Genomic DNA, 55683 nt, shown 5'->3' on the forward strand with positions numbered 1-55683 from the left:
GGGGTATGGCGGGGGTTGCGGCGAACCCTATTCTGCGCCGCACGCCCGAAGGAGAGTTCGCCATGTCCAGCATCAGCAAGGCCGCCGCTCTGCGCATCGCCCTGGCGTCGCGCGCGCTCGGCCTGGAAAACCCGGCCTCGTTCATCGCCGCACTGGGCGGCAAGCTCGGCCTGCCGATCGACGAGAACAAGCTCGCCGGACTCACCGTCGAGGATCTGCGCGCGCTGCTGATCGGCGACGAGGAACTGGAAATCGCCACCGACATCGCCGCGCCCACGCTCAAGCAGGCGGTGCGCTACCTGTGGGGCGAACAGGACGGCGACGAAGCGCTGCCGGCCGCCAGCGCCGTCGAACTGCCCGGTGGCGCGCACCTGCGGGTCGCCGTGGCTTCCAACAGCCAGGAAATGCTCGACGGCCACTTCGGTTCCTGCCCGCGTTTCCTCATCTACGACGTCAGCACCGAGCAGGCGCTGTTGCGCGAACTGCGCAGCACCGCGGCAGCCGATGCCAGCGACGACCGCAACACCGCGCGCGCCGAACTGATCGGCGACTGCCAGTTGCTCTACGTGCAATCCATCGGCGGTCCGGCGGCGGCCAAGGTGATTCGCGCGGGCGTGCATCCGCTGAAATTCCCCAAGGCGGCACCGGCGCAGGAAGCCCTCGCCAAGCTGCAGGCCGTGCTGCCGGCGCCACCGCCGTGGCTGGCCAAGGTGATGGGTGTGGAAAGCCGCTCGCTGGCGCGTTTCGCCGTCGACCTGGAAAGCTGAGGAGTCCGCATGCTCGAAGAAGCCCTGCTCGATGATCTCGCCGCCCAGGCCGCGCAAGCGCCGCTCGACGATGCGCGCCTAGCCGAACTGCGCCTGGCTTTTCCCGGCCTTTCGCTGACCCTGTGCAGCGATAACGACGTGCCGCTGAAGCTGCAGCCAGTACGCGGCGGCGACGGGTTCAGCCTGTACCTGGTCGATGCCCGCGAGCACTGCGCGAGCCTGACCAACGATGCGCAGAACGCCAGCGGCGTGGTGCTGGCACTGCACGACGACGACTGATCCGCACCCAGGAGTGCTGCCCATGTTCGGCTATCTGAACCCCACCCCCGCGCCTGCCCGGACCCGCCGCGATCCCTTGCTGCTGCTTGCCGGCATCGCCCGCCACGGCTCGCTGCAGGGTGCCGCCGCGGAGCAGGGCATCGAGCTGGAGCGCGCCGGGGTGATGGTCGAATGGCTGAACAACCTCTCGCCCCTGCCGCTGGTGCACTGCAATGCCGACGGAAGTGCGCGGCTCAGCGAGCACGGCCACCAGGCGCTCGCGCTGCTCGGCGATCGCAGCCACGACTTCAACGCCTTCCTGCACACCCTGGACAGCCTGAAGGTGCGCTTCGAGGGCTTCCAGCACAGCTACCGCCTGAAAAGGAGATGGGACATGCGCACCAGCGCGAGAAACCAGTTCCTCGGCCGTATCGACGAGATCCGTACCGGGCCGATCAACAGCGAAGTGCACCTCGACATCGGCGCCGAACAGCCGCTGGTGGCCACCGTCACCCAGGAAAGCATCGCCCGCCTGGGCCTGGAAATCGGCGGCGAAGCGATCGCCCTGATCAAGGCCTCGTGGGTCATCCTGAGCAGCAACGACAGCCTGCGCTGCAGCGCGCGCAACCAGTTCCGCGGGCTGGTGCAGAGCGTGCGCGAAGGGCCTATCAACACCGAGGTCGGCCTGGCGCTGGCCAGCGGGCGAACGCTCACCGCGGTGATCACCCACGAGAGCGCCGACGACATGGAGCTCAACCGCGGACAGATGCTCACCGCGCTGATCAAGGCCTCGCATGTCATCCTCGCCGTCGATGACTGAGCGGGCGGCGCAGCACATGGTCCGACCGCCACCTCCCGCCGCCGGCCCCGCGCTCGAGGCGGTGCCCGCGCTGGCGCGCTGCGAAAACTGCCCGCACCGCGCCGAACGCTTCGCCGTGGGCCGCTGCACGCCGCAGAACGCCTGCATCCAGGTGCGCAACGGTCGCCTCAACGACGCCTTCCTCAGCCGCAACCCGGAATGCGCCGAAGGCTGTCTGCACGACCTGTTCTGGGAGCGCCGCGCCATCGCCGTGCGTTATGCGCCGCTGGAGTCGATCTCCTCGCTGATCAACGACCCCGACGAAGTGGTGCGCCGCGCCGTCGCCAGCCGCCTGCCGGTCGCCGAACTGCCGGCGCTGCTCGGCGACCCCGACCGCGAGGTGCGCGTGACCCTGGCCAGCCGCCTGCCGGCCGAACACCTGAGCGCGCTGATCGAGGACAGCGACTACCTGGTACGCCTGCTGGTCGCCCAGCGCCTGCCGCTGGGCGAACTGCGCCGGCTGGCCCATGACAGCGACAGCGAGGTGCGCAAGGCGGTGGCACGGCGGCTGCCGGCGTTCGCCCTGCGTCTGCTGCGCGACGACCCAGAGCCGCAGGTGCGCACCATCGTCGCCAGCCGTGGCCTGCTGGAAACCCGTGTGGGCCTGCTCAACGACCCGGACTGGCTGGTGCGCCTGCGCGCCGCCGTGCGCGTACCCCTGGAATACCTGGCGCCTCTCGCCGACGACCCCGAAGAAGATATCCGCAACCTGGTGGCCCGGCGTCTCGCTGGCGACCCACTGGACAACGATCTGGATGAGGACGATCCATGCAGCAGCTCCTGAGCCCCAGTTGGCCGACCACCGCCGCCCTGGCCGAACGCATCGCGGAAACCCGGCCACGCCCGCACCATGCCGCGCTTCTGGCGACACTGGCGAAGCTGCTGCCGGACCTGGATTTCCAGTACCGCCGCAGTGTCGGCGGCTGGTACCGCAGCGGCGCGGTGCGTAGCCCCGGCGGCAGCCTGCTCAACGCCTCGCTGGAGGACTGGCTGGAGCTGCGCTACCAGCAGCACGACGAGGATTTCGCCGCGGTGCTGCGCGAACTGGTCGAGACGCAGCCGGTGGTGACCCGGCTGAACGGCTGCATCCACTACTTCGTCGCCCAGTACGCGCCGGGCGCCTCGTCGTTCTGGCAGGTCGAGGTCGAGGAGCTGCAGGAAGTCTTCGAGCGCCGCCTGTTGCCCAACGACCCGAACCCCAACGACCTGCAGGAACTGCTCGAACCGCTGCAGCCGGCCTCGATCACCCCGCAACCGGTCGCGGCGCCGCGCTATCGGCTGTCGCGTCTGGTGGATGTCCGCGTGCTACTCGACAGCCAGGCCAACGACGACCCGGTCCAGCGCTTCATCCGCGAATGGCAGATCGGCAGCGCCGCCGACCAACCGCTGTGCAAGCACTGGCTGGTGCAGCAACAGGAAAGCCTCGATGTGTTCCACCAGCGGCAGACCCGCCTGCGCATGCTGGCGGTGCGCGAGCGTCCGCTGCAGAGCTTTCCCTGGAGCCTGCGCGAGCGCGGCCTGGCGCTGGCCAGGCAGCTGCAGGCCTTCGAGCGCCTGGCCGGCTACCGCGGTGCCTGGTACTTCCACCTGATCGCCGGCGCCAGCGTACCGGCCGAGCTGGCCCAGCACCTGCTGGACGACGAGCAGGCCGGCTTCCACTACCTGCCCGATCGCGAAGCCGCGCTGCTCAGACGCTGGGTGGAATCACCCTACAACTGCTGATCCCCAGCGCCTGCCCGGCTCCGGGCAGGCGTTCCCCCGCGTGTCGCCTCTCTGACGATGGCTTGTCGGCAATCCCCCGCGGAGCGGCCCGATTGTCGGCTTCGCCACAAAGCCTCACATACAAAATCCTTTAAAAACAATCAGATAGTTATGGCATGCCGCTTGCGAGGCTCATCGCATCCAGCCGCAGGTGACCGCCATGCACGCCAAAGACATCGCCCAGTTGCTCGACGAACCCGCTTGCAGCCACAACCACAAGGAAAAATCCGCGTGCGCCAAGCCCAAGCCGGGTGCCACCGACGGCGGCTGCGCCTTCGATGGCGCGCAGATCGCCCTGCTGCCGATCGCCGATGTGGCGCACATCGTCCACGGTCCGATCGCCTGCGCCGGCAGCTCCTGGGATAACCGCGGCACGCGCTCCTCCGGGCCGACGCTGTACCGCATTGGCATGACCACCGACCTCACCGAGCAGGACGTGATCATGGGCCGAGGCGAAAAACGCCTGCTCCACGCGATCCGCCAGGCCGTGGAAGAGTTCTCGCCCGCCGCGGTGTTCGTCTACAACACCTGCGTCACCGCGCTGATCGGCGACGACGTCGACGCCGTGTGCAAGGCCGCCGCCGGGCATTTCAGCGTGCCTGTGGTACCGGTGGACGCGGCCGGTTTCTACGGCACCAAGAACATGGGCAACCGCCTGGCCGGCGAGGCGATGTTCAAGTACGTGATCGGCACCGGCGAACCCCTGCCGTTGCCGACCAGCGCCGCGCGCCCCGGCATCCGCGTGCACGACATCAACCTGATCGGCGAATACAACATCGCCGGCGAGTTCTGGCATGTGCTGCCCCTGCTCGACGAACTCGGCCTGCGGGTGATCTGCACACTGTCCGGCGACGCGCGTTTCCACGAAGTGCAGGCCATGCACCGCGCCGAGCTGAGCATGGTGGTGTGCGCCAAGGCGCTGCTGAACGTGGCGCGCAAACTGGAAAGCAGCTTCGGCGTGCCCTGGTTCGAGGGCAGCTTCTACGGCGTCAACGATACCTCCGAAGCGCTGCGCACCATCGCCCGCATGCTCGGCGACGAGGACCTCGCGGCCCGCGTCGAAACCCTCATCGCCCGCGAGGAGGCGCGCATCGACCTGGCCCTGGCGGCGTGGCGCGCGCGCCTGGATGGCAAACGCGTGCTGCTCTACACCGGCGGGGTGAAATCCTGGTCGGTGGTCTCCGCACTGCAGGACCTGGGCATGACCGTGGTGGCCACCGGCACCAAGAAATCCACCGAGGAAGACAAGCAGCGCATCCGCGAACTGATGGGCGAGGAGGCGCGCATGCTCGACGAGGGCAGCCCGCAGGCGCTGCTCGACTGCATGCGCGACTACCGCGCCGATCTGCTGATCGCCGGCGGTCGCAACATGTACACCGCGCTGAAGGCGCGCCTGCCGTTCCTCGATATCAACCAGGAGCGCGAGTTCGGCTATGCCGGCTACGAGGGCATGCTGGAACTCGCCCGGCAGATCGCGCTGACCCTCGAATCGCCGGTCTGGCAGGCCGTGCGCGAACGCGCGCCCTGGGACCAGCCGGCCACCTTGCACGCGGCGGAGGCCTGAGCCATGGCGCAGATCATCCGTCGCGACAAAGCCCTGGCGGTCAATCCGCTGAAGGTCAGCCAACCGGTCGGCGCTTCGCTGGCGTTCCTCGGCATCCGCAACGCCATCCCGATGATGCACGGCTCGCAGGGCTGCACGGCGTTCGCCAAGGTCTTCCTGGTGCGGCATTTCCGCGAGCCGATCCCGTTGCAGACCAGCGCCATGGACCACGGCAGCGCGGTGATGGGCGCCGACGACAACGTCCTCGAAGGACTCGCCGGGATCATCGGTAAGCGCAAGCCGGCGCTGGTCGGTCTGCCCACCACCGGGCTCTCGGAAACCCAGGGCACCGATATCCACCGGCTGGTCCGCGAGTTCCGCGCGCAGCACCCTGAGCTGGCGGCGACCCCGGTGATCGCGGTGAACACGCCGGACTACAGCGGCTGCCTGGAAAGCGGCTATGCGCTGGCGGTGGAAGCGATGCTCGCTGCGCTGGTGGTCGAGGACCGCGGCCGGGCCGGGCGCCGCCCGCGCCAGGTTAACGTGCTCGCCGGCAGCCTGCTGACCGCCGCGGACATCGAGCAGCTCAAGGAACTGATCGAAGCCTTCGGCCTGAGCCCGGTGGTGCTGCCGGACCTCGCCGATGCGCTGGACGGCCACCTGACCGACGCGCAGTTCACCCCGTTCAGCGTCGGCGGTACGCCGGTGGAGGCCTTCGCCACGCTGGGTGAAGCGGCGCTGACACTGGTCATCGGCCGCTCGCTGGGCAAGGCCGCGGACATTCTCGCCGCGCGCACCGGCGTACCCGACCGGCGCTTCGACAGCCTGATGGGCCTGCAGCGCGTCGATGCGCTGGTCGACTGCCTGCGCCAGCTCAGCGGCCAGCCGGTGCCGGCAAGCCTCGAGCGCCAGCGCGCGCAGTTGCAGGACTGCATGGTCGACACCCACTTCATGCTCGGCTATGCGCGCTACGCCATCGCCGCCGATCCGGACCTGCTGTTCGCCCTCGCCGACCTGGTCGCCTCCATGGGCGGCGAAACCGTCGCCGCGGTGGCACCGGCGCAGGCGCCGATCCTCGCCGAACTGGCCTGCGCGCAGGTGAAGATCGGCGACCTGCAGGATCTGGAGAAACTCGCCGCCGAAGGCCACGCGCAGCTGCTGCTGGCCAACTCCCACGCCGCACAGAGCGCCGAACGCCTGGACATCCCGCTGCAACGCGCCGGCTGGCCGTTGTACGACCGCATCGGCGGGCAGATGCAGCTGTGGATCGGCTACCGCGGCACCCGGCAGACGCTGTGCAACCTGGCCAACCTGATGCTTGGCGAAATCCACAAGCACGAGGTCCAGCCCTATCGCTCGATCTACGCGGTGCGCCCGGCCGACGACAGTCCGGCGCACGCACCGCAGGTGCCGCAGCCATGCGCCACCTGAAACTGGTAACGCTTCGAGGAGGAAACCGCATGTCCTTGCGCATCGCGTTCGCCAGCTCCGACCGGCAGCTGGTCGATCAGCACTTCGGCGCCGCCGAGGCATTCGCCATCTACGCCTTCGAGCCCCCCGTCACGCGCCTGGTGGAAGTCGCCGAGTTCAGCGAGACGGACGTATTGATGGACGGCCACGAAGGCAAGCTGGCAAGCAAGATCGAGCTGCTCGGCGGCTGCGCGGCGGTGTACTGCGTGGCGGTCGGCGGCTCGGCGATCAAGCAGTTGCTGGCCGCCGGCATCCAGCCGATGAAGGTCGAGGAGGGCAGCGCCATCGACGACTGCCTGCGCGAGCTGATCGACGCCACCCAGACCGATGCCGCGCCCGTGTGGCTGCGCAAGGCACTGCACGGCGAGCGTGACGAGAAGCGCTTCGACGCCTTGCTCAACGAGGCCTGGCAGGAATGATCGAGACCCGCGCCCGCGTCGTCCGTGACGTCCATGGCCAATTGCGCATGCATGGCGAAACGCCCGCCGCCTGTGGCGCCTGCCAGGTACGCGGCAGCTGCGCCGGCAACGATGACGCACTGGACATTGCCCCGGACGACGGGCTCTGCGACGGGCAGAGCGTGATCCTTTCGGTCCGCGAGGCCGACCTGCTGCGTGCCAGTTTCTATGCCTACGGGGTGCCCAGCCTGAGCGTGGTGGTCGGCGCGATGGTCGGCTCGCTATACGGCGATTTCGCCGCCATCGGCGGCGCGCTGCTCGGCCTATGCGCGGGCCTCGGCCTGACGCACCTGCTCGGCAGCCGCCAACCCCTGCTGGTCAGCCAGCACCTCGACGATTCCCCCCCAGACAGCGGAGAACACCCATGAGCCAGGCAGTCGCCGAACTTCAGCAGGACGAGATCTTCAAGCGCGAGATGGTCAAGCAGATGCGCGCCATCGACAGCTACGGCACCTACGACAGCTGGTCCGACGCGCGCGTGCTCGAGCCCTTCGTGGTGACCAAGGCCCAGCGTCGCGAGATGCCGGTGATCGGCGACCCGGACGAGATCGTGGTGGCGCGGATCAAGGCCTTCTACAACGCCATCGCCACCCTCATCGAACGCCAGTGCAAGCTGATGGCGGTGCCGCTGATCAACCTCAGCCACGAAGGCTTCGGCCGCGTGCTGATCACCGTCGGCAAGCTGGTGGTGTTCGAACGCACCCTGCGCGACGTGCACCGCTTCGGCTTCGAGACCTTGGAAGCGATGGAGGCCGAAGCCACCAAGCACATCGACGGGGCACTGGCGATGATCGAGCGCTTCCCCGACGTCGCCGGCCTGTAAGGAGAGCCACCACATGGAACCGACCGATAGCCAGGCGCTGGACAAAGAAGTGCGCAAGCTCAAGCGCATCGCCAGCGAATGGGCCGGGCAGCTGCACGATCTGGTCGAGGATCGCCTGCCCGCCGCCTACGAGGAGATACCCCGCATCGCGCAATCCACCTATGACGCCTGCAAGGCGTGGGCGGATGCCAGTGCACGTTTGCAACAACTTGCCGAGGAGGCATCCCGATGAACATTACCGGCCTAACCCGAGGCGGCCAGAGCTGGACGCCGGCCTTCGTCGTCAGCGTCGACCAGAGCACCTGCATCGGCTGCGGACGCTGCTTCAAGGTCTGCCCGCGCGACGTGTTCGAGCTGATCGAACTGGACGACGAAGACCTCGACGACGTGCGCAGCGTGATGAGCCTGGGCAACGAACTGGATTGCATCGGCTGCGGCTCCTGCAGCCGCGTCTGCCCGAAGAACTGCCATAGCCACGAAGCCATGCCCAGCGCCGGCTGACCTGGCTCCCGCCACATCAAGGAGTACCGCCATGCGTGGACCTCAAGGACAGGCCTGCCGTTTGCCGAGCAATCTGCGCAGTACCCTCACCCTGCTCATCCAGCGCCTGCGCCAGAGCGCGCAGGGCTTTCGCCAGGATGCGCTGCCGGCGCACGTCGACCCGGATTACCTGGCCTTCGTGCGCGTCACCGACCCGGTGAACGGCCGCTCGGGTTATCAGGGCTACTGGCGCGACAAGGCCGAACGGCTGCAGCTGGAGGTGTTGTTCAACAGTGATGGCAGCTACTACGCCGAACTCGACCTCGACGTGCAGCACCCGCAGGACCCACGCTGGTTCGTCGAATCGCTCACCGCCTGGGGCCGCGACGGCCAGGTGAAGATCGACCCACGGCTGTGGCCGACGCTGTAGGCGCCGAACGCAGGATGGGCCGGACGGCGATCCGCCTCGAAAACCCGGCGGGCTGAGGCCATCCTGCGCGGCGGGAAAACCCGTAGGATGGGTCGAGCGCAGCGATACCCCTCAAGCGTCCCTGATGGGTATCGTCGCTACGCTCCTCGACCCATCCTACTGACTGCAGCGGATCGCCGGCCGGTCAACAAAAAACGCCCTCCACAGCTGCGACCATCCGCTGCATTTCCCCTCTGTAGCAAATCCAACAAAGCAGTGTCGGCGTCCCCTTCCAAACAGCCTCGGCGCCTTTTCTCCGCAAGTCCCTCTGTTTAAAAACAACCACTTAGGCTTGAAAACCGGTTTGGCACAGGCCGTGCTCTGTCCCTCCTGTCATCTCACGAAGATTCTGGAGGTCAACCGTGATCAACCTCACAGCCCAAGCCGAGCAAGCCATCCACCGATTCATTCAGGGTGCCGAAGGGCAGGTCGCCGGTCTGCGCGTCGCGGTGGCCGGCGGTGGCTGCTCCGGCCTGCAGTACGCCCTGCGCCTGGAGTCGAGCCAGGAAGAAGACGACCTGGTGCTGACCATCGGCAGCGTCACCCTGCTGGTCGATCCCCTCAGCGCCCCATCACTGGACGGCTGCAACATCGACTTCGTCCACAGCCTGGCCGGCAGCGGCTTCCAGTTCAGCAACCCCAATGCCAAGACCCAGTGCGGTTGCGGCAAGTCATTCGCCGCCTGAGAGGACAACCTTCATGTGGGATTACTCGGATAAGGTCAAAGAGCACTTCTTCAGCCCGCGCAATGCCGGCGCGCTGGAAGGCGCGAACGGTGTCGGCGACGTCGGCTCGATTTCCTGCGGCGACGCCTTGCGCCTGATGCTCAAGGTCGATCCGGAAAGCGAAGTGATCCAGGACGCCAGCTTCCAGACGTTCGGCTGCGGTTCGGCCATCGCCTCCTCCTCCGCGCTCACCGAAATCATCAAGGGCAAGACCCTCGACGAAGCGCTGAAGGTCAGCAACCAGGACATCGCCGACTACCTCGACGGCCTGCCGCCGGAAAAGATGCACTGCTCGGTGATGGGCCGCGAAGCCCTGCAGGCTGCGGTGGCCAACTACCGCGGTGAAGTCTGGAGCGACGACCACGAGGAAGGCGCGCTGGTGTGCAAATGCTTCGCGGTGGACGCGGTGCTGATAGAGGACACCATCCGCGCCAACAAGCTGACCACCGTCGAGGAAGTCACCAACTACACCAAGGCCGGCGGCAGCTGCGCCGCCTGCCACGAAGGGATCGAGGAGATCCTGGTCAAGGTGCTCGCCGAGACCGGCGTGGCCTTCGACCCGACCGCCACCCCGGCACCGGTGGAAGTCGCGCCGGCGCAGATGAACACCCTGCAGCGTATCCGCCGCATCGAACAGGTGATCCAGGCCGTGCGCCCGCAACTGCAGCGCGACCATGGCGACATCGAACTGGTCGACGTGGATGGCAAGACCGTCTACGTGAACATGATCGGCGCCTGCTCCGGCTGCCAGATGGAATCGCTGACCCTCAACGGTATCCAGCAGAAGCTGATGGAAGAGCTGGGGGAGTTCATTCGCGTGGTACCGACCCGCGCCGGTTCGCTGACCCGCGCCATGGGGAACTAGACGATGGAAACCATCTATCTCGACAACAACGCCACCACCCGCGTCGATCCGCTGGTGGTCGACGCCATGCTGCCGTACTTCACCGAGCAGTTCGGCAACCCCTCGTCGCTGCACAGCTTCGGCAACCGCGTAGGCCTGGCGCTGAAGAAGGCACGCATGCAGGTGCAGGCGCTGCTCGGCGCTGCGCATGACACCGAGGTCATCTTCACCTCCTGCGGTACCGAGAGCGACTCCACCGCGATCCTGTCGGCGCTGCGTGCACAGCCGGAGCGCCGCGAGATCATCACCACCGTGGTCGAGCACCCGGCGATCCTCGCGCTCTGCGAGCATCTGGAGAAAGAGGGCTACGTGATCCACCGCCTGAAGGTCGACGGCAAGGGCCGCCTGGACCTCGACGAATACCGCGGACTGCTCAGCGAGCGTGTCGCCATCGTCAGCGTGATGTGGGCGAACAACGAGACCGGCACCTACTTTCCGGTGAAGGAAATGGCCGAGCTGGCGCACGCCGCCGGGGTGATGTTCCACACCGACGCCGTGCAGGCGGTGGGCAAGATTCCGCTGGAGCTGGCCGACAGCAAGATCGACATGCTCTCCGCGTCCGGCCACAAGCTGCACGCGCCCAAGGGCATCGGCGTGCTCTACCTGCGCCGCGGCAGCCGTTTCCGTCCGCTGCTGCGCGGTGGACATCAGGAACGCGGCCGGCGCGCCGGCACCGAGAACAGCGCGGCCATCGTCGCCCTCGGCCAGGCGGCGGAGATGGCGCTGACATCGATGGAGCATGAGAACACCGAAGTGCGCCGCCTGCGCGACAAGCTCGAAGCCGGCGTACTGGCGCAGGTCAGCCACGCCTTCGTCACCGGTGACCCGGACAACCGCCTGCCGAACACCGCCAACATCGCCTTCGAATACATCGAGGGCGAGGCGATCCTGCTGTTGCTGAACAAGTTCGGCATCGCCGCTTCCAGCGGTTCGGCCTGCACCTCGGGCTCGCTGGAACCGTCCCACGTGATGCGCGCGATGGGCATTCCCTACACCGCGGCCCACGGCACCGTGCGCTTCTCGCTGTCGCGCTACACCACCGAAGCGGAAATCGACCGCGTCATCGAGGTGGTGCCGCAGGTGGTCGCGCAGTTGCGCAAGCTGTCGCCTTACTGGAACGACCTCGGGCCGGTGGCCGACCCGCAACAGGCCTTCGCACCGGTCTACGCCTGAGGGATACGCGATGAAAGGCGAGTCTGCGGCAGTCATCATCGACGACACCACGCTGCGCGACGGCGAGCAGTCCGCCGGCGTGGCCTTCAGCCTGGAAGAGAAGCTGGCGATCGCCCGCGGGCTCGACCGGCTCGGCGTACCGGAACTGGAAATCGGCATTCCGGCAATGGGCGAGGAGGAGTGCGAGAGCATTCGCGCGGTGGCCGGGCTCGGCCTGCAGGCCGATCTGCTGGTGTGGTGCCGGATGCATGCCGGCGACCTGATCGCCAGCCGCAACCTGCCGGTGCAGATGGTCGACCTGTCGATCCCGGTGTCCGACCTGCACATCCACAAGAAACTCGGCCGCGACCGTGCCTGGGTGCTGCGCCAGATCGAGTACCTAGTTCCGCTGGCGCTGGATTCCGGCTGGCGCGTACTGGTTGGCTGCGAGGACGCCTCGCGGGCCGACCCGGACTTCCTCGCCGAGGTCGCCGAAGCTGCGCAACGTGCCGGCGCCCAGCGCCTGCGCTTCGCCGACACCCTCGGCATCCTCGAGCCTTTCGGCGTCTACCAGCGTATCGCCCAGCTGCGCAGCGTCTGCGACCTCGAACTGGAGATGCACGCCCACGACGACCTCGGCCTGGCCACGGCGAACAGCCTGGCGGCGGTGAAAGCCGGCGCCGGCCACGTCAACACCACGGTCAACGGCCTCGGCGAACGCGCCGGCAACGCCGCGCTGGAAGAAGTCGCCGTGGGCTTGATGACGCTCTACGGCCTCGATTGCGGCCTCGACCTGACGGCCTTCCCGGCACTTTCGCAGCAGGTTGCCCAGGCCGCCGGCCGGCCAGTCGGCTGGCAGAAGAGCCTGGTGGGCGAGGGCGTGTTCACCCACGAGGCCGGCATCCATGTCGACGGCCTGCTCAAGGACCCGCTGATCTATCAGGGCCTCGATCCCGCGCTGATCGGCCGCGAACACCGCCTGGTGCTCGGCAAGCATTCCGGCAGCCGCTCGGTCCAGGCCAGCTTCGCCCGCATCGGCATCGAACTGTCGCTGAACGACGCCGGCCTGTTGCTGCCGGCGATCCGCGCGCTTGCGGTGCGCTGCAAGCGCGCGCCCCGCGACGAGGAATTGCTCGCCCTGCATGCGCTGTGCAATCCGCCCGCGCTTTCGCCCTCGCAAGGAGATGCCCATGTCCGCACCAACTGATGCCGCACCGTCACTCTGGCAGTTGATGCGCGACGACATCGCCTGCGTCTTCCAGCGCGATCCGGCGGCGCGTTCGCGCTGGGAGGTGCTGACCACCTATCCCGGCGTGCACGCGGTGCTGCTGTACCGCCTCGCGCATCGTCTGTGGCGACTGGAGCTGGCCTACCCGGCGCGACTGCTGAGCTTCGTCGCGCGGCTGTGGAGCAACGTCGACATACACCCCGGCGCACGCATCGGGCTGCGCTTCTTCATCGATCACGGCGCCGGCGTGGTGATCGGCGAAACGGCCGAAATCGGTGACGACGTGACCCTCTACCATGGCGTCACCCTGGGCGGCACCACCTGGAACAAGGGCAAGCGCCACCCGACCCTCGGCAATGGCGTGGTGGTTGGCGCCGGCGCGAAGGTGCTCGGGCCGATCACCCTCGGCGACCGGGTGCGCGTCGGCGCCAACTCGGTGGTGGTGCACAGCGTCGGCGCGGACCGCACCGTGGTCGGAATCCCCGGCAAGGAAGTGGTGTCGCTGAAAACCGTGGTGAATGGCGAGGAGGGCATCAACCTCGATCACCACCTGATTCCCGACCCGGTGGGCAAGCTCATCGCCTCGCTGATCCAGCGCCTGGAGCGTCTCGAGGGCGCGCCCGAGTTGCCGGCCATCGTCGCAGCGGAAGAGCCGGCGGCGGTCGTACAGAACGATCTGCACACCTTCACCGGCGATACGCTGGCACCGCTTTCCGGCGCGGTCGGCAGGCTGCTGGAGAAGGCCGCGATTCTCTACCCGCAGATGGAAGCCGAAAACCTGCTGCTGGAAGCCTGGGCGCTGGCCTCCGATCATCCCCAGGTACTCGGCGCGCTGTATCGCTTCTACTTCTATCGCCATCGCCTCGACGACGCACTGGGCGTTGCCGAGCACACCCTGCGCACCAGTGCCGCCCAGGCCCGCCTGAACGCCGACTGGGAGAGCCTTCAGCCTGCGGATTTCGCCGGCCCGCAGAGCGACATGCATCACCTCTACCTGCTCGCGCTGAAGGCCTGCGCCTACCTCGAATTACGCCTCGGACGCTGCGCGTCGGCCAAGCAGCGGCTGGAGGCACTTTGCAGGCTCGACCCCAACAACAGCCTGGGCGGCGCCTATCTGCTGAGTCTCGCCGATCTTTCCGATTTCGACTGCACGTCAAACGCCGCCTGATGGGAGCACCGCTATGAGCTACCTGGAAAACTCGCTACGTGAACTCGAAGGCGCCGAGGAATTCCTCGAGTTCTTCGCCATCCCCTTCGACAGCCGCATCGTTCAGGTCTACCGCCTGCACATCCTGCAGCGCTTCCACGACTACCTGAGCCGCCTCACGCTGCCGGAGGAGGAAGCCGAACGCCACGCCCTCTACCGCGAACAGCTGAGCAAGGCCTACGCCGACTTCATCAACTCCTCGGCCCAGGCCGAACGGGCGCTCAAAGTGTTCAAGGAGGCCACACCCGGCTTCGTCGCCCTCGGCGAAATCACCCGGGGCTGAACGCCATGCAACCCTCTTACGAATACGGCGACCGCGTGCGGCTGATCCGCAACGTACGCAACGACGGCACCTATCCCGGCATTCCTACCGGCACGCTGCTGATGCGCCGCGGCGAAGTCGGCCACGTGCTCAATGTCGGCACCTTTCTCCAGGACCAGTTGATCTACACCGTGCATTTCCTCGGCACGGACAGACGGATCGGCTGCCGCGAGGAAGAACTGGTCGACGTCGATCTGCCGTGGATGCCGAGCCGCTACGAGACCCGCGAGAAGGTCAGCGCGGCGATCCCGCTTTCGGTGAATGGCGAGGTCCGGGTGCCGCAGGGCAGCGTGGGTGAAGTGTTCAAGGTTGTCCGCGAATTCGAGCGCGGCCAGCCGTTCTATCACGTGCAGTTCCCCGGACGCCTGTTGATGGTGCCGGAGTCGGCACTGAATGACGCAAGCGGGGAGGAGGCTGGCCGATGACCGCGATCGATCAGGAAAACCTGGCGTACATGACTCTCAAGAGCGTACAGGCGCGCTTCGATTGCGAACCGGCGCAGCTCACCGAGAGCCAGAAGCATGAGGCTCAGCAGCATGCGCAGCGTCAGTACCGCATAGAAACGGCGGTGCTGGCCTCGCCCATGGCCCAGGACGTCCACGTGCCCGCCTCGACGGTGGAGGACGCCTTCGCGCGGATTCGCCAGCGCTATGAGGCGGAGGCCGACTTCCTCGAGGGACTGGAGCGCGCCGGGCTCGGCGAGGCGGGGCTGCGCCGGGCACTGCTCTGGGAGTTGCGGGTGGAAGCGGTGATGGATCGCGTGGCACAGAACGCCAAGCAGATCGATCCGGTGGACGAGGAGCTGTTCTACCTCAATCACCTCGATCGCTTCCATCTGCCGGAGCGACGCAAGGTGCGACACATCCTCATCACCATCAATGACCAGTTCGCCGACAACCACCACGATGCCGCCCTGAAGCGCATCCGCCAGATCGCCGAGCAATTGAAGCGTCACCCGCGGCGTTTCTCCCAGCTCGCCCAACGCTATTCGGAATGCCCAACGGCAATGAACGGCGGGCTGCTCGGGGAGATGCCCCGGGGCAAGCTCTACCCGGAACTCGACCAGGTGCTCTTCAACCTCGCCAGAGGCCAGATCAGCGGACCGCTGCGATCTCCGATAGGCTTTCATCTGCTGTCGTGCGACTCGATCACCCAGGCCAAGAGGATGCGCTTCGCCGAGGCTCGCCCGAGCATCCATGAGCTTCTCGATACGCGGGTGCGGCGCGCCACCCAGCGCGACTGGATCAGGTCGCTGTTCGCCTAGTCACACGGGGAATTGCCAGAGTGGGCGCCGCGCGTTGATGTAGAATCGCCACCCCTCTGGCTTTTCCGGACAGCACCGACGTGGCCACCCGCAAACTCATCGTTCTCGACCGCGATGGCGTCATCAACGAAGACTCCGATGCCTTCATCAAGACCCTGGATGAATGGATTCCACTGCCGGGTTCCATCGAGGCGATCGCGCGCCTTTCCCACGCCGGCTGGGAGGTCTGCATAGCCACCAATCAGTCCGGCCTGGCCCGCGGCCTGTTCGACACTGCCACCCTGGACTCGATGCACGACCGCCTGCGCGAGCTGGTGGCCGGGCAGGGCGGGCGGATCGAACTCATCCTGCACTGCCCGCATGGGCCGGACGACGGTTGCGAGTGCCGCAAACCGAAGCCCGGCATGTTCCGCCAGATCGCCGATCACTACGGCTATTCCGACCTCGCCGGTGTACCTGCCGTGGGTGATTCGCTGCGCGATCTGCAGGCGGGCGCGGCGCTCGGCGCGACGCCCTATCTGGTTCGCACCGGCAAGGGCGCGGTCACCTTGGAAAGGCCGCTGCCGCCCGGCACACTGGTCTTCGCCGATCTTTCATCCGTCGCCAGACACCTGCTCAACGAGTGATTCGATGTCGCCATTGCAAACCCTCAGAACCCTCCTGTTCTATGTTCTCCTCGCCAGCAGCGCCTGTATCTGGTGCACCGTCAGCTTCTTCGTAGCGCCTTTCCTGCCGTTTCGCGCGCGTTACCGTTTCGTCGTGCGCAACTGGTGCCGCAGCGCCGTCTGGCTGACCAAGACCATTGTCGGCATCCGCTATGAAATCAAAGGGATAGAGAATATCCCGGAACGCCCCTGCGTGATCCTGGCCAAGCATCAGAGTACCTGGGAGACCTTCTTCCTTTCCGGCTTCTTCGAGCCGCTGTCGCAGGTACTCAAGCGCGAACTCCTGTACGTGCCGTTCTTCGGCTGGGCGATGGCCATGCTCAAACCCATCGCCATCGACCGCAGCAATCCGAAGGCCGCCCTCAAGCAGATGGCCAGCGTCGGCGCCGAACGTATCAGGCAGGGCGCCTGGATTCTGGTGTTTCCCGAGGGCACACGCGTGCCGTTCGGCCAGATCGGCAAGTTCTCCCGCGGCGGCACCGCGCTGGCGGTGAACGCCAACCTGCCGGTTTTGCCCATCGCCCACAACGCCGGCGCCTTCTGGCCGAAGAACGGCTGGGCCAAATACCCGGGCACCATCCAGGTGGTGATTGGTGCGCCGATGCACGCCGAAACCACCGGTCCGCGCGCGATAGCCGAACTCAACGACCGCGCCTTCGCCTGGGTCGAGCGCACCCAGCGTGAAATCGGCGCGCTGGAAGACGGAGCGGTGCCCCTGGATATCGCAGCACTCTGATCGATCGCTAATCGGCGCTCATAAAAAAACCGGTCGAATGACCGGTTTTTTTATGCGGGCAGAACGATCAGACGTCGAGGTTCGAGACCGCCAGAGCGTTGGTTTCGATGAAGTCGCGACGCGGCTCCACGGCATCGCCCATCAGGGTGTTGAAGATCTGGTCGGCAGCGATGGCGTCTTCGATGGTGACCTGCAGCATGCGCCGCACGTTCGGATCCATCGTGGTTTCCCACAGCTGGTCCGGGTTCATTTCGCCTAGGCCTTTGTAGCGCTGGATGCTGTGACGCTTGGTGCTCTCTGTCATCAGCCAGCCAAGCGCTTCCTTGAAGGTCGACACCGGCTTCTTGCGCTCGCCGCGCTGCACGTAGGCATCTTCTTCGAGCAGGCTGTTCAACTGATCGCCGAGCTTGGTAACCGTGCGGTAGTCGTTGCTGGCGAAGAAGTCGCGGTTGAAGGTGATGTAGTTGCTCAGACCATGAGCGACCACTTCGACCTCAGGCAGCCAGAGTTGGCGTTCGCGGTCTTCGCGCAGGCTCAGCGTGTAGCTGAGGCCCGACTTCTCGATCAGCTTCAGGCGCGCCTGGAACAGTTCCAGCCAGGCCTGCATGGCTGCCTGGTCGCCGAGCTGTTCGGGCTCGACGCGCGGCAGATAGACGAAGTGCTCGGTCAACTCCTGCGGATACAGGCGCGACAGGCGACTCAGGGTCTTCATCACCGTGCGGTAATCGTTGACCAGCTTCTCCAGCGCGGAACCGGAAAGACCCGGCGCCTGTTCGTTGACATGCAGGCTGGCATCTTCGAGGGCGGACTGGGTCATGTATTCCTGCATGGCCTCGTCGTCCTTGATGTACTGCTCCTGCTTGCCGCGCTTGACTTTGTACAGCGGCGGCTGGGCGATATAGACGTAGCCCCGCTCGATCAACTCGGGCAACTGACGGAAGAAGAATGTCAGCAGCAACGTGCGGATGTGCGAACCGTCAACGTCGGCATCGGTCATGATGATGATGTTGTGGTAACGCAGCTTCTCGATGTTGTATTCCTCGCGGCCGATGCCACAGCCCAGCGCGGTGATAAGCGTGCCGACCTCCTGCGAGGAAAGCATCTTGTCGAAACGCGCTTTCTCGACGTTGAGGATCTTGCCCTTGAGCGGCAGGATCGCCTGGGTTTTGCGGTTACGCCCCTGCTTCGCAGAGCCGCCCGCGGAGTCCCCTTCCACGATGTACAGTTCGGACAGTGCCGGGTCTTTTTCCTGGCAGTCGGCCAGTTTGCCCGGCAGCCCGGCGATATCCAGAGCGCCCTTGCGACGCGTCATTTCACGTGCCTTGCGGGCAGCCTCGCGAGCCCGTGCGGCGTCGATCATCTTGCCGACGACTGCCTTGGCTTCATTCGGGTTCTCGATGAGGAAGTCGGCGAAGTACTTGCCCATTTCCTGTTCGACGGCCGTTTTCACCTCGGACGAAACCAGCTTGTCCTTGGTTTGGGAGCTGAACTTCGGATCAGGAACCTTCACCGAGATGATGGCCGTAAGGCCTTCGCGCGCATCGTCGCCGGTGGTGGCGATCTTGTGCTTCTTGGCCAGGCCTTCCTGCTCGATATAACTGTTCAGGTTTCGCGTCAGCGCCGAACGGAAACCGGCCAGGTGAGTGCCGCCGTCACGTTGCGGAATGTTGTTGGTGAAGCAGAGCAGGTTCTCGTTGAAGCTGTCGTTCCATTGCAAGGCCACTTCGACGCCAACACCATCGTCGCGCTGTACGTTGAAATGGAAGACCTGATTGACCGCAGTCTTGTTGGTGTTCAGGTATTCGACGAAGGCACGCAGCCCTCCTTCGTACTTGAACAGCTCTTCCTTTCCGCTGCGCTCGTCCCGCAGAACGATCGCTACGCCCGAGTTGAGGAACGAAAGCTCGCGCAGGCGCTTGGCGAGGATTTCCCAGACGAAATGGATATTGTTGAAGGTCTCGGCGGATGCCTTGAAATGCACCTCGGTGCCTGTGCCTTCGGTGGTGCCGACAGGCGCGAGTGGCGCTTGAGGCACGCCATGGCGGTAGAGCTGCTCCCACACCTGACCTGCACGGCGAATGGTCAAACGCAGCTCCTCGGACAGCGCGTTTACCACCGAGACACCCACCCCATGAAGACCGCCGGAAACCTTGTAAGAGTTGTCATCGAACTTACCGCCGGCGTGCAGCACGGTCATGATGACCTCCGCAGCGGACACACCTTCTTCCTTGTGCATGTCGACCGGAATGCCGCGACCGTTGTCCCGAACCGTGATCGACTCATCCAGATGGATGGTGATGGAAATCTCGGAGCAATGACCGGCCAGTGCTTCGTCGATGGAGTTGTCGACGACTTCGAACACCATGTGGTGCAGACCCGTGCCGTCATCGGTATCGCCGATGTACATGCCCGGGCGCTTGCGTACGGCGTCCAGTCCTTTTAGGACCTTGATGCTGGAGGAGTCGTACGTGTTGTTCTCGCTCATGCTTCACTCCGAAGGTGTGATTCGGCCATGTTCCACGTGGAACATGGCGACCGGCGTATCCGCGTGCCAGCCATCTTTCAATAATTCGTGATCCACGCAGGTGATGAACACCTGACAATGCAAATCTTCCAACAGCCGACACAATGCGCGTCGGTGGTGCTCATCCAGCTCGGACGGCAAATCGTCCACCAGATAGATACATTGGCCGCGCTTGGTTTGGTTAACGAGATGCCCTTGGGCAATCCGCAGTGCGCAGACGACCAATTTCTGCTGGCCTCGGGACAGGATATCGGCCGCGCTATGAGCGCCCAACCTAAGCCTCAAATCAGCACGTTGAGGTCCCGACTGCGTATGGCCGATCTGCTGGTCACGGGATAACGAGGTGGAAAGCACTTCCTCAAGAGAACGCTCTTTATCCCATCCCCGAAAATAACTGAGGGTCAATCCCTGGAGATCCACCAGCTCGCACAGCGTCGCCTCGAACTCGGGTTTCAACGCCTGAATATAGGCGCGCCGATAGCCATCAATTTCGTCGCTGGCCAGATACAGCTCACGGTCCCACGAGGCCTGTAAAGCACCGTCAAGTGTACCATGGCGCAACCAGGAGTTCCGTTGCCGCAATGCCTTCTGAAGCCGCTGCCAAGCTCCCAGAAAGCGAGGTTCCACGTGGAACACTCCCCAATCCAGAAACTGTCGACGGATCTTTGGAGCGCCTTCCAGCAAACGAAAGCTATCGGGATTGATTAGCTGAAGCGGCAAGGTCTCGGCAAGTTGGGACGCACTTCGGACATTCTGACCATCAATACGAATCTGCAATTCGCCCTGGCGATCACGACTGATGCCCAGATTGCTGGTTCCATCAGGCAGCAGCACTTGCCCGAACACCGTGCAGGCGGAATGTTCATACTGAATAACCGGCTGCAGTCGACTGCTGCGAAATGAGCGGGCCAGGCCCAGTAAATGGATGGCCTCTAGCAGGCTGGTCTTGCCGCTGCCGTTCGCGCCATGGAGGATGTTGATGCGGGGGGAGGGGGAGAGCGTCACCGGGTGCAAATTGCGCACCGCGGTGACAGTGACGCGGCTTAAGGACATTGAGCGTTACAGGCGCATCGGCATGACGACATAGGCAGACTCGTCGTTTTCAGCTTCCTGCACCAGCGCACTGCTATTGGAATCGGAAAGAATCAAACGCACCTGATCGGTAGTCATCACGCCCAGCACGTCCAGCAGATAGCTGACGTTGAAGCCAATCTCGAGGCCGGCACCCGTGTAGTCGACGGCTACTTCTTCTTCCGCTTCTTCCTGCTCGGGATTGTTGGCCTGAATCTTCAGCGTGCCACTCGCCAGCAGGAGTCGGATGCCCCGGTATTTTTCGTTGGAGAGAATCGCGGTGCGGCTGAAAGCCTCGCGCAGGACCTGCCGGTCGCCCACTACCAGTTTGTCGCCGCCTTTGGGCAGCACGCGCTCGTAGTCGGGAAATTTGCCGTCGACGAGTTTCGAGGTGAAGGTAAAATCACCCGTGGTAGCGCGAATATGGTGCTGGCCCAGCACGATCGCAACCTCGCCATCCTGCTCGGTCAACAGGCGGGCCAACTCCAGAATACCTTTGCGGGGAACGATCACCTGGTGACGGTCCGCCTGTTCGATGCCGGCCGTCATCGAACACATGGCCAGTCGGTGGCCGTCAGTGGCGACCGCACGAAGCACGTTGGCGCTGACTTCCAGCAGCATCCCGTTCAGGTAGTACCGCACATCCTGCTGCGCCATGGCGAAGCTGGTGCGCTCAATGAGCCGACGCAGCTTCGCCTGCGGCAACGTGAAGTTCAGCGAGCCCGGACCTTCCTCGACTGTCGGGAAGTCATTGGCCGGCAAGGTGGACAAGGTGAAGCGGCTGCGGCCCGCCTTGACGACCAATTTCTGTTCATCCAGCCGCACGTCGATCAGCGCGTCGCTGGGAAGGCTCTTACAGATATCCATCAGCTTGCGTGCGGGGACAGTGATTTCGCCGGCCTCGGCGATGTCTTCCAGGGCAACGCGACCGACCAGTTCGACTTCCAGGTCGGTGCCGGTAAGGGAAAGATTCTGTCCCTCCACGACCAGCAGGACGTTGGAAAGAACCGGCAGGGTCTGCCGACGTTCCACGACGCCGCCAACCAGTTGCAGGGGTTTCAACAGGGCTTCGCGCTGAATAGTGAAGTGCATGGTCCGTTCCCTTGCCTCGTAGGCTGCGTGTGGATCAGGTAGTCAATGTGCGCAGCAGATTCTTGTAGTCCTCGCGGATGTCCGCGTCGGATTCCCTCAGTTCAGCAATCTTACGACAGGCATGCAGCACTGTGGTGTGATCGCGACCGCCGAATGCATTGCCGATTTCAGGAAGGCTGTGGTTGGTCAGTTCCTTGGACAGTGCCATCGCCACCTGACGGGGCCTGGCGACCGATCGGGAACGCCGCTTCGACAGCATGTCGGCGATCTTGATCTGGTAGTAATCGGCCGCGGTGCGCTGGATGTTTTCGATGCTGACCAGCTTGTCCTGCAAGGCCAGCAGATCCTTCAGCGACTCGCGGATCAGCTCGATGGTGATATCACGCCCCATGAAGTGGGCGTGAGCGATGACACGCTTCAGCGCGCCTTCGAGTTCACGAACATTCGAGCGAATCCGTTGAGCGATGAAGAATGCTGCATCGTGCGGCAGCTCGACCTTCGCCTGGTCGGCCTTCTTCATCAGGATGGCCACGCGCGTTTCCAGCTCCGGTGGCTCGACGGCTACCGTCAGCCCCCAGCCGAAACGCGACTTCAGGCGCTCCTCAAGCCCGTCTATCTCCTTCGGATAGCGGTCACTGGTGAGGATAACCTGCTGGCCGCCTTCAAGTAAGGCATTGAAAGTATGGAAGAATTCCTCCTGGGAACGTTCTTTCTTGGCGAAGAACTGGATGTCGTCGATGAGCAGCGCGTCGACGGAGCGGTAGAAACGCTTGAACTCGTTGATCGCGTTCAGCTGCAGTGCCTTGACCATGTCCGCGACGAAACGCTCCGAATGCAGGTAGACCACCTTGGCGTTCGGGTTCTTCTTCAGCAAATGGTTGCCGACCGCATGCATCAGGTGAGTCTTGCCCAGACCGACGCCGCCATAAAGGAACAACGGGTTGTAGCCGTGCTTGGGGTTGTCGGCTACCTGCCACGCCGCTGCTCGTGCCAGCTGGTTGGACTTGCCTTCCACGAAATTCTCGAAGGTGAAGGTCCGGTTCAGGTAACTGGTGTGCTTGAGCGCGCCCTCTACCTGCACCGTCCGCTCGGTACGAACCGCAGGGGCCGAGTTGCTCGCCACAGGCTCAGGGGCGTAGATCGGCGCCGAAACGACATCCGCTAGCTGGCTGGCCTGCTGAACGGGCTCGGGCGGCGGCGCGACGGCCGCCGAAAGGGGCGCGTTAGGCGCCGGGCGCGAAGCCGCGCTGCGCTTGCTGCCGATAAGAAGGGACAGTGCCGGTGCGACTCCCGCGCCGCGCTCCCCGAGGAGTTCGAGCAGCCGTCCGAGGTACTTCTCGTTGACCCAGTCCAGAACGAACCGGTTCGGCGCATAGACGCGTAACTCCTCGCCTTCTGCCTCGACCTGCAGTGGCCGTATCCAGGTGTTGAATTGCTGGGCCGGCAGCTCGTCGCGAAGTATTTCCACGCATTGCTGCCAAAGTTCAACGGACACAGACGACCCCACAGAGTGAAAAAGCGACGAAAAAACAGCAGGCATTGTACGGGGCTGGCGGGCGGTTATCCACATTGCCCGACGTGGGGAAATGGTTAGAGACGTCGTACACGTAAATCATGAACAGGCAGAAATCCACGCGTTTCATTGTGGGTAAAGTGCCAATAACATATGTAAGAACCCGTGGGAAAACCTGTCGTTAACCTTACCTGTGGAAAACTCGCCCAGTTGTCCAGAGCCTCTGCACAGGTCGGGCACATCCGCAGCACGTTTTCATCACAGTGTTGTAATCCGCTGCAGGCAGCAGCCGGTCCGGCCTTCACTGCTTTTTCCACAGAAAACAGGCTCACCATTAGTAGTCATATTCACCAAAGAGCTTATCTATTCTTTTCTCTATATTTCTCTGGAACGAAAAGCGCTGGTTGGAAATTGACCTGTCCGTTCGGTTTCACTAGAATTGCCGGTCTCTTAAACGGGGGCCACTCCCGGCCCGTAGTGAGCACCAGGTAGAAGCATCATGAAACGCACCTTCCAGCCCAGCACCATCAAGCGCGCTCGTGTCCACGGTTTCCGTGCCCGCATGGCCACCAAGAACGGTCGTCAAGTCCTGTCGCGTCGCCGCGCCAAGGGCCGCAAGCGTCTGACCGTCTAATAATCCGGCACGGGTGGTGAGTCGAGACTTCAGTCGGGAAAAGCGCCTGCTTACACCCCGACAATTCAAGAGCGTATTCGACTCCCCCACCGGCAAGGTCCCCGGCAGGAATGTCCTGCTACTCGCGCGCGACAACGATCTTGATCATCCCCGCTTGGGTTTGGTGATCGGCAAGAAGAGCGTCAAGCTCTCCGTTGAACGCAATCGCCTGAAACGTCAGATCCGCGAATCGTTCCGCCTGAATCAGGACAGCCTGGTCGGCTGGGACATCGTGATCGTCGCGCGCAAGGGCCTTGGCGACCTGGACAACAGCGAACTGGTTCTGCAGTTCGGCAAGCTCTGGAAACGCCTCGCGCGCAATCGACCTCGCCTGCACACCCAAGCCGAACCTGAGGTCAACGACAGTCGTCATGCGTAAACTGGCCCTCGCATCGATCCAGTTCTACCGCTACGCCATCAGCCCGATGATGGCCAGCCACTGTCGCTTCTACCCCAGCTGTTCCTGCTACGCCCATGACGCCATCGAGCAGCACGGCGTGATGCGCGGCGGCTGGCTGGCCATGCGCCGGCTTGGCCGTTGTCATCCCTGGAATCCCGGCGGTTACGATCCGGTTCCCGCAGCGAAACCCTCCCGATCCCCTTCGATGGCCGAGTAATCATGGATATCAAACGCTCGATCCTGATCGTCGCCCTTGCGATCGTGTCCTACCTGATGGTCCTGCAATGGAACCAGGATTATGGGCAGGCCGCATTACCGCCGACACAGAACCCTGTTGCGCAGAGCTCCAACCAGGCGCTGCCCGACGCTCCCAGTGCCACTGCCACCAGTGATGACGTGCCCAGCGCGACGGTCGAAGGCGAAGCGCAAATCGCGCCGAGCGCAGTCAGCAACGCGCTCATCCGGGTGAAGACCGACGTTCTCGACCTGGCGATCGATCCGCGTGGGGGGGATATCGTCCAGCTCAGCCTGCCGCAGTATCCGCGTCGTCAGGACCGCCCCGATGTGCCGTTCCAGTTGTTCGACAACGGCGGCGAACTGACCTACCTGGCGCAGAGCGGCCTGACCGGCGCCAACGGCCCGGATGCCCGCAGCTCCGGACGCCCGCTGTTCAACAGCGCGCAGCGCAGCTACGAATTGGTCGAAGGTCAGAATCAACTGGTGGTCGACCTGACCTACAGCGATGCCGGGGTCAACTACATCAAGCGCTTCACCTTCAAGCGCGGGCTCGATGCCTCTTGCTCGCCCAAGGAGCAGCAGCTGAAGAAGCCGGGCTGCGTGGACCCGTCCGCCTATCAGGTCGAAGTGCGCTACCTAATCGACAACCAGAGCGGCGCTACCTGGAACGGTAACTTGTTCGCCCAGCTCAAGCGTGACGCCAGCGGCGACCCGTCCTCGACCACGGCCACCGGCACGGCCACCTACCTCGGCGCGGCAATGTGGAAACCTGATTCGCCTTACACCAAGGTGAAAATGAAGGACATCGACAAGGCCCCGCTGAAGGAAACCGTGCAGGGCGGCTGGGTTGCCTGGCTGCAGCATTACTTCGTCACCGCCTGGGTGCCGGCGAAAGACACCACCAACGTGGTGCAGACCCGCAAGGACGCCCAGGGCAACTACATCATCGGCTTCACCGGTCCAACCGTAACCGTCGCCCCCGGCGCCAAGGCAGAGACTAGTGCGATCCTCTATGCCGGTCCGAAGATCCAGAAGTACCTCGGCGAGTTGTCCCACGGTCTCGAGCTGACGGTCGACTACGGCGTACTGTGGTTCCTCGCACAACCGATCTTCTGGTTGCTGCAACATATCCACAGCCTCCTCGGAAACTGGGGTTGGTCGATCATCGTCCTGACCATCATCATCAAGATGGCGTTCTTCCCGCTGTCTGCCGCCAGCTACCGTTCGATGGCGCGCATGCGTGCCGTCTCGCCGAAGATGGCCGCACTGAAAGAACAGTTCGGTGACGATCGCCAGAAGATGTCCCAGGCGATGATGGAGCTGTACAAGAAGGAGAAGATCAACCCGCTCGGCGGCTGCCTGCCGATCGTGGTGCAGATGCCGGTGTTCCTCGCGCTCTACTGGACGCTGCTGGAAAGCGTAGAGATGCGCCAGGCGCCGTGGATGTTCTGGATCACCGACCTGTCGATCAAGGATCCGTTCTTCATTCTGCCGATCATCATGGGCGCGACCATGTTCATTCAGCAGCAGCTGAACCCGACGCCGCCGGACCCGATGCAGGCCAAGGTGATGAAGCTGATGCCGATCATCTTCACCTTCTTCTTCCTCTGGTTCCCGGCCGGTCTGGTGCTGTACTGGGTGGTCAACAACTGCCTGTCCATCGCACAGCAGTGGTACATTACCCGCCAGATCGAAGCACGCACGAAGAAGGCAGAAGTCTGATTCACGCCGCGCGCACCTGTTGAACGAGACGCCCCATTTATGGGGCGTCTTGCTATCTGGAGAGCCCCGATGTCCACACCCCGCGAAACCATCGCCGCCGTCGCCACCGCACCCGGACGCGGCGGCGTGGGTATCGTGCGGGTGTCGGGTACGCAGGCGCGGCTAATGGCGGTCGCGCTGTCCGGCCGTGAACCGCGGCCACGGCATGCGCATTACGGTCCGTTCCTCGCCGAAGCGGGCCAGGTCATCGACGAAGGCCTGCTGCTGTTTTTTCCGGGGCCGAATTCGTTTACCGGCGAAGACGTACTCGAACTCCAGGGCCACGGCGGCCCGGTGATCCTCGACCTGCTGCTCAGGCGCTGCCTCGAACTGGGCGCCCGCCAGGCACGCCCGGGCGAGTTCAGCGAGCGCGCCTTCCTCAATGACAAACTCGATCTGGCGCAGGCCGAGGCGATTGCCGACCTGATCGAGGCAAGCTCCGAACAGGCGGCACGTAACGCGTTGCGTTCGCTGCAGGGCGAGTTCTCGAAACGTGTGCACGGCCTGACCGAGAGCCTGATCCAGCTGCGCATCTACGTCGAAGCGGCAATCGACTTCCCGGAGGAAGAAATCGACTTCCTCGCCGATGGCCACGTACTGCGGCGACTCGATGCCGTGCGCGAACACCTGCAGCAGGTCGTCCGGGAAGCCAGCCAGGGCGCGTTGCTGCGCGACGGCATGAACGTGGTCATCGCCGGCCGACCCAACGCCGGAAAGTCGAGCCTGCTCAACGCCCTCGCAGGCCGCGAGACGGCGATCGTCAGCGACATCGCCGGCACCACGCGCGACGTGCTGCGCGAACATATCCACATCGATGGCATGCCGCTGCACGTGATCGACACCGCCGGCCTGCGCGCTACGGACGACCAGGTCGAGAAGATCGGCGTCGAACGCGCGGTGAAGGCGATCAGCGAGGCCGATCGTGTGCTGCTGGTGGTGGATGCGAGCACGCCGGAAGCGCGCGATCCGTTCGCACTCTGGCCGGAGTTCTTCGACGTGCGCCCGGCGGCGGACAAGGTCACATTGATCCGCAACAAGGCCGATCTTTCCGGCGAGCCCACCGAACTGTCGGTCGCCGAGGATGGCCACGTCAGCATCGTCTTGTCCGCGCGCTCCAGCGACGGCCTCGAACTGCTGCGCGAACACCTGAAGGCCTGCATGGGCTACCAGCAGCTGTCCGAGGGCAGCTTCAGCGCCCGCCGGCGTCACCTCGAGGCACTGCGCCAGGCGTCCAGCCATCTCGAACATGGACGCGCCCAGTTGACCCTGGCAGGCGCCGGCGAGCTCCTGGCGGAAGACCTGCGCCTGGCGCAGCAGGCACTCGGCGAAATCACCGGCGCGTTCAGCTCCGACGACCTCCTCGGTCGGATCTTCTCCAGCTTCTGCATCGGCAAGTAGCCCCCGGAAGGGTTGCGGTCTCGCGGGTCGGGACGGCATTCGGGCATCCATTTTTCGGTCATTGAGCTTTGTGGATAACCCTGACTGTGCCCTGTAGGTAACGCGTCTCCAACGCGGAGGATAAACTCACCTGTGCATAACTGATGACTTAATACACAGGTTACGATCAGCCTAACCCCTGCTTTCACGCAGCTAGGGCACAAGTCTCACGAACGCTGTACATCAGGATTGGCGTGGCTTGTATCACGTTATCCACAGAAAATGGTTGCAGTAAGAATAAACATAGAAAACAAGCTTTATAAATTCATCTCTATTTATTCTTGTTAGCCGGACTCAGGAGCCACTCCCTTCTCAGGGTGAACCGATTGGCTAAATTTTGTGCAAAAGGCTTCATTCAGCCGACCTAACTCCCTATACTTGCCGGCTCCCTGATTTCCCAATCTCAACAGGCACGAGGTGCGTGGTGGATTACCCTTCCCGTTTCGACGTGATCGTCATCGGTGGCGGCCATGCCGGTACCGAAGCAGCGCTGGCTGCTGCCCGCATGGGGGTGAAAACCCTGCTGCTGACCCATAACGTCGAAACCCTCGGCCAGATGAGCTGCAACCCGGCCATCGGCGGGATCGGCAAGAGCCATCTGGTGAAGGAAATCGACGCCCTCGGCGGCGTGATGGCCCAGGCAACGGACAAGGGTGGAATCCAGTTCCGTGTGCTCAATAGCCGTAAGGGCCCTGCGGTGCGCGCCACGCGCGCCCAGGCCGACCGAATCCTGTACAAGGCCGCGGTGCGTGAGGTGCTGGAAAACCAGCCCAACCTGTGGATATTCCAGCAGGCCTGCGACGACCTGATCGTCGAGAACGAGCAGGTCAGGGGCGTGGTCACCCAGATGGGCTTGCGTTTCTTCGCCGAGTCCGTGGTGCTGACCACCGGCACATTCCTGGGCGGACTTATCCACATTGGCCTACAGAACTATTCCGGCGGCCGCGCCGGCGACCCGCCGTCGATCGCCCTGGCCAAGCGCCTGCGTGAATTGCCATTGCGCGTCGGTCGGCTGAAGACCGGCACGCCACCACGCATCGACGGTCGCTCGGTGGATTTCTCGGTGATGACCGAGCAGCCTGGCGATACACCGGTTCCGGTGATGTCGTTCCTCGGTTCGAAGGAACAGCACCCGACGCAGGTCAGCTGCTGGATCACCCATACCAATGCGCGCACCCACGAGATCATCGCCGCCAACCTGGATCGTTCGCCGATGTATTCGGGCGTCATCGAAGGGATCGGCCCGCGCTACTGCCCGTCGATCGAGGACAAGATCCATCGCTTCGCCGACAAGGACAGCCACCAGGTGTTCCTCGAGCCCGAAGGCCTGACCACCCACGAGCTGTATCCGAACGGCATCTCCACCTCGCTGCCCTTCGACGTGCAGTTGCAGATCGTGCAGAGCATCCGCGGGATGGAAAACGCGCACATCGTGCGTCCCGGCTACGCCATCGAGTACGACTATTTCGATCCGCGCGATCTCAAGTACAGCCTGGAGACAAAGGTCATTGGCGGGCTGTTCTTCGCCGGCCAGATCAATGGCACCACGGGCTACGAAGAAGCCGGTGCCCAGGGCCTGCTCGCCGGTGCCAACGCCGCGCTGCGTGCGCAGGGCAAGGACGCCTGGTGCCCGCGACGCGACGAGGCCTACATCGGCGTGCTGGTCGACGACCTGATCACCCTTGGCACCCAGGAGCCGTACCGCATGTTCACGTCGCGCGCCGAGTACCGGCTGATCCTGCGCGAGGACAATGCCGATCTGCGCCTCACCGAGAAGGGCCGCGAACTGGGATTGATCGACGACGCGCGCTGGGCCGCGTTCTGCACCAAGCGCGAGGCGATCGAGCAGGAAGAACAGCGCCTGAAAAGCGCCTGGGTCCGGCCGAAGACCCCGCAGGGTGACGCCGTCGCCGCGCGCTTCGGGACACCGCTCGCCCACGAATACAACCTGCTCAACCTGCTCAGCCGCCCGGAAATCGACTATGCCGGGCTGATCGAGATCACCGGCGAAGGCGTGGGCGATCCGCAGGTCGCCGAGCAGATCGAGATCCGTACCAAGTACGCTGGCTACATTGATCGCCAGCAGGAAGAAATTGCCCGCCTGCGCGCCAGCGAGAACATCCGCCTGCCCGACGACCTCGACTACGCCGGGATTTCCGGGCTGTCCAAGGAAATCCAGCACAAGCTCGGCCAGGCCCGCCCGGAAACCCTCGGCCAGGCCTCGCGTATTCCCGGCGTCACGCCGGCGGCCGTGTCGCTGCTGATGATCCATCTGAAGAAGCGCGGCGCTGGCCGCCAACTGGAACAGAGCGCCTGATGGCGGTCACCGATCATCAGGCGCTGGAGCTTTCCCGGGGCGCCGAGCAACTCGGTCTGGCGCTCGACGCGTCGCAGCAACGCCGGCTGCTCGGTTACCTCGCGCTGCTCATCAAGTGGAACAAGGCCTACAACCTGACGGCGGTGCGCAACCCTGACGAGATGGTCTCGCGCCATCTGCTCGACAGCCTCAGCGTAGTGCCCTTCGTGGCCGACACTGGAGAGCGCTGGCTGGACGTCGGCAGCGGCGGCGGCATGCCCGGCATTCCCCTGGCGATCCTGTTTCCCGAACGCCATTTCACCCTGCTCGACTCCAACGGCAAGAAGACCCGCTTCCTCACCCAGGTGAAACTCGAGCTCGGCCTGAGCAACCTGGATGTGGTGCATGGTCGCGTCGAGGCGTTCACGCCCGAGCGGCCGTTCGACGGCATCTGCTCGCGCGCCTTCAGCGCCCTGGACGATTTCGCCAACTGGACGCGCCATCTGGGCGATGCATCGACCTGCTGGCTGGCGATGAAAGGCGTGCATCCCGATGACGAGCTGCAGGCGCTGCCGGACGACTTCCGCCTCGCCGCGACCCACGTGCTCAAGGTTCCCGGTTGCCAAGGCCAGCGCCATCTGCTGATACTGCGCCGCTCCTCATGACCCGGACCGACACCGACAATGGCTAAAGTTCTCGCCATCGCCAACCAGAAAGGCGGTGTCGCCAAGACCACGACCTGCATCAACCTGGCGGCCTCACTGGTGGCCACCAAGCGCCGGGTGCTGCTCATCGACCTCGATCCGCAGGGCAATGCCACCACCGGCAGCGGCGTGGACAAGCTCGGTCTCGAACATTCGATCTACGACGTGCTGATCGGCGAATGCAGCCTGGTCGAAGCCATGCAGTTCTCCGAGCACGGCGGTTACCAGCTGCTGCCGGCCAACCGCGACCTGACGGCCGCCGAAGTGGCTCTGCTGGACATGCCGGCCAAGGAGAATCGCCTGCGCGAGGCGTTGGCCCCGGTCCGCGAGAACTACGACTACATCCTCATCGACTGCCCCCCGTCGCTGTCGATGCTCACCGTCAACGCCCTGGTCGCCGCCGATGGCGTGATCATCCCCATGCAGTGCGAGTACTACGCGCTGGAAGGGCTGACCGACCTGATCAACTCGATCCAGCGCATCGGCAAGATGCTCAACCCGTCACTGAAGATCGAAGGCTTGCTGCGCACCATGTACGACCCGCGCATCAGTCTGACCAACGACGTGTCCGCCCAGCTCAAGGAGCATTTCGGCGACACGCTTTACGACACTGTGATCCCGCGCAACGTCCGTCTCGCCGAGGCGCCCAGCTTCGGGATGCCGGCGCTGGTCTACGACAAGCAATCGCGTGGCGCCCTGGCCTACCTGGCGCTGGCCGGCGAGCTGGCACGCCGTCAGCGGAGCGCCGGACGCACCGCAGTGGCGCCCGCCACACAAGCATAAGGAACTGGCATGGCCATCAAGAAACGAGGTCTCGGACGTGGACTGGACGCCCTGCTGGGCGGAACCAGCATCGCCGCCATGCAGGAAGAAGCCGCCCAGGTGGAAAACCGCGAGCTGCATTACCTCCCGCTCGACCTGATTCAGCGCGGCAAGTATCAGCCGCGCCGCGACATGGACCCCGCCGCACTGGAAGAACTGGCGCAATCGATCAAGGCCCAGGGCGTGATGCAGCCGATCGTGGTGCGTGCCATCGACGGTGGTCATTACGAAATCATTGCCGGCGAGCGTCGCTGGCGTGCCAGCCAGCAGGCCAATCTGGAAAAGATCCCGGCGATGGTGCGCGACGTCAGCGACGAGGCCGCGGTGGCGATGGCGCTGATCGAGAACATCCAGCGCGAGGACCTCAATCCGATCGAGGAAGCCTTCGCGCTGCAGCGCCTGCAGCAGGAATTCCAGCTGACCCAGCAGCAGGTCGCCGAGGCCGTGGGCAAATCGCGGGTCACCGTGACCAACCTGTTGCGCCTGATCGCCCTGCCGGAAGAGATCAAGACCCTGCTCGCCCATGGCGATCTGGAAATGGGTCACGCCCGGGCATTGCTCGGATTGCCGGCCGACCGCCAGCTGGAAGCTGCGCGACATGTTGTCGCACGAGGTCTGACCGTCCGTCAGACCGAGGCTCTGGTGAGGCAGTGGCTGAGCGACAAACCAAAGGCCACCGAGAAGCCCAAAGCCGATCCGGACATCAGCCGTCTGGAACAGCGCCTCGCAGAGCGGCTGGGCTCTCCCGTGCAGATCAAGCACGGACAGAAGGGCAAAGGTCAGTTGGTAATCCGCTACAACTCGCTGGATGAATTGCAGGGCGTACTGGCGCATATCCGCTGAAACAAATGCTTATGCATGACGTGTAGCGGGTAGTCGGAAATCACTACCCGGCAGTTGAACGGGTAGGGAAGCGCCCCTATACTCTGCGCGCATTTTGGTCGGCATGAAATATGCCAAGTCGTTGATTTAACGGACGCCGACCTTCCAGAGGACGTTTGCGATGGATGCCCGCACGCCACAACGCCTGCCCCTCCATCGCCTGCCGGTTTTTCCGGTGTTGATCGCCCAACTGGTCCTGCTGCTGATCGCCGCTTCGTTACTGTGGCTTTCGCGAGGATCGGTAGCCGGTTACTCGGGACTCTGCGGTGGTCTGATCGTATGGCTACCCAATCTGTATTTCGCTCACAAGGCGTTCCGCTTCAGCGGGGCGCGGGCCGCACAAGCCATCGTCCGGTCGTTCTACGCCGGCGAGGCCGGAAAACTGATTCTGACGGCGGTGCTCTTTGCGCTGACGTTCGCAGGTGTGAAACCGCTGGAACCGCTGGCCGTATTCGGTGTGTTCCTGCTGACCCAGACGGTCGGCTGGTTTTCTCCCCTGCTGATGAGAAAACGACTTACGAATTAACGCGTTGAGGCAAACATGGCAGCAGAAAACGCTTCGGGCTACATTCAGCACCACCTGCAGAACCTGACCTTCGGGCGGCTGCCGACCGGTGACTGGGGTCTTGCCCACACCGCTCAGGAAGCCAAGGAAATGGGCTTCTGGGCATTCCACCTGGATACCCTGGGCTGGTCGGTTGCGCTGGGTGTGATCTTCGTTCTGCTATTCCGCATGGCTGCCAGCAAGGCAACCTCCGGTCAGCCGGGTGCCCTGCAGAACTTCGTCGAAGTGTTGGTCGAGTTCGTCGACGGCAGCGTCAAGGACACCTTCCACGGCCGCAACCCGCTGATCGCTCCCCTGGCCCTGACGATCTTCGTCTGGATCTTCCTGATGAACGCCATCGACCTGATCCCGGTCGACTGGATCCCGCATGCGGCGATGGCGATCTCCGGCAACGAGCACATCTTCTTCCGTGCGGTTCCGACTACCGATCCGAACGCTACCCTGGGCATGGCCCTGTCGGTGTTCGCGCTGATCATTTTCTACAGCATCAAGGTCAAGGGCATCGGCGGCTTCATTGGTGAACTGACCCTGCATCCTTTCAGCAGCAAGAACATCGCGGTGCAGGTCATCCTCATCCCGGTCAACTTCCTGCTCGAATTCGTAACCCTGGTGGCCAAGCCGATTTCGCTGGCCCTGCGGTTGTTCGGCAATATGTATGCCGGCGAGCTGGTATTCATCCTGATCGCCGTGATGTTCGGCAGCGGTCTGCTTTGGCTGAGTGGCCTGGGTGTGGTGCTGCAGTGGGCGTGGGCGGTTTTCCACATCCTGATCATCACCCTGCAAGCGTTCATCTTCATGATGCTGACGATCGTCTACCTTTCGATGGCGCACGAAGATAACCACTGATTGTTCGCTTTACCGCTTCATCTAAAACCCCTAACCAAGTCGACATAAGAGTCGGAGGAAAAATGGAAACTGTAGTTGGTCTTACCGCTATTGCCGTTGCACTGCTGATTGGCCTGGGTGCCCTGGGTACCGCCATTGGTTTCGGTCTGCTGGGTGGCAAATTCCTGGAAGGCGCTGCGCGTCAACCGGAAATGGTCCCGATGCTGCAAGTCAAGATGTTCATCGTCGCCGGCCTGCTCGACGCCGTGACCATGATCGGCGTTGGTATCGCTCTGTTCTTCACCTTCGCGAACCCCTTCGTTGGTCAAATCGCCGGCTGATCACTCGTCTTCATTCGAGTGAACCGGTTTGATGGACAACGAACGAGCGAGGTGTTGGCGTGAACATTAATGCAACCCTGATTGGCCAGTCCGTTGCGTTCTTCATCTTCGTGCTGTTCTGCATGAAGTTCGTGTGGCCTCCGGTCATCACGGCTTTGCGCGAACGCCAGAAGAAGATCGCAGAAGGTCTGGACGCTGCCAATCGTGCGACTCGCGACCTGGAGCTGGCCCAAGAGAAAGTGGGCGAGCAACTGCGCGAGGCGAAGACTCAGGCAGCCGAGATCATCGAGCAAGCCAAGAAGCGCGCGACCCAGATCGTCGACGAAGCCCGTGATCAGGCCCGTGTCGAAGCTGAGCGCGTCAAGGCTCAGGCTCAGGCCGAGATCGAGCAGGAAATTAACGGTGTCAAGGACGCGCTGCGTGCCCAACTGGGTAGCCTGGCCGTCGGCGGTGCCGAGAAGATCCTGGGTGCCACAATCGATCGAAACGCGCATGCGGAGCTGGTTGATAAACTGGCTGCCGAAATCTAAGCGAGGGCGATCATGGCAGAATTGACCACGCTGGCCCGACCTTATGCCAAGGCTGCTTTCGAGCACGCCCAGGCCCATCAGCAGCTGGCCGCCTGGTCGGCCATGCTCGGCCTGGCTGCAGCAGTGTCGCAAGACGCGCGCATGCAGAGCGTGCTCAAGGCTCCGCGTCTGACCAGTACAGAAAAGGCCGCCACCTTCGTCGAGGTGTGCGGCGACAAGTTCGATGCTCAGGTACAGAACTTCATCCATATCGTTGCCGAAAACGAGCGCCTCGCGCTTTTGCCGGAAATCGCCGAACTGTTCGAGCTGTACAAAGCCGAGCAGGAGAAGTCGGTCGATGTGGACGTGACCAGTGCCTTCGCATTGAGCGCCGAACAGCAAGACAAACTCGCCAAGGTTCTCAGCGCTCGGCTCAGCCGGGAAGTGCGATTGCACGCTGCGGAAGACGCCAGCCTCATCGGTGGTGTCGTGATCCGCGCAGGCGACCTGGTTATCGATGGCTCGGTTCGCGGCAAGCTCGCGAAACTGGCCGAAGCGTTGAAATCCTGAGTTTGAAGGGGCAGCAGAGCAATGCAGCAACTCAATCCTTCCGAAATAAGTGAAATCATCAAGGGGCGTATCGAGAAACTCGACGTCTCTTCCCAAGCCCGTAACGAAGGCACCATCGTCAGCGTTTCCGACGGTATCGTGCGCATCTACGGCCTGGCCGACGTCATGTACGGCGAGATGATCGAGTTCCCCGGTGGCGTCTACGGTATGGCGCTTAACCTGGAACAAGACTCCGTCGGCGCCGTCGTTCTGGGTAGCTACCTCGGCCTGCAAGAAGGCATGAGCGCCAAGTGCACCGGCCGCATCCTCGAGGTTCCGGTCGGTCCGGAACTGCTGGGTCGCGTGGTCGATGCCCTGGGTAACCCGATCGATGGCAAAGGCCCGCTCAACAACGTCGCTACCGACGCGGTTGAGAAGGTCGCGCCGGGCGTGATCTGGCGTAAGTCGGTCGACCAGCCGGTACAGACCGGCTACAAATCGGTCGATGCGATGATCCCGGTAGGCCGTGGCCAGCGCGAGCTGATCATCGGTGACCGTCAGATCGGCAAGACCGCTCTGGCCATCGACGCCATCATCAACCAGAAGAACAGCGGCATCCGCTGCGTCTACGTCGCCATCGGTCAGAAGCAGTCGACCATCGCCAACGTGGTGCGCAAGCTGGAAGAGAACGGCGCCCTGGCCAACACCATCGTTGTGGCGGCGAGTGCTTCGGAATCCGCAGCACTGCAGTTCCTGGCTCCCTACGCCGGCTGCACCATGGGCGAGTACTTCCGTGACCGCGGCGAAGACGCCCTGATCGTTTATGACGATCTGTCCAAGCAGGCTGTCGCCTATCGCCAGATCTCCCTGCTGTTGCGCCGTCCGCCGGGCCGCGAAGCCTACCCGGGCGACGTGTTCTATCTCCACAGCCGTCTGCTGGAGCGCGCTTCCCGCGTTTCCGAAGAGTACGTCGAGAAGTTCACCAACGGCGCCGTGACTGGCAAGACCGGTTCGCTGACCGCGCTGCCGATCATCGAAACCCAGGCCGGCGACGTTTCCGCGTTCGTTCCGACCAACGTGATTTCGATCACCGACGGCCAGATCTTCCTTGAGTCGGCGATGTTCAACTCGGGTATCCGTCCGGCCGTCAACGCCGGTATCTCGGTATCCCGCGTGGGTGGCGCTGCCCAGACCAAGATCGTCAAGAAGCTTTCCGGTGGTATTCGTACCGCGTTGGCGCAGTACCGTGAACTGGCGGCTTTCGCCCAGTTCGCTTCCGACCTGGACGAAGCCACTCGCAAGCAGCTCGAGCATGGTCAGCGCGTTACCGAGCTGATGAAGCAGAAGCAGTACGCGCCGATGTCCATCGCCGAAATGTCGCTGTCGCTGTATGCCGCCGAGCGTGGTTTCCTGACCGACGTCGAGCTGGCCAAGATCGGTAGCTTCGAAGCTGCGCTGATTGCCTACTTCAACCGTGATCACGCCGATCTGATGGCGAAGATCAACGAGAAGGGTGACTTCAACGACGAAATCGATAAAGGCATCAAAGCCGGCATCGAGAAGTTCAAGGCCACCCAAACCTGGTAAGCCGCAGCGGGGTCGAAAGGCCCCGCCTGCTAACCCCATAGGTGTGAAATGGCAGGCGCAAAAGAGATTCGCAGCAAGATTGCGAGCATCAAAAGCACGCAAAAGATCACCAGCGCCATGGAAAAGGTGGCGGTCAGCAAGATGCGCAGAGCACAACAGCGCATGGCTGCCAGCCGTCCTTATGCCGAGCGCATTCGGCAGGTGATCGGCCATCTGGCCAACGCCAATCCGGAATACCTGCACCCGTTCATGATCGAGCGTGAGGTCAAGCGTGTCGGCTATATCGTCGTCACCTCCGACCGTGGTCTTGCCGGCGGCTTGAACACCAACCTGTTCAAGGCTCTGGTCAAGGACATGAGCGCCCAGCGCGAGAAAAGCGCGGAGATCGATCTGGCGGTGATCGGGGGCAAGGGTGCGTCGTTCTTCCGTAGCTACGGCGGCAACGTGGTAGCGGCGATCAGCAACCTGGGCGAAGCGCCTTCGATCAATGACTTGATCGGCAGCGTCAAGGTCATGCTGGATGCCTACCTCGAAGGCCGTATCGACCGGCTGTACGTGGTCTCCAACAAGTTCGTCAACACCATGACCCAGAAGCCGACCGTGGAGCAGTTGATTCCGCTGGTCGCCGAGGACAGTCAGGAGTTGAAGCACCACTGGGACTACCTCTACGAACCCGATGCCAAGCAGTTGCTGGAAGGCCTGCTGGTGCGCTACGTGGAGTCGCAGGTCTACCAGGCGGTGGTCGAGAACAATGCGGCCGAGCAAGCCGCACGGATGATCGCGATGAAGAACGCCACCGACAACGCCGGTGATCTGATCAGCGAATTGCAGCTGATCTACAACAAGGCGCGTCAGGCAGCGATCACTCAGGAAATCTCGGAAATCGTCGGCGGCGCTGCCGCGGTTTAACGGTTCAAAATTCAGAGGAACCAAAGATGAGTAGCGGACGTATCGTTCAAATCATCGGCGCCGTCATCGACGTGGAATTCCCGCGCGATCAGGTCCCGAACATCTATGACGCGCTGAAGGTACAAGGCGCGGAAACCACCCTGGAAGTCCAGCAGCAGCTGGGCGACGGCATCGTCCGTACCATCGCCATGGGTTCGACCGAAGGCCTCAAGCGCGGTCTTGACGTCGCCAGCACCGGTGCTGGCATCCAGGTTCCGGTTGGGGTGAAAACCCTGGGCCGGATCATGGACGTCCTCGGCAATCCGATCGATGAAGCGGGCCCGATCGGCGAAGAAGAGCGCTGGGGTATCCACCGCGCTGCGCCGTCCTACGCGGAGCAGGCTGGCGGCAACGAGCTGCTGGAAACCGGCATCAAGGTCATCGACCTGGTCTGCCCGTTCGCCAAGGGCGGCAAGGTCGGTCTGTTCGGCGGCGCCGGTGTCGGCAAGACCGTCAACATGATGGAGCTGATCCGTAACATCGCCATCGAGCACAGCGGCTACTCCGTGTTCGCCGGTGTGGGCGAGCGTACCCGTGAAGGGAACGACTTCTACCACGAGATGAAGGACTCCAACGTTCTCGACAAAGTGGCCCTGGTCTATGGCCAGATGAACGAGCCGCCGGGCAACCGGCTGCGCGTGGCGCTGACCGGCCTGACCATGGCCGAGAAGTTCCGTGACGAAGGTCGCGACGTTCTGCTGTTCGTCGACAACATCTACCGTTACACCCTGGCCGGTACCGAAGTATCCGCGCTGCTCGGCCGTATGCCGTCCGCAGTGGGTTACCAGCCGACCCTGGCTGAGGAAATGGGTGTTCTGCAGGAACGCATCACTTCCACCAAGTCGGGTTCGATCACCTCGATCCAGGCCGTCTATGTCCCCGCGGATGACCTGACCGACCCGTCGCCGGCGACCACCTTCGCCCACCTTGACGCCACCGTGGTTCTGTCCCGTGACATCGCTTCGCTGGGTATCTACCCGGCGGTCGATCCGCTCGACTCCACCTCGCGTCAGCTGGACCCGAACGTGATCGGTGCCGAACACTACGAGACCGCTCGTGGCGTGCAGTACGTCCTGCAACGCTACAAGGAGCTGAAGGACATCATCGCTATCCTCGGCATGGACGAGCTGTCCGAAGCCGACAAGCAACTGGTATCCCGCGCTCGTAAGATCCAGCGTTTCCTGTCCCAGCCGTTCTTCGTGGCCGAAGTCTTCACCGGCTCGCCGGGCAAGTACGTTTCCCTGAAGGACACCATCGCTGGTTTCAAAGGGATCCTCAACGGCGACTACGATCACCTGCCGGAACAAGCGTTCTACATGGTTGGTGGCATCGAAGAAGTCATCGAGAAAGCCAAGAAACTGTAATCGGGAGCGCCCGGTGACGGGCGCCCACGCGAGGCTACCTAATGGCTATGTCAGTCCATTGCGATATCGTCAGCGCGGAAGGCGAAATCTTCACCGGTCTGGTGGAAATGGTGATTGCGCACGGCAACCTGGGTGACCTGGGTATTTCGCCGGGCCACGCACCCTTGATCACCGACCTGAAGCCGGGTCCGATCCGTCTGGTCAAGCAGGGCGGCGAAGAGGAGGTGTTCTACATCTCCGGCGGTTTTCTCGAAGTCCAGCCGAACATGGTCAAGGTTCTTGCCGACACCGTGCAGCGCGCTGGCGACCTCGACGAAGCGTCCGCCCAGGAGGCCGTCAAGGCCGCCGAGCAGGCTCTGAACGATAAGAGCGCGGAGTTCGACTACGGCTCGGCTTCGGCCCAGCTCGCCGAAGCCGCCGCCCAGTTGCGGACCATCCAGCAGTTGCGCGCCAGAGCCAAACGCTGAGTGAATCCGTTTCGACAATCAGGGGTAGCTTCGGCTACCCCTTTTTGTTTGCGTCTTTTCCGAACGCTGTTGCCGGCATGATCTGGCTGTCTTAAGGTCGCGCCGTTTCCCTTTGCTCCCGGAGGTCCCTGCATGTCCCTTGAAGTCGTGATTCTCGCCGCCGGCCAAGGTACGCGCATGCGTTCGGCACTGCCCAAGGTGCTGCACCCGGTAGCCGGCAAACCGATGCTCGGGCATGTCATCGACAGCGCGCGCCAGTTGCAGCCGCAGGGCATCCACGTGGTCATCGGGCACGGCGCGGATGCGGTGCGCGAGCGGCTCGCCGCGGACGACCTCAGTTTCGTCATGCAGCGTGAACAGCTCGGCACCGGCCACGCCGTGGCCCAGGCGGCGCCGGCGCTGTCCGCCGAGCGCGTGCTCATCCTCTATGGCGACGTCCCGCTGATCGAAGTCGGCACCCTACAGCGCCTGTTGCAGAAGGTGGATGACCAACACCTGGCGCTGCTTACCGTGGAGCTCGGCGACCCGACCGGCTACGGGCGCATCGTCCGTGACGCCGTGGGGGCGGTGAGCGCCATCGTCGAGCACAAGGACGCAACGCCCGAGCAGCGCGCGATCAAGGAAGGCAATACCGGCATCCTCGCGGTGCCCGGCAAACGCCTCGGCGGCTGGCTGAGCCGGCTGTCCAACAGCAACGCGCAGGGCGAGTACTACCTCACCGACGTGATCGCCATGGCGGTCGCCGACGGGCTCACCGTCGCCACCGAACAGCCGCTGGACGCGATGGAGGTGCAGGGCGCCAACGACCGCATCCAGCTGGCCGAACTGGAACGTCATTACCAGCAGCGTGCGGCACGTCGCCTGATGGCCGAGGGTGTCACGCTGCGTGATCCGGCGCGTTTCGATGTGCGCGGCGACGTCAGCGTCGGCCGCGACGTGCTCATCGATATCAACGTGATTCTCGAAGGCCGCGTGCTGATCGAAGAGGGCGTAGAGATCGGACCGAACTGCGTGATCCGCAACAGCACGCTGCGCAAGGGAGCGATCGTCAAGGCCAACAGCCATCTGGATGGCGCCGAACTGGGCGAGGGCGCCGATTGCGGCCCGTTCGCGCGGCTGCGTCCGGGCAGCGTGCTGGGTGCGAAGGCCCATGTCGGCAACTTCGTCGAATTGAAGAATGCCGTCATGGGGGACGGTGCCAAGGCCGGTCATCTGAGCTATCTCGGCGATGCCGAGATCGGTGCGCGCAGCAACATCGGCGCCGGCACCATCACCTGCAACTACGACGGTGCCAACAAGTCACGCACGCGGATGGGTGAGGATGTATTCGTCGGTTCCAACAGCGCACTGGTCGCCCCGGTGAGCCTCGGCGACGGTGCCACCACGGGCGCGGGTTCGGTGGTGACCCAGGACGTGCCGGCAAATACGCTGGCCGTTGGGCGCGCCAAGCAGCGCAACATCGAAGGCTGGAAGCGGCCGGTGAAAGTGAAGAAGTAACCTGATCGATGATGAGAAGGCGGCGTTGGCCGCCTTTTTTCATTTCTGTGGTTGACGTGAAAGCTTCGTTAGGTTTTGATTCGACGACTTTAATTTCGAAACGAAACTAACGAATGTCGAAGCGCAACACGCCGCAACGTCGTCACGCCATCCTGGCTCTGCTCGCCGAGTCGGGAGAAGTCAGCGTGGACGAGTTGGCCAAAGGTTTCTCTACGTCCGAAGTGACCATCCGCAAGGACCTCACGGCGCTGGAGAAGAATGGCCTGCTGCTGCGTCGCTACGGCGGCGCGGTGCCGGTGCCGCAGGAACTGATCGTCGACGATGCGCAGCCGGTATCGCCCTACAAGCGCGCGATTGCCCGCGCCGCGGTCGCCTGCCTCCGTGAGCATGCACGCATCATCATCGACAGCGGCAGCACCACGGCGGCGATGATCGGTGCGCTCGGGCGTCAGCCGGGCCTGGTGGTGATGACCAATTCGCTGAACGTGGCCAACGCCCTGCGCGAACTGGAGCACGAGCCGGTACTGCTGATGACCGGCGGCACCTGGGACCCGCATTCCGAGTCCTTTCAGGGCCAGGTCGCCGAACAGGTGCTGCGTTCCTATGATTTCGACCAGCTGTTCATCGGCGCCGATGGCATCGACCTGGAGCGCGGCACCACCACCTTCAACGAGTTGCTGGGCTTGTCCCGGGTGATGGCCGAGGTCGCCCGCGAGGTGATCGTGATGGTCGAGTCGGACAAGATCGGCCGGCGCATGCCGAACCTCGAGCTGCCCTGGAGCAGCGTGCATACCCTGATCACCGACACGCGCCTCACCGCCGAGGCGCGTGATCGCATCGAATCCCTTGGCGTGCGGCTGATCCTTGCCGCCGCCAGCGACAAATAGGAGAGAAACATATGTGTGGCATCGTTGGCGCCGTCGCCGAACGCAATATCCTGCCGGTCCTCGTCGAGGGCCTGAAACGCCTGGAATACCGCGGTTACGACAGCGCCGGCGTGGCCCTGCTCGACGGCGACGGCACATTGCAGCGCGTGCGCCGGCCGGGCAAGGTCAGCGAACTGGAGCAGGCCCTGGCCGCAGCACCGCTGAATGGCCGGCTGGGCATCGCCCACACCCGCTGGGCCACCCACGGCGTGCCCAGCGAGCGCAACGCGCACCCGCATTTTTCCGGCAACGACCTGGCGCTGGTGCACAACGGCATCATCGAGAACCACGAGCCGCTGCGTGCGCGTCTCAAGGACATGGGCTACCTCTTCACCTCCGAGACCGACACCGAAGTCATCGTGCACCTGTTGCACCATCACCTGGACGCGCTGGGCGACCTGGCCGATGCGCTCAAGGCGACGGTGAAGGAACTGCACGGCGCCTACGGCCTGGCGGTGATCAGCGCCAGGCAGCCGGACCGCCTGCTGGCCACCCGCAGCGGCAGCCCGCTGGTGGTCGGCCTGGGTCTGGGCGAGAACTTCCTCGCCTCCGACCAGTTGGCGCTGCGCCAGGTGACCGACCGCTTCATGTACCTGGAGGAGGGCGACATCGCCGAGATCCGCCGTGATTCCGTGCAGATCTGGGATCTCGACGGCCAGCCGGTGCAGCGCGAGCAGGTGCAGTACCACGAAGGCGCGGAAGCCGCCGACAAGGGCGCCTACCGGCACTTCATGCTCAAGGAAATCCACGAGCAGCCCAAGGTCGTGCAGCGCACGCTGGAAGGTCGCCTGGGTCTCGACCACGTGCTGGTCGAGGCCTTCGGCCCGCAGGCCGAGGCGCTGTTCGCCCAGGTGCGCAACGTGCAGATCGTCGCCTGCGGCACCAGCTATCACGCCGGCATGGTCGCCCGATACTGGCTCGAGGAACTGGCCGGGATTCCCTGCCAGATCGAAGTCGCCAGCGAGTTCCGCTACCGCAAGGTGGTGGTGCAGCCGGACACCCTGTTCGTCAGCATTTCGCAGTCCGGCGAAACCGCCGACACCCTGGCCGCGCTGCGCAACGCCAAGCAGCTTGCCCCCGGTGCCGGCGGCTACCTGGCCAGCCTGGCGATCTGCAACGTCGGCACCAGTTCGCTGGTGCGCGAATCCGACCTGACCCTGCTGACCCAGGCCGGGCCGGAGATCGGCGTGGCGTCGACCAAGGCGTTCACCACGCAGCTGGTCGCCCTGCTGCTGCTGACCCTGGCGCTGGGCCGCGTGCGCGGCGGCTTGTCGGCGACCGTCGAGGCCGAACTGGTGGACGAGCTGCGCCGCCTGCCGACCCGCCTCGGCGAGGCGCTGGGCATGGACAAGACCGTTGAGAAGGTCGCCGAACTCTTCGCCGAGAAGCACCACACGCTGTTCCTGGGTCGCGGCGCGCAGTACCCGGTGGCGATGGAGGGCGCACTCAAGCTCAAGGAAATCTCCTACATCCACGCCGAAGCCTACCCGGCCGGCGAGCTCAAGCACGGCCCGCTGGCGCTGGTGGACAGCGACATGCCGGTGGTCACCGTGGCGCCGAACAACGAGCTGGTGGAGAAGCTCAAGTCCAACCTGCAGGAAGTCCGCGCGCGCGGCGGCCAACTGGTGGTGTTCGCCGACATCAAGGCCGGTATCGACAACGGCGAAGGCACCTACGTGGTCAGCATGCCGCACATTCACGACATCCTCGCGCCGATCCTCTATACCTTGCCGCTGCAGCTGCTGTCCTACTACGTAGCCGTGCTCAAGGGCACCGACGTCGACCAGCCGCGCAACCTGGCGAAATCGGTCACCGTGGAGTGAAGTCTGGAGGCGTGCGGACAGCATTGGCGGATTCCACCGCCCGGCTGCCGCCGCCTCCCCGAACCGTTCTGGCGCTCTATGAACATCAACTTCGATCTCAATGATCTCCAGGCCTTTCGCGCGGTGGTCGAGAAGGGCAGCTTTCGCAAGGCCGCCGAGGCCATCCGCATCTCGCAGCCGGCGCTCAGCCGGCGCATCGAAAAGCTGGAAACCGCGCTCGGCGTGAAGCTGTTCGAGCGCACCACGCGCAAGGTCAGCCTGACCATGGCCGGGCGCGCGTTCATGCCGAATGTCGAACGCCTGCTGGATGACCTGGAAGTCGCTTTGCTCGGCATCACCGGCGTCGCCTCGAACCGCCTGGCCAACGTCACCATCGCCTGCGTGCCGTCCACCGCCTACTACTTCATGCCGCAGGTGGTGACCGAGTACCACCGCCTGTATCCACGGACCAAGGTGCACGTGCTGGATGCCAGCGCCAGCGAGGTACAGGACGCGGTGGCCAGCGGCGAAGCGGATCTCGGCCTGAGTTTCACCGGCGCGCTGGATCCGGCCATCGCCTTCGAGCTGCTGCTGCAGGAACGCTACGTGATGGCCTGTCGTCGCGACCATCCGTTGGCGGAAGCGGCGCAGGTGAGCTGGGACGAGATGTACCGGCAGGACTACATCACCCTGGGCAAGAGCTCCGGCAACCGTTTCCTGCTGGATCAGGCGCTGGTCAAGGTCCGTCCGGAGAAGGCCGGGATCTGCGAAACCCGCCATGTGACCACCATGATCGGTCTGGTGGAGGCGGGGCTGGGCGTGGCGGCGGTGCCGTCCATCGCCATGCCGATGGCCGGGCACCCCTTGCTGGCGAGCGTGCCGCTGGTGGAGCCGGAGGTGCTACGCAATGTCGGCCTGATCAAGCGCCGGGGGCACTCGCTGACACCGGCCGCGCTGGAACTGGAACGCCTGGTGCGGGAGATGAAGCGCCTGCCGGGCTGATTGCCACCCGGCAGGCCCGCGTTCAGACCGCCAACTGCGGTTGCGAGGAGATGCGCCGGTACATGTACAGCGTCGCCAGCAATGCGCAGAGGGCGGCGAAGGTCATCCAGTAGCCGGGCGCTGCCTTGTCGCCGGTGGCGTGGATCAGCGCGGTGGAGATAGCCGGGGTGAAGCCGCCGAATACGGCGGTCGCCAGGCTGTAGGCCAGGGAGAAACCGGCGACGCGGACTTCCACCGGCATGATTTCGGTGAGCGCCGGAATCATCGCGCCGTTGTACATGCCGTAGAGGAACGACAACCACAGCAGCACTTCGAGCATGTGCGCGAAACTCGCCGCCTGCGCCAGGTACGACAGCGCCGGGTAGGCGGTGACGATGGCCATCACGGTCATGGCGACCAGCACCGGCTTGCGCCCGATGCGATCAGACAGCGCGCCGCCGATCGGCAGCCAGATGAAGTTCGATACCCCCACCAGCAGCGTCACCAGCAAGGCATCCGCGGTGCTCAGCTCGAGCACGTTCTTGCCGAAGGTCGGCGCGTAGACGGTGATCAGGTAGAAGGCGGTGGTGGTCATCGCGACCATCAGCATGCCGGCCACCACGGTGACCCAGTTCTGCATCAGCGTGCGGAACACTTCGCGCATCGTCGGACGGTGGCGGCGCGCGGTGAATTCCTCGGTTTCCTTCAGGTTGCGGCGCAGCAGGAAGATGAACGGCACGATCATGCAGCCGATCGCGAAGGGAATGCGCCAGCCCCAGGCCGCCACGTCGCTCGCCGCCATTCCCTGATTCAGCGCGTAACCCAGCGCCGCGGCGACGATGATCGCCACCTGCTGGCTGCCGGACTGCCAGGCGGTATAGAAACCCTTGCGCCCGGGCGTAGCGATCTCGGCCAGGTACACGGATACCCCGCCCAGTTCCGCACCGGCCGAGAAGCCCTGAAGCAGTCGGCCGATGAGCACCAGCAGCGGTGCCACCAGGCCAATGCTGGAGTAGTCCGGCACCATCACGATCAGCAGCGTGCCGCTGGCCATGATCGAGAGCGTCACGATCAGCCCCTTGCGGCGGCCGACGTCGTCGATGTACGCGCCGAGGATCACCGCGCCCAGGGGACGCATGAGGAAGCCTGCGCCGAACACGGCGAAGGTCATCATCAGCGAGGCGAATTCGCTGGATGACGGGAAGAACGCGGCGGCGATGTGGTTGGCGTAGAAGCCGAACAGAAAGAAGTCGAACTGTTCGAGGAAGTTGCCCGAAGTGACTCGGAATACGGCGGCGATTTTTGCCCGCGCGGAAGTTGCCGCGGATTTCATCGAATCCTGCATGGGTATTCTCCAGCGTTTTTGTCCATGCGCAGGGGAGCGCACGATTATTGGAATCCTCGATGTTGGCTGACACATCTTGAAATGATAAGTGCGTATTTCGCATGGATTGATGTGTGCCTGGCATCAGTTTGAATTCGATTCCAACCAATACGCATGAAACCTGTCGGGTCTGCCCCTGAGTGATGACCTCAGTGCTGGTGCGAACGGCCGACGTGGGACGGAGCCTCCTCCACGTTGATGCTGGCTTCGGTGAGCTGGCGGACGATCTGGCAGCGTTCGATTTCGCCGCCTTCCGCGCAACTGCGGCGCAGTTCCACCAGTTGCACCTGGAGCGCCTGCAGGCCGGCGATGCGGGCGGCAACGTGCTCGATGTGCTCGTCGATCAACTCGTTGAAGGCTTCGCAGTTGTTCTGCGGCTGATCGCGGAATTCAAGCAGGCGACGAATCTCGTCAAGGGTCATGTCCAGCGTGCGGCAGTTGCGGATGAAGGTCAGCCGCTCGCTGTGTAGCGGGCCGTAAACCCGGTAATTGCCTTCGCTGCGGGCGGGAAGCGGCAGCAGGCCCTCACGTTCGTAGTAGCGGATGGTTTCCACGGGGCAGTGGGTCTGCCGCGCCAGTTCACCGATTTTCATGAGGCCTCCAGGTCGCTTGACCCTGTAGTGGCTACAGGGTGTTCACTGCGCACCATACCCCATCCGGAGAACCGAGATGACCCAGTGTTGCGGTGACCACGCCTGCGGAAAACCCTCCGCGGACCGACAGGACGTTCAGGATCGCCACGATCACGATCACGATCACGATCACGATCACGATCACGAGCACGAGCGTGGCGTGGCGACCGGCCAACTGAGCCGTTTCCGCATCGAGCAGATGGATTGCCCGACCGAGGAAAGCCTGATCCGCGGGCGCCTCGGCAAGTTGCCCGAGGTGCAGCGCCTGGAGTTCAACCTGCTCAAGCGCGTACTCGGCGTGTGGCACACGGCACTGCCGGAAGCGACGATCCGCGACGCGATCGCCGAGCTGGGCATGCGCGCCGAACCGTTGGCGGCGACCACCACGCGGATCGCCATCGCGCAGATGGACTGTCCGACCGAGGAGCGCCTGATCACCGACAAGCTCGGCGGCATGCCCGGCATCACGGCGTTGCAGTTCAACCTGATGCAGCGCGTACTCACCCTAGGCCACGAACCGGAGGCGCTGCAGCCGGCGCTGCAGGCGATTCGCGAGCTGGGCTTCACGCCGCAGGTGGCCACGACGGGCGAACCGGCGCCGCAGGTGGCGCCGGCAAGTGGAAAGGGCATCAAGCTGGCGCTGGCCGGTGTCGCCGCGATTGCCGCCGAAGTGCTGCATTTCGCCGACCTGGCGCCCGAATGGCTGGTGGCGCTGATCGCCCTGGCCGCCGTGTTGCTCAGCGGAGTGGAGGTCTACAAGAAGGGCTGGATCGCGCTGAAGAACCGCAACCTCAACATCAACGCGCTGATGAGCATCGCGGTGACCGGAGCGATCCTCATCGGCCAGTGGCCCGAGGCGGCGATGGTGATGTTCCTCTTCGCCGTTGCCGAGCTGATCGAGGCGGAGTCCCTCGATCGCGCGCGCAATGCCATTGGCGGGCTGCTCGAACTGGCGCCGGAAACGGCGACGGTACGCCAGCCCGACGGCACCTGGCAGAGCACGCCGGTGGCCGAGGTGGCGCTGGGCAGCCAGGTGCGCGTTCGTCCTGGCGAACGCATCGGCCTGGATGGCGAAGTCCTCGTCGGCCAGTCCAGCGTGAACCAGGCGTCGATCACCGGCGAGAGCCTGCCGGTGGAGAAGGCCGTCGGTGACGCGCTGTTCGCCGGCACTCTGAATGGCGATGGCGCGCTGGAGTACCGGGTCACCGCCGAGCCGAGCAACAGCACGCTGGCGCGGATCATCCAGGCCGTCGAGCAGGCCCAGGGCATGCGCGCGCCGACGCAGCGTTTCGTCGACCGCTTCTCGCGCCTCTACACCCCGGCGGTGGTGCTGCTATCGCTGGCGGTGGCGTTGCTGCCGCCGCTGTTCGACGGCCAGTGGCTGGAATGGATCTACCGTGCGCTGGTGCTGCTGGTGGTCGCCTGCCCCTGCGCGCTGGTGATTTCCACCCCGGTGAGCATCGTCAGCGGGCTCGCCGCGGCGGCGCGCAAGGGCATCCTGATCAAGGGCGGCGCCTACCTGGAGAACGGTCGCCACCTCAGCCACCTGGCGTTGGACAAGACAGGCACGCTGACCTACGGCAAGCCGCAGCTGACCGATCAGCATCTGCTGGTGGATGCCGATCCGGTGACCGTCGTCGGCCTCGCGCTGAGCCTGGCGGCACGTTCGGACCATCCGGTGTCGCAGGCCATCGCCCGGCATGGCGAGAACCAGCCGCTGCGGGACGTCGAGGAATTCGCCGCGCTGGCCGGGCGCGGGGTGCGCGGGCGCATCGACGGGCAACTGCTGCACCTGGGCAATCACCGCCTGGTGGAAGAGCTGGGGCTGTGTTCGGCCGAGCTGGAAGCGCGCCTCGACGTGCTGGAGCGCGAGGGCAAGAGCGTGGTGCTGCTGTGCGACGAGCAGCGTCCGCTGGCGCTGTTCGCCGTGGCCGATACGCTCAAGCCGAGCAGCCGCGAGGCGATCCGCGAGCTGCACGCATTGGGCGTCAGCACCCTGATGCTCAGCGGCGACAACGCCCATACCGCGGCCGCCATCGGGCGCCAGGCCGGCATCGACGAGGCTCGCGGCGAGCTGTTGCCGAGCGACAAGCTGGCGGCCATCGAGGCGCTGCTGGGCAAATCCGGCAGCGTCGGCATGGTCGGCGACGGGATCAACGACGCACCGGCGCTGGCGCGCGCCGACATCGGCTTCGCCATGGCGGCGATCGGCAGCGACACCGCCATCGAGACCGCCGACGTGGCGATCATGGACGACGACCTGCGCAAGATTCCGGCATTCGTGCGCCTGTCGCGGCAGACCGCGGCCGTGCTCAAGCAGAACATCGCACTGGCGCTGGGAATCAAGGCGGTGTTCCTGCTGGTCACCCTGACCGGCCACGCGACCTTGTGGATGGCGGTGTTTGCCGACATGGGCGTCAGCCTGCTGGTGGTGCTGAACGGCATGCGGCTGCTGCGCAAATAGCGGCTGACGGACGAACGGTCGATAGATCGCCACCTGTCCGGGTCTACCGGGTAAGTGGTTCCGTGCGTCCCGCCGCGTTGGCAGCGGGACGATCCAGCCCCGGGGAGCGATGCGATGACAGCTCGAAACACCCCCCATACTGCCCATGCGGCCGTCGCCCTCTATCCCAATCGGGCGCACGAGGCCCAGCACGAGCGGGTCTCGCTGGGCGAACTGGCGCGTCGCATCGCCGGCCTTCAAGGGCTGCCCTATTACGGCGAATTCAACCCCGCGCAAGCGCCGGCCGAGTCGCTGTATCTGGTCCCCAGCGGAACCCTGATCGGCGTCGAAGAGGCGCGTTCGCTCGGTGTCGCCAGCGAGCAGGATCTGTTTGGCGGCGTGGTTCCGCTGCCCTTCGTGGCGACCAAGGCGATCAGCCACGGGCTGGTCGGCGCCGACGCACGGGCACCGCAGGGTTGGCCGAACACCTTTGCCGCGCAGGCCGGGGACGCGCTGCTCGACGGCTTCACCGCGTTCGATCTGGGCGATGCCCGCGAGGCCGGCCATCGGTTGCTGCGACAGGGCCGCCTGCGGGTCAAGCCGGTACGCGCCACCGCCGGACGAGGACAGTGGCTGGTCGAGGATATCGACGCGCTGGAGCAGGCGCTCGCTGCCCAGGACGCCGACGAAGTGAACGCCTTCGGCCTGGTGCTGGAGCAGCATCTGGACGAGGTGCTGACCTACAGCGTCGGCCAGGTACGCATCGGTGAACTGCTGGCGACCTATCACGGTCGCCAGCGGCTCACCGAGGACAACGCCGGCGAGACGGTCTATGGGGGCTCCGACCTGGTCGTGGTGCGCGGCGATTTCGACGCCCTGCTGCGACTGGATCTGCCCGACCCCGTGCGCCTGGCGGTGCGCCAGAGCCAGCGCTACGACGCCGTCGCGAGCGCCTGCTTCCCCGCGCTGATCGCGTCGCGGCGCAACTATGACGTCGCCCAGGGCCGCGACGCGCACGGCCGGCAGCGCTCCGGCGTGCTGGAGCAGTCCTGGCGCATCGGCGGTGCCAGCAGCGCGGAAATCGCCGCGCTGGAAACCTTTCATGCCGACCCGACCGTGACCCGCGTGCGGTCATCTTCGCTGGAGTTCTTCGGCGAAGCCCGCCAGCCGCCGACGCATGCCTCGGTACTGTTTCGCGGTCTCGATCCGGAAATCGGCTTCATGACCAAATGCGTGACGGTGGAGGCGTATGAAGGCACGTAGCGAAACACTCGACATCGAAGTGGAAGTCGCCGGCGAACAAATCGCCGGTACCTTCCTGGTTCCCCGCTCGAAAATTCCCGGCGTGCTTTTCGTCCACGGCTGGGGCGGCAGCCAGGCGCGCGACATCGCGCGCGCCCGCGGCATCGCCGGGCTGGGTTGTGTGTGCCTGACCTTCGACCTGCGCGGTCATGCGCAAACCCGCGAGCAGCAGGAGACAGTTTCCCGCGAGGACAATCTCAGCGACATCCTCGCCGCCTACGACCGCCTCGCCGCGCACCCGGGCATCGACACCTCGGCGATCGCCGTGGTCGGCACCAGCTACGGCGGCTACCTGGCGGCCATCCTCACCACCCTGCGGCCGGTGCGCTGGCTGGCGCTGCGAGTGCCGGCGCTTTACCGCGACGAGGACTGGACGCTGCCCAAACGCAGCCTGGACCGCGTTGACCTTGCCCAGTACCGGCGCACCCGCGTGCTGCCCAGCGAGAACCGTGCGCTGGCCGCGTGCGCGGCCTTCACCGGCGACGTGCTGATCGTCGAGTCCGAGCACGACGATTTCGTCCCCCACGAGACGATCATGAATTACCGCGCGGCCTTCCAGAAAACCCACTCGCTGACTCACCGCATCATCGACGGCGCCGACCACGCGCTCAGCGGCGAGACCTGCCAGCAGGCCTATACCTCCGTGCTGACCGGCTGGGCGACCGAGATGGTCATCGGCGCGCGCGTGGGCGGGGCGATGCCGGGCGAATACGCCTGATCGAATCCGCGCTGCGATTTTCCAGCGTAGGAGGAAAGGTTTCGTCTATCGGGTAGATAGCATGACACCTATCGAATAGAGGCTTATGGTAGTCCTGCCTGTTGCAGGAGGACTTCCTCATGTTCGCGCCGCTCATGACAGCCTTGCGTGACTTGCACCTTCCGGTGCAGTTGCGCCTCTGGGACGGTAGCCACGTCGTCCTGGGCCCCAGCCCTGTGGTCACGTTGGTGGTGAACGACCCGGCGCTGGTCGGCCAGCTCGCCAAGCCCAGCCTGGACCTGCTGGGCAGCAGTTATGTCGAAGGCCGCCTCGGGCTGGAGGGGCCGATACTCGAGGTCATCCGTATCGCCGACAGCCTGTGCCGGGCCCTGATCGGTGAAGATACGGGTACTGCGCCGAGTCGCCAGGCCCACGACAAGGCCACCGATGCGGCGGCGATCTCCTATCACTACGACCTTTCCAACGACTTCTACCGACTCTGGCTGGACCAGGACATGGTCTATTCCTGCGCCTATTTCGAAACCGGCGGGGAAGACCTCGACCAGGCGCAGCAGGCCAAGCTGCGTCACCTGTGTCGCAAGCTGCGCCTGCAGCCCGGCGACCGGCTGCTGGACGTCGGCTGCGGATGGGGCGGGCTGGCGCGTTTCGCCGCGCGGGAGTTCGGTGCCGAGGTGTTCGGCATCACGCTCAGCCGCGCCCAGCTGGAGCTGGCGCGCCAGCGCGTGGCCGACGACGGCCTTGCCGGACAGGTGCAACTGGAACTGATGGATTATCGCGAGTTGCCGCAGGACGGCCGCTTCGACAAGGTGGTCAGCGTCGGCATGTTCGAGCACGTCGGTCACGCCAACCTGCCGCTGTATTGCCGCACGCTGTTCAACGCGGTGCGTCCGGGCGGGCTGGTGATGAACCACGGCATCACCGCGCGCCACACCGACGGACGCCCGGTCGGTCACGGCGCCGGCGAATTCATCGGGCGCTATGTATTTCCCCACGGAGAGCTGCCGCACCTGGCGATGATCAGTGCGCAGATCAGCGATGCCGGGCTGGAAATCGTCGATGTGGAAAGCCTGCGCCGGCACTACGCGCGCACCCTGGAGCTGTGGAGCGGGCGGCTGGAGGCGCGGCTGGAGCAGGCCAGGGCGCTGGTCCCGGAGGAGGCGCTGCGCATCTGGCGGCTCTACCTGGCCGGCTGCGCCTATGGCTTCGGGCGCAACTGGATCAACCTGCACCAGATCCTCGCGGTGAAGCCGCGGGAGGACGGCTCCCACGAGCTGCCCTGGTCCCGCGCCGATCTGTATGCCTGAAAGGGCGCGGGTGGGTTTTACTTCGCCGTCGAGCTAGGTACCTTGGCCGTCCTCGGAAAAAGGGATGCCTCGGCCATGAGCGAATTGATCACCTACTACCTGGAAATGAACCAGTCGCAGGCGTTGCGCGCCAAGCCGTTGCCGGGCGGCTTGAGTGTCGTCGAATGCGAGCAGCCGCAGTTCGCCCTGAACCGCTTTCTCTACCAGTTGGTCGGCGGTCCCTGGGAATGGACCGACAAGCTGTCGTGGAGCGACGCGCAATGGCGTGAGCTGGTGGAAAACCCCGCGCACCGCACTTGGGTGGCTTACCGGCGCGGCGCCATCGCCGGCTATTACGAGCTGTATCGCCCGGATGAGCGCAACGTCGAGATTCTCTATTTCGGCCTGGCACCGGAATTCTCCGGCCAGGGGCTGGGCGGGGCTCTGCTGTCCCACGCGATCGCCTCGGGCTGGAACTGGCCAGGGACCGAGCGCATCTGGCTGCACACCTGCAGCCTCGACCACCCGGCGGCGCTGGCCAACTACAAGGCGCGCGGCTTCGAGCTGTATCAACAGGTCGCCTCGGTGGAGTGACGCCACTCAGGCCATGCCGGGACCTTCCTCCTCCTGCTCGGCCGGCGCCGCGCCGAGCTCGAACGGCTGGTCCTGGTCGTAGGCGCTCAGGGCGACGCGTTCCAGGCCGCCGTGAGCACGCTGGTGCAGCGGCTTCAGTGCCATCTCCAGGTCGTGCACCGGCAACCGGGCAATGGCCTCCACCACGGCTTCGCCCGGTACGCTTTCCTCTTCCAGCAGACGCTGGCTGATCTCGTCCAGCGCCGGCTTCATCCGCTGCAGCAGGGCGAAGCATTCACGGTTGAGCTGCTGCAGCAGGGCATCGGCCGAGTGCAGCGTTTCGCTGCTGTCGAAGTCGATATGCGCCTCGCGCACCGCCTGCAGGTTGAGCAGCGAGCCGGCCGGGCCCATGCCCAGCGCGCCGACCATCGACAGCGCGAGCTTCGAGGCTTCCTGCAGGTCCTGCCCGGCACCGGACGAGACTTCGTGGAAATACAGCTGCTCGGCGTTACGCCCGGCGAGCAACATCTGGATGCGTCCGCGCAGTTCGGATTCCAGGTGCAGGCGCTTGTCTTCCAGCGGCGTCACCAGCGTCACGCCGAGGACCTGGCCACGCGGCAGGATGGTGACCTTCTCCACCCGGCCGGTGTTCAGCGCGGCGGCGACCAGCGCGTGGCCGGCCTCGTGCACGGCGATGCGTGTGCGTTCGGCGTCGGAGAGCGGGGTGACGCCATCTGGCTTGGCGCCGATGCGACTGATCTCGATGGCCTCCACCATGTGCTCCATCTCGACCCGCGCGGCGCGGTCGCGGGCGGCGAGCAGGGCCGCCTGGTTGACGATCGAGGCGATCGCCGCGGGGGTCAGGCCGACGCTGTTGCGCGCCAGCTGGGCGAAGTCGATGTCGGCGGCGCGGCGCAGCTTGCCGGCGTAGAGGCGGAACAGCGCACCGCGGTCGGCCAGCGTCGGCAGGCCCACGGCGATCGAGCGGTCGAAACGCCCTTCACGCAGCAGCGCGGCGTCCAGCGAGTTGGGGAAGTTGGTCGCGCCCACCACCAGCACGCCTGAGCTGGCATCGAAGCCGTCCATTTCGGTGAGGAAGCGGTTGATGATGCGGTTGCTCTCGGCGTCGCTGGAGCGGGTCTGCTCGGAGCGCTTGCCGATGCCGTCGATCTCGTCGATGAAGATGATGCACGGCGCCTGGCGCCGCGCGGCCTGGAACAGCGCCTTGACCCTCTGGATGCCGACGCCGAAATACATCGAGGAGAAGTCGCTGCCGGTGACCTGGATGAACGCCGCGTTGGCCTCGCTGGCCAGGGCCTTGGCCAGTTGCGTCTTGCCGGTGCCGGGCTCGCCGGTCAGCAGCACGCCGCGAGGCGGCCGCGCACCCAGTTCGACGAAGGCGCTGGGGTCGCGCAGGTAGGCGGTGACGTCGGTCAGTGCCTGCTTGGCTTCGTGGGCGCCGATCACGTCGTCGAAGCCGACCCCGGTACTTTTGCGCAGGACCGCGTACGGGCGCATTTTCACCGCCAGCACTGCCAGCAGGAGCAGTGCGAGCACGCCGAACGGCGCATAGGAGAGTGCGCCGGCGTACCAGGGCGCTTCGCCATCGGTGCGGAACAGGCTGAGCGGGAAGAGTTCGCCACTGCCGTCGGCGTAGCGCTGCAGCAGCAGGTCGGCGATACGGCCGGACTGGTCCGGCAACCAGTAGCGAGCGCCGTCCTTGGTGCTGATGTAGACCGCGTCGCGATCCAGCGCGGCGCTGGCGATGCGTTTGTCGCGCAGGTCGGCGACCAGCGTGGACAGGTCGCGGCGGCTTTCCAGCCACGGCTGGGTCGATTCCTTCAACTGCTCCAGCATCAACGCGGCCGCGCCGCTGGCGGCGGGCTTCGCTGCCTGCGGCCAGAGTTGCCAGGCGGCGCCGGCGAGCAGCGCGACAGCCAGGAAAAGGCCCAGGAACGCGGCACGCCCGCGGCGGGTATTCAGCAAAGCAGGCTTCTTCATCGTGCTTCCAGGCGGGCGGTGGCCCGACATCGATACGTCAACGCCGGGAGACCGGCTGCGGTGCTGCGGACAATCCGCTGTGAGGTGCACGCGAAGGCGGCACAAACAGGCTATCGGCGATAAGTTCCCTGCCTTGACGTCAAAAGACTGCCTTCTGTCGGGTGTCCTTCGCCGCCGTTCAGCAGCTTGCAAAACCGGCGATTTCTCAAGGGGTTCCATGTGGAACATGCATGGATGCAGGCTTTCGGGTCATTGAGAGCCTATTGGCAACCGACCAGGCGATTGCAGATTACCGAGCCACGGGTGCCGCTCGACGAGGAAAGCCGGCTGACGTCGTTCCAGCCGAGCCGGCGACTGGAGCCGATCCAGATCTCGCCATCGCTGGCGATGCCGCTGAAGAAGGTCAGCCGGCCGTAGCGGCTGCTGGTCTGGCGCCAATGGCGGCCGCTCAGGCTGTCGTAGCCGCGCAGATAGGTATCCGAG

Annotated in this window: 58 protein-coding genes and 1 pseudogene (1 of these 59 only partly in view); 50 read left to right on the plus strand and 9 right to left on the minus strand. The window is 64.4% G+C overall.

The annotated features are described in order from the left end of the window. The first annotated feature begins 62 nt into the window (after positions 1 to 62). The 23 genes and pseudogenes from QMX85_RS05295 (at position 63) to QMX85_RS05405 (ending at position 17091) form a co-directional block, all read left to right on the plus strand. Positions 63 to 767, plus strand: a complete 705-nt coding sequence (locus tag QMX85_RS05295; RefSeq protein ID WP_282339141.1) for a dinitrogenase iron-molybdenum cofactor biosynthesis protein — start codon at positions 63 to 65, stop codon at positions 765 to 767. Positions 768 to 776: 9 nt separating this feature from the next. After that, entirely contained in the window at positions 777 to 1046 is a 270-nt protein-coding gene (locus QMX85_RS05300; protein ID WP_282339142.1) for a DUF6129 family protein, read from the plus strand. A gap of 22 nt (positions 1047 to 1068) precedes the next feature. Continuing rightward, a complete protein-coding gene (locus tag QMX85_RS05305; RefSeq protein ID WP_282339143.1) occupies positions 1069 to 1845 on the plus strand; it encodes a TOBE domain-containing protein in 777 nt (258 codons plus the stop codon). A gap of 16 nt (positions 1846 to 1861) precedes the next feature. Further along, complete coding sequence (locus QMX85_RS05310; protein WP_282339144.1) at positions 1862 to 2668, plus strand: 4Fe4S-binding leucine-rich repeat protein; 807 nt, start codon at positions 1862 to 1864, stop codon at positions 2666 to 2668. Further along, positions 2653 to 3606, plus strand: a complete 954-nt coding sequence (locus QMX85_RS05315) for a hypothetical protein (protein ID WP_282339145.1) — start codon at positions 2653 to 2655, stop codon at positions 3604 to 3606. The genes QMX85_RS05310 and QMX85_RS05315 overlap by 16 nt, the downstream gene beginning before the upstream one ends. Positions 3607 to 3805: 199 nt before the next feature. Then, the gene (gene nifE / locus QMX85_RS05320; RefSeq protein ID WP_282339146.1) at positions 3806 to 5209 is read left to right on the plus strand and encodes a nitrogenase iron-molybdenum cofactor biosynthesis protein NifE; all 1404 of its coding nucleotides are present in this window, start codon (positions 3806 to 3808) and stop codon (positions 5207 to 5209) included. A gap of 3 nt (positions 5210 to 5212) precedes the next feature. Further along, the gene (gene nifN, locus QMX85_RS05325) at positions 5213 to 6619 is read left to right on the plus strand and encodes a nitrogenase iron-molybdenum cofactor biosynthesis protein NifN (RefSeq protein ID WP_282339147.1); all 1407 of its coding nucleotides are present in this window, start codon (positions 5213 to 5215) and stop codon (positions 6617 to 6619) included. 29 nt (positions 6620 to 6648) lie between these two features. After that, positions 6649 to 7077, plus strand: a complete 429-nt coding sequence (locus QMX85_RS05330; protein ID WP_282339148.1) for a NifB/NifX family molybdenum-iron cluster-binding protein — start codon at positions 6649 to 6651, stop codon at positions 7075 to 7077. Next, positions 7074 to 7484: a SoxR reducing system RseC family protein gene (locus QMX85_RS05335; RefSeq protein WP_282339149.1), complete on the plus strand. Its 411-nt coding sequence runs from the start codon at positions 7074 to 7076 to the stop codon at positions 7482 to 7484. The genes QMX85_RS05330 and QMX85_RS05335 overlap by 4 nt, the downstream gene beginning before the upstream one ends. Next, the gene (locus QMX85_RS05340; RefSeq protein ID WP_282339150.1) at positions 7481 to 7939 is read left to right on the plus strand and encodes a NifX-associated nitrogen fixation protein; all 459 of its coding nucleotides are present in this window, start codon (positions 7481 to 7483) and stop codon (positions 7937 to 7939) included. Before QMX85_RS05335 ends, QMX85_RS05340 begins: the two co-directional genes overlap by 4 nt. Before the next feature lie 13 nt (positions 7940 to 7952). Next, positions 7953 to 8171: a CCE_0567 family metalloprotein gene (locus QMX85_RS05345; protein WP_090231415.1), complete on the plus strand. Its 219-nt coding sequence runs from the start codon at positions 7953 to 7955 to the stop codon at positions 8169 to 8171. Next, complete coding sequence (gene fdxB / locus QMX85_RS05350) at positions 8168 to 8440, plus strand: ferredoxin III, nif-specific (protein WP_282339151.1); 273 nt, start codon at positions 8168 to 8170, stop codon at positions 8438 to 8440. Before QMX85_RS05345 ends, fdxB begins: the two co-directional genes overlap by 4 nt. Before the next feature lie 31 nt (positions 8441 to 8471). Beyond that, positions 8472 to 8849 carry a hypothetical protein gene (locus tag QMX85_RS05355; protein ID WP_090231417.1) on the plus strand — a complete coding sequence of 126 codons (378 nt, stop codon included), beginning with the start codon at positions 8472 to 8474 and terminating at the stop codon, positions 8847 to 8849. Positions 8850 to 9250: 401 nt separating this feature from the next. Continuing rightward, a complete protein-coding gene (locus QMX85_RS05360) occupies positions 9251 to 9574 on the plus strand; it encodes an iron-sulfur cluster assembly accessory protein (RefSeq protein WP_282339152.1) in 324 nt (107 codons plus the stop codon). A 13-nt stretch (positions 9575 to 9587) separates the two neighbouring features. Next, positions 9588 to 10478, plus strand: a complete 891-nt coding sequence (nifU, locus tag QMX85_RS05365; RefSeq protein ID WP_282339153.1) for a Fe-S cluster assembly protein NifU — start codon at positions 9588 to 9590, stop codon at positions 10476 to 10478. A 3-nt stretch (positions 10479 to 10481) separates the two neighbouring features. Next, complete coding sequence (gene nifS / locus QMX85_RS05370; RefSeq protein ID WP_282339154.1) at positions 10482 to 11690, plus strand: cysteine desulfurase NifS; 1209 nt, start codon at positions 10482 to 10484, stop codon at positions 11688 to 11690. 10 nt (positions 11691 to 11700) lie between these two features. After that, a complete protein-coding gene (gene nifV / locus QMX85_RS05375; RefSeq protein ID WP_273233618.1) occupies positions 11701 to 12876 on the plus strand; it encodes a homocitrate synthase in 1176 nt (391 codons plus the stop codon). Further along, positions 12860 to 13510 (plus strand): annotated as a pseudogene (gene cysE, locus QMX85_RS05380) (serine O-acetyltransferase); the annotation flags it as partial. The gene nifV and the pseudogene cysE, both read left to right, overlap by 17 nt. Positions 13511 to 14078: 568 nt before the next feature. Next, a complete protein-coding gene (locus QMX85_RS05385) occupies positions 14079 to 14387 on the plus strand; it encodes a nitrogenase-stabilizing/protective protein NifW (protein ID WP_090231422.1) in 309 nt (102 codons plus the stop codon). A gap of 5 nt (positions 14388 to 14392) precedes the next feature. Then, entirely contained in the window at positions 14393 to 14851 is a 459-nt protein-coding gene (locus QMX85_RS05390) for a nitrogen fixation protein NifZ (RefSeq protein WP_282339155.1), read from the plus strand. Continuing rightward, the gene (gene nifM, locus QMX85_RS05395) at positions 14848 to 15690 is read left to right on the plus strand and encodes a nitrogen fixation protein NifM (RefSeq protein ID WP_273233617.1); all 843 of its coding nucleotides are present in this window, start codon (positions 14848 to 14850) and stop codon (positions 15688 to 15690) included. The genes QMX85_RS05390 and nifM overlap by 4 nt, the downstream gene beginning before the upstream one ends. A gap of 80 nt (positions 15691 to 15770) precedes the next feature. Continuing rightward, on the plus strand, positions 15771 to 16316 hold the full coding sequence (gene gmhB, locus QMX85_RS05400; RefSeq protein ID WP_282339156.1) for a D-glycero-beta-D-manno-heptose 1,7-bisphosphate 7-phosphatase: 546 nt from the start codon (positions 15771 to 15773) through the stop codon (positions 16314 to 16316). Between the two features lie 4 nt (positions 16317 to 16320). Then, positions 16321 to 17091 carry a lysophospholipid acyltransferase family protein gene (locus QMX85_RS05405; protein WP_282339157.1) on the plus strand — a complete coding sequence of 257 codons (771 nt, stop codon included), beginning with the start codon at positions 16321 to 16323 and terminating at the stop codon, positions 17089 to 17091. 67 nt (positions 17092 to 17158) lie between these two features. On the opposite strand, the gene gyrB is transcribed toward QMX85_RS05405, so the two are convergent. From gyrB to dnaA, 4 genes are read right to left on the minus strand one after another with little or no spacing between them, the layout of a single operon-like run. Continuing rightward, complete coding sequence (gyrB, locus tag QMX85_RS05410) at positions 17159 to 19576, minus strand: DNA topoisomerase (ATP-hydrolyzing) subunit B (protein ID WP_282339158.1); 2418 nt, start codon at positions 19574 to 19576, stop codon at positions 17159 to 17161. A gap of 3 nt (positions 19577 to 19579) precedes the next feature. Next, on the minus strand, positions 19580 to 20668 hold the full coding sequence (gene recF / locus QMX85_RS05415; protein ID WP_282339159.1) for a DNA replication/repair protein RecF: 1089 nt from the start codon (positions 20666 to 20668) through the stop codon (positions 19580 to 19582). 6 nt (positions 20669 to 20674) lie between these two features. Then, complete coding sequence (gene dnaN, locus QMX85_RS05420; protein ID WP_282339160.1) at positions 20675 to 21778, minus strand: DNA polymerase III subunit beta; 1104 nt, start codon at positions 21776 to 21778, stop codon at positions 20675 to 20677. A 34-nt stretch (positions 21779 to 21812) separates the two neighbouring features. After that, positions 21813 to 23273, minus strand: a complete 1461-nt coding sequence (gene dnaA / locus QMX85_RS05425; protein ID WP_282339161.1) for a chromosomal replication initiator protein DnaA — start codon at positions 23271 to 23273, stop codon at positions 21813 to 21815. 517 nt (positions 23274 to 23790) lie between these two features. Here dnaA and rpmH point away from each other — a divergent pair. From rpmH to QMX85_RS05535, 22 genes are all read left to right on the plus strand, one after another. Continuing rightward, complete coding sequence (gene rpmH / locus QMX85_RS05430) at positions 23791 to 23925, plus strand: 50S ribosomal protein L34 (protein ID WP_090231431.1); 135 nt, start codon at positions 23791 to 23793, stop codon at positions 23923 to 23925. Positions 23926 to 23941: 16 nt separating this feature from the next. Continuing rightward, a complete protein-coding gene (gene rnpA / locus QMX85_RS05435; RefSeq protein WP_282339162.1) occupies positions 23942 to 24343 on the plus strand; it encodes a ribonuclease P protein component in 402 nt (133 codons plus the stop codon). After that, the gene (gene yidD / locus QMX85_RS05440; RefSeq protein WP_090231433.1) at positions 24336 to 24581 is read left to right on the plus strand and encodes a membrane protein insertion efficiency factor YidD; all 246 of its coding nucleotides are present in this window, start codon (positions 24336 to 24338) and stop codon (positions 24579 to 24581) included. The genes rnpA and yidD overlap by 8 nt, the downstream gene beginning before the upstream one ends. A 2-nt stretch (positions 24582 to 24583) precedes the next feature. Then, positions 24584 to 26323 (plus strand): membrane protein insertase YidC, encoded by a 1740-nt coding sequence (gene yidC, locus QMX85_RS05445; protein WP_282339163.1) that lies wholly within the window; start codon positions 24584 to 24586, stop codon positions 26321 to 26323. Positions 26324 to 26392: 69 nt separating this feature from the next. Beyond that, entirely contained in the window at positions 26393 to 27760 is a 1368-nt protein-coding gene (gene mnmE / locus QMX85_RS05450; RefSeq protein ID WP_282339164.1) for a tRNA uridine-5-carboxymethylaminomethyl(34) synthesis GTPase MnmE, read from the plus strand. Positions 27761 to 28223: 463 nt separating this feature from the next. Next, on the plus strand, positions 28224 to 30116 hold the full coding sequence (mnmG, locus tag QMX85_RS05455) for a tRNA uridine-5-carboxymethylaminomethyl(34) synthesis enzyme MnmG (protein WP_282339165.1): 1893 nt from the start codon (positions 28224 to 28226) through the stop codon (positions 30114 to 30116). Further along, positions 30113 to 30760, plus strand: a complete 648-nt coding sequence (gene rsmG, locus QMX85_RS05460; RefSeq protein ID WP_282339210.1) for a 16S rRNA (guanine(527)-N(7))-methyltransferase RsmG — start codon at positions 30113 to 30115, stop codon at positions 30758 to 30760. Before mnmG ends, rsmG begins: the two co-directional genes overlap by 4 nt. Before the next feature lie 18 nt (positions 30761 to 30778). Beyond that, positions 30779 to 31582: a ParA family protein gene (locus QMX85_RS05465; RefSeq protein WP_282339166.1), complete on the plus strand. Its 804-nt coding sequence runs from the start codon at positions 30779 to 30781 to the stop codon at positions 31580 to 31582. Between the two features lie 9 nt (positions 31583 to 31591). Continuing rightward, a complete protein-coding gene (locus tag QMX85_RS05470) occupies positions 31592 to 32464 on the plus strand; it encodes a ParB/RepB/Spo0J family partition protein (protein WP_282339167.1) in 873 nt (290 codons plus the stop codon). A 160-nt stretch (positions 32465 to 32624) separates the two neighbouring features. Continuing rightward, complete coding sequence (locus QMX85_RS05475) at positions 32625 to 33029, plus strand: F0F1 ATP synthase subunit I (RefSeq protein ID WP_090231440.1); 405 nt, start codon at positions 32625 to 32627, stop codon at positions 33027 to 33029. Between the two features lie 15 nt (positions 33030 to 33044). After that, complete coding sequence (gene atpB, locus QMX85_RS05480; RefSeq protein WP_282339168.1) at positions 33045 to 33914, plus strand: F0F1 ATP synthase subunit A; 870 nt, start codon at positions 33045 to 33047, stop codon at positions 33912 to 33914. Between the two features lie 62 nt (positions 33915 to 33976). After that, positions 33977 to 34234 carry a F0F1 ATP synthase subunit C gene (gene atpE / locus QMX85_RS05485; RefSeq protein ID WP_003097235.1) on the plus strand — a complete coding sequence of 86 codons (258 nt, stop codon included), beginning with the start codon at positions 33977 to 33979 and terminating at the stop codon, positions 34232 to 34234. A 59-nt stretch (positions 34235 to 34293) separates the two neighbouring features. Continuing rightward, the gene (locus QMX85_RS05490) at positions 34294 to 34764 is read left to right on the plus strand and encodes a F0F1 ATP synthase subunit B (protein WP_090231442.1); all 471 of its coding nucleotides are present in this window, start codon (positions 34294 to 34296) and stop codon (positions 34762 to 34764) included. A 12-nt stretch (positions 34765 to 34776) separates the two neighbouring features. Next, on the plus strand, positions 34777 to 35313 hold the full coding sequence (locus QMX85_RS05495) for a F0F1 ATP synthase subunit delta (RefSeq protein WP_273234923.1): 537 nt from the start codon (positions 34777 to 34779) through the stop codon (positions 35311 to 35313). 21 nt (positions 35314 to 35334) lie between these two features. Then, entirely contained in the window at positions 35335 to 36879 is a 1545-nt protein-coding gene (gene atpA / locus QMX85_RS05500) for a F0F1 ATP synthase subunit alpha (RefSeq protein ID WP_282339169.1), read from the plus strand. A gap of 48 nt (positions 36880 to 36927) precedes the next feature. Continuing rightward, complete coding sequence (gene atpG / locus QMX85_RS05505) at positions 36928 to 37788, plus strand: F0F1 ATP synthase subunit gamma (protein WP_090231445.1); 861 nt, start codon at positions 36928 to 36930, stop codon at positions 37786 to 37788. 26 nt (positions 37789 to 37814) lie between these two features. Then, entirely contained in the window at positions 37815 to 39191 is a 1377-nt protein-coding gene (gene atpD, locus QMX85_RS05510; protein WP_090231446.1) for a F0F1 ATP synthase subunit beta, read from the plus strand. Between the two features lie 41 nt (positions 39192 to 39232). Continuing rightward, on the plus strand, positions 39233 to 39658 hold the full coding sequence (locus tag QMX85_RS05515; protein WP_273233891.1) for a F0F1 ATP synthase subunit epsilon: 426 nt from the start codon (positions 39233 to 39235) through the stop codon (positions 39656 to 39658). A gap of 132 nt (positions 39659 to 39790) precedes the next feature. Next, positions 39791 to 41155, plus strand: a complete 1365-nt coding sequence (gene glmU, locus QMX85_RS05520; RefSeq protein WP_273233892.1) for a bifunctional UDP-N-acetylglucosamine diphosphorylase/glucosamine-1-phosphate N-acetyltransferase GlmU — start codon at positions 39791 to 39793, stop codon at positions 41153 to 41155. Between the two features lie 113 nt (positions 41156 to 41268). Then, complete coding sequence (locus QMX85_RS05525) at positions 41269 to 42042, plus strand: DeoR family transcriptional regulator (protein ID WP_273233893.1); 774 nt, start codon at positions 41269 to 41271, stop codon at positions 42040 to 42042. 11 nt (positions 42043 to 42053) lie between these two features. Beyond that, positions 42054 to 43904, plus strand: a complete 1851-nt coding sequence (gene glmS / locus QMX85_RS05530; RefSeq protein WP_282339170.1) for a glutamine--fructose-6-phosphate transaminase (isomerizing) — start codon at positions 42054 to 42056, stop codon at positions 43902 to 43904. 78 nt (positions 43905 to 43982) lie between these two features. Next, entirely contained in the window at positions 43983 to 44885 is a 903-nt protein-coding gene (locus tag QMX85_RS05535) for a LysR family transcriptional regulator (protein WP_282339171.1), read from the plus strand. 22 nt (positions 44886 to 44907) lie between these two features. Here the strand turns inward: QMX85_RS05535 and QMX85_RS05540 are convergent, their stop codons facing one another. The 3 genes from QMX85_RS05540 to QMX85_RS05550 form a co-directional block, all read right to left on the minus strand. Beyond that, complete coding sequence (locus QMX85_RS05540) at positions 44908 to 46209, minus strand: MFS transporter (protein WP_282339172.1); 1302 nt, start codon at positions 46207 to 46209, stop codon at positions 44908 to 44910. Between the two features lie 188 nt (positions 46210 to 46397). Next, complete coding sequence (cadR, locus tag QMX85_RS05545) at positions 46398 to 46841, minus strand: Cd(II)/Pb(II)-responsive transcriptional regulator (protein WP_282339173.1); 444 nt, start codon at positions 46839 to 46841, stop codon at positions 46398 to 46400. 31 nt (positions 46842 to 46872) lie between these two features. Continuing rightward, positions 46873 to 47055 carry a hypothetical protein gene (locus QMX85_RS05550; protein ID WP_282339174.1) on the minus strand — a complete coding sequence of 61 codons (183 nt, stop codon included), beginning with the start codon at positions 47053 to 47055 and terminating at the stop codon, positions 46873 to 46875. Between the two features lie 180 nt (positions 47056 to 47235). On the opposite strand from QMX85_RS05550, the gene QMX85_RS05555 reads away from it, so the two are divergent. The 5 genes from QMX85_RS05555 to QMX85_RS05575 all read left to right on the plus strand — a co-directional run bounded on the left by QMX85_RS05555 (position 47236) and on the right by QMX85_RS05575 (position 53220). Then, entirely contained in the window at positions 47236 to 49344 is a 2109-nt protein-coding gene (locus QMX85_RS05555; protein WP_282339211.1) for a heavy metal translocating P-type ATPase, read from the plus strand. Between the two features lie 114 nt (positions 49345 to 49458). After that, positions 49459 to 50586, plus strand: a complete 1128-nt coding sequence (locus QMX85_RS05560; protein ID WP_282339175.1) for a DUF3182 family protein — start codon at positions 49459 to 49461, stop codon at positions 50584 to 50586. After that, positions 50573 to 51343, plus strand: coding sequence for an alpha/beta fold hydrolase (locus tag QMX85_RS05565; protein WP_282339176.1), 771 nt, complete (start codon positions 50573 to 50575; stop codon positions 51341 to 51343). The genes QMX85_RS05560 and QMX85_RS05565 overlap by 14 nt, the downstream gene beginning before the upstream one ends. A 119-nt stretch (positions 51344 to 51462) precedes the next feature. Continuing rightward, positions 51463 to 52647 (plus strand): C17 cyclopropane fatty acid synthase CfaB, encoded by a 1185-nt coding sequence (gene cfaB, locus QMX85_RS05570; RefSeq protein WP_282339177.1) that lies wholly within the window; start codon positions 51463 to 51465, stop codon positions 52645 to 52647. Between the two features lie 75 nt (positions 52648 to 52722). Next, on the plus strand, positions 52723 to 53220 hold the full coding sequence (locus QMX85_RS05575) for a GNAT family N-acetyltransferase (protein ID WP_282339178.1): 498 nt from the start codon (positions 52723 to 52725) through the stop codon (positions 53218 to 53220). A gap of 6 nt (positions 53221 to 53226) precedes the next feature. Here the strand turns inward: QMX85_RS05575 and QMX85_RS05580 are convergent, their stop codons facing one another. After that, positions 53227 to 55200, minus strand: a complete 1974-nt coding sequence (locus tag QMX85_RS05580; RefSeq protein WP_282339179.1) for an AAA family ATPase — start codon at positions 55198 to 55200, stop codon at positions 53227 to 53229. A 260-nt stretch (positions 55201 to 55460) separates the two neighbouring features. After that, positions 55461 to 55683, minus strand: partial view of a glutamine synthetase gene (locus QMX85_RS05585; protein WP_282339212.1) — the 3' portion only. Its footprint extends 170 nt past the window's final position; only the last 223 of its 393 coding nucleotides appear in the window; its start codon lies beyond the right edge, outside the window — the gene reads right to left on this strand; its stop codon occupies positions 55461 to 55463.

This window comes from Pseudomonas sp. PS02288 (assembly GCF_029959715.1).
Lineage (GTDB): Bacteria > Pseudomonadota > Gammaproteobacteria > Pseudomonadales > Pseudomonadaceae > Pseudomonas_O > Pseudomonas_O kuykendallii.

Coding starts and splice junctions, on each gene's coding strand:
- QMX85_RS05295 (WP_282339141.1), top strand. CDS start 63: ATGTCCAGCATCAGCAAGGCCGCCGCTCTGCGCATCGCCCTGGCGTCG.
- QMX85_RS05300 (WP_282339142.1), top strand. CDS start 777: ATGCTCGAAGAAGCCCTGCTCGATGATCTCGCCGCCCAGGCCGCGCAA.
- QMX85_RS05305 (WP_282339143.1), top strand. CDS start 1,069: ATGTTCGGCTATCTGAACCCCACCCCCGCGCCTGCCCGGACCCGCCGC.
- QMX85_RS05310 (WP_282339144.1), top strand. CDS start 1,862: ATGGTCCGACCGCCACCTCCCGCCGCCGGCCCCGCGCTCGAGGCGGTG.
- QMX85_RS05315 (WP_282339145.1), top strand. CDS start 2,653: ATGCAGCAGCTCCTGAGCCCCAGTTGGCCGACCACCGCCGCCCTGGCC.
- nifE (WP_282339146.1), top strand. CDS start 3,806: ATGCACGCCAAAGACATCGCCCAGTTGCTCGACGAACCCGCTTGCAGC.
- nifN (WP_282339147.1), top strand. CDS start 5,213: ATGGCGCAGATCATCCGTCGCGACAAAGCCCTGGCGGTCAATCCGCTG.
- QMX85_RS05330 (WP_282339148.1), top strand. CDS start 6,649: ATGTCCTTGCGCATCGCGTTCGCCAGCTCCGACCGGCAGCTGGTCGAT.
- QMX85_RS05335 (WP_282339149.1), top strand. CDS start 7,074: ATGATCGAGACCCGCGCCCGCGTCGTCCGTGACGTCCATGGCCAATTG.
- QMX85_RS05340 (WP_282339150.1), top strand. CDS start 7,481: ATGAGCCAGGCAGTCGCCGAACTTCAGCAGGACGAGATCTTCAAGCGC.
- QMX85_RS05345 (WP_090231415.1), top strand. CDS start 7,953: ATGGAACCGACCGATAGCCAGGCGCTGGACAAAGAAGTGCGCAAGCTC.
- fdxB (WP_282339151.1), top strand. CDS start 8,168: ATGAACATTACCGGCCTAACCCGAGGCGGCCAGAGCTGGACGCCGGCC.
- QMX85_RS05355 (WP_090231417.1), top strand. CDS start 8,472: ATGCGTGGACCTCAAGGACAGGCCTGCCGTTTGCCGAGCAATCTGCGC.
- nifU (WP_282339153.1), top strand. CDS start 9,588: ATGTGGGATTACTCGGATAAGGTCAAAGAGCACTTCTTCAGCCCGCGC.
- nifS (WP_282339154.1), top strand. CDS start 10,482: ATGGAAACCATCTATCTCGACAACAACGCCACCACCCGCGTCGATCCG.
- nifV (WP_273233618.1), top strand. CDS start 11,701: ATGAAAGGCGAGTCTGCGGCAGTCATCATCGACGACACCACGCTGCGC.
- QMX85_RS05385 (WP_090231422.1), top strand. CDS start 14,079: ATGAGCTACCTGGAAAACTCGCTACGTGAACTCGAAGGCGCCGAGGAA.
- QMX85_RS05390 (WP_282339155.1), top strand. CDS start 14,393: ATGCAACCCTCTTACGAATACGGCGACCGCGTGCGGCTGATCCGCAAC.
- nifM (WP_273233617.1), top strand. CDS start 14,848: ATGACCGCGATCGATCAGGAAAACCTGGCGTACATGACTCTCAAGAGC.
- QMX85_RS05405 (WP_282339157.1), top strand. CDS start 16,321: ATGTCGCCATTGCAAACCCTCAGAACCCTCCTGTTCTATGTTCTCCTC.
- gyrB (WP_282339158.1), bottom strand. CDS start 19,576: ATGAGCGAGAACAACACGTACGACTCCTCCAGCATCAAGGTCCTAAAA.
- recF (WP_282339159.1), bottom strand. CDS start 20,668: ATGTCCTTAAGCCGCGTCACTGTCACCGCGGTGCGCAATTTGCACCCG.
- dnaN (WP_282339160.1), bottom strand. CDS start 21,778: ATGCACTTCACTATTCAGCGCGAAGCCCTGTTGAAACCCCTGCAACTG.
- rpmH (WP_090231431.1), top strand. CDS start 23,791: ATGAAACGCACCTTCCAGCCCAGCACCATCAAGCGCGCTCGTGTCCAC.
- yidD (WP_090231433.1), top strand. CDS start 24,336: ATGCGTAAACTGGCCCTCGCATCGATCCAGTTCTACCGCTACGCCATC.
- yidC (WP_282339163.1), top strand. CDS start 24,584: ATGGATATCAAACGCTCGATCCTGATCGTCGCCCTTGCGATCGTGTCC.
- mnmE (WP_282339164.1), top strand. CDS start 26,393: ATGTCCACACCCCGCGAAACCATCGCCGCCGTCGCCACCGCACCCGGA.
- QMX85_RS05465 (WP_282339166.1), top strand. CDS start 30,779: ATGGCTAAAGTTCTCGCCATCGCCAACCAGAAAGGCGGTGTCGCCAAG.
- QMX85_RS05470 (WP_282339167.1), top strand. CDS start 31,592: ATGGCCATCAAGAAACGAGGTCTCGGACGTGGACTGGACGCCCTGCTG.
- QMX85_RS05475 (WP_090231440.1), top strand. CDS start 32,625: ATGGATGCCCGCACGCCACAACGCCTGCCCCTCCATCGCCTGCCGGTT.
- atpB (WP_282339168.1), top strand. CDS start 33,045: ATGGCAGCAGAAAACGCTTCGGGCTACATTCAGCACCACCTGCAGAAC.
- atpE (WP_003097235.1), top strand. CDS start 33,977: ATGGAAACTGTAGTTGGTCTTACCGCTATTGCCGTTGCACTGCTGATT.
- QMX85_RS05495 (WP_273234923.1), top strand. CDS start 34,777: ATGGCAGAATTGACCACGCTGGCCCGACCTTATGCCAAGGCTGCTTTC.
- atpA (WP_282339169.1), top strand. CDS start 35,335: ATGCAGCAACTCAATCCTTCCGAAATAAGTGAAATCATCAAGGGGCGT.
- atpG (WP_090231445.1), top strand. CDS start 36,928: ATGGCAGGCGCAAAAGAGATTCGCAGCAAGATTGCGAGCATCAAAAGC.
- atpD (WP_090231446.1), top strand. CDS start 37,815: ATGAGTAGCGGACGTATCGTTCAAATCATCGGCGCCGTCATCGACGTG.
- QMX85_RS05515 (WP_273233891.1), top strand. CDS start 39,233: ATGGCTATGTCAGTCCATTGCGATATCGTCAGCGCGGAAGGCGAAATC.
- glmU (WP_273233892.1), top strand. CDS start 39,791: ATGTCCCTTGAAGTCGTGATTCTCGCCGCCGGCCAAGGTACGCGCATG.
- QMX85_RS05525 (WP_273233893.1), top strand. CDS start 41,269: ATGTCGAAGCGCAACACGCCGCAACGTCGTCACGCCATCCTGGCTCTG.
- glmS (WP_282339170.1), top strand. CDS start 42,054: ATGTGTGGCATCGTTGGCGCCGTCGCCGAACGCAATATCCTGCCGGTC.
- QMX85_RS05535 (WP_282339171.1), top strand. CDS start 43,983: ATGAACATCAACTTCGATCTCAATGATCTCCAGGCCTTTCGCGCGGTG.
- QMX85_RS05540 (WP_282339172.1), bottom strand. CDS start 46,209: ATGCAGGATTCGATGAAATCCGCGGCAACTTCCGCGCGGGCAAAAATC.
- cadR (WP_282339173.1), bottom strand. CDS start 46,841: ATGAAAATCGGTGAACTGGCGCGGCAGACCCACTGCCCCGTGGAAACC.
- QMX85_RS05555 (WP_282339211.1), top strand. CDS start 47,236: ATGCGCGCCGAACCGTTGGCGGCGACCACCACGCGGATCGCCATCGCG.
- QMX85_RS05560 (WP_282339175.1), top strand. CDS start 49,459: ATGACAGCTCGAAACACCCCCCATACTGCCCATGCGGCCGTCGCCCTC.
- QMX85_RS05565 (WP_282339176.1), top strand. CDS start 50,573: ATGAAGGCACGTAGCGAAACACTCGACATCGAAGTGGAAGTCGCCGGC.
- cfaB (WP_282339177.1), top strand. CDS start 51,463: ATGTTCGCGCCGCTCATGACAGCCTTGCGTGACTTGCACCTTCCGGTG.
- QMX85_RS05575 (WP_282339178.1), top strand. CDS start 52,723: ATGAGCGAATTGATCACCTACTACCTGGAAATGAACCAGTCGCAGGCG.
- QMX85_RS05580 (WP_282339179.1), bottom strand. CDS start 55,200: ATGAAGAAGCCTGCTTTGCTGAATACCCGCCGCGGGCGTGCCGCGTTC.